This window comes from Geothrix sp. (genome assembly GCF_049292215.1).
In the GTDB taxonomy this organism is placed as follows: Bacteria; Acidobacteriota; Holophagae; order Holophagales; family Holophagaceae; genus Geothrix.
Map to the genome: position 1 here is coordinate 1 of NZ_JBATQW010000057.1, position 56866 is coordinate 56866.

Consider the following 56866-nt stretch of genomic DNA (forward strand, 5'->3'; position numbering starts at 1 on the left):
TGCCTGGGGCCCCCTGGTGAGCCTGCGCTGCGGCTGGCAGCTGGCGGCGCTCACGCCCCTGCCGATGGGCGAGCGCTACCCGCTGGCCTGCGGCGTGTCCCTCTTCAACCACGGCCTCTACCACGAGTGCCATGACGCCCTGGAACCGCTGTGGGCGCAGGCGGAGGGTGACCTGAAGCAGGGGCTGCAGGGCCTCATCCTCCTGGCGGGGGGCTACCACCACCTTCAGCAGCACAACCTGCCCGGCCTACTGTCCCTCTGGGAGGAGGCCCTGGGCCGTCTTGAGCCATGTGCCGGGCGGGTGGCTACGCCCTGGGGCGAGGTGCGTGCGGAGACGGCCCTGGACCTGACGGCACAGAGGCTGGACCATGGAAGGCGCATGACCGGAGACACGGACGATGATGCGGTGTTCGGGCTTCTCTGGGCTCTGGACCGCCCCACCTGGGAGCTGGCATGAACCACACGGTTGACCTGCTGGTTCTGGGCGCGGGCATCGCCGGGTGTTCCGCGGCCCTGCGCGCGGCGGACCTGGGCGCCTCGGTGGTGCTGGTGGCCAAGGATGAGCTGGGCGGCACCAACACCTCCTGGGCCCAGGGCGGCATCATCGGGCTGGCGCCTCCCGAGGCGGGGGACTCCCCCGACCTGCTGGCTGCGGACATCGAGGGGGCAGGCGGCGGGCTCTGTCGGCATGAGGCAGTGCGGCTGCTCGCCGAGGAGGGGCCGAAGCTCTGCCGGAGCTTCCTGTGGGAGCGCCTGGGAGTGCCCTTCGACCTGGGGGAGAGCGGCACCCCGGATCCCACGGCCGAAGCGGCCCACAGCGCCCGGCGCATCTACCACGCCAAGGACGCCACGGGCCTCGCGATCCAGTCGGCCCTCAGCGCTGCGGTCCGGCAGCACCCGAACATTGAGGTGCGGGAACGGCTCTGCCTGGTGGATCTGATCACGAGCCCCCACCACTGCCTCAGCCCGGTGCGGGTGTACGATCCCATCCGCGTGCATGGCGCCTTCCTCTTCGATCCCGCCACCGGCCAGGTGGAGGGGGCCCTGGCCCGGCGCACGCTCCTGGCCACCGGCGGCCTCGGCTACCTGTACCTGCACACCACCAACCCCCCCAGCGCCACCGGAGACGGACTCGCCGCGGCCTACCGGGCCAGCGCGCGCATCGTGAACTGCGAGTACATCCAGTTCCATCCCACGGCGCTCTATGTTCCGGGCAAGCCGCGGACGCTGCTCACCGAGGCCCTGCGCGGTGAAGGCGCCCATCTAGTGAACCGCAAGGGCGAGCGCTTCATGGCCAAGTATGAGCCGGAGCACATGGAGCTGGCGCCCCGCGACGTCGTGAGCCGGGCCATCTTCCAGGAGATGGCGGCCAGTGGCGAAGCCAGCGTCTATCTGGATCTGGCGCCCCTGGCCGCGAGGTTGGACCTGGACGAGCACTTCCCCACGGTAATGGCTGCCTGCCGCGCCGAGGGCCTGGATCCCAGCCGCCAGCGGATCCCCGTGGTGCCCGCGGCCCACTACTTCTGCGGCGGCGTGCTGGTGGACCTGGATGGCCGCACCTCCCTGCCGGGGCTCTTCGCCGCAGGCGAAGTGGCCTGCACGGGCCTGCACGGTGCCAACCGGCTGGCCTCCACCAGCCTGCTGGAGGGCCTGCTCTGGGGCTTCCGCGGGGCCGAGGCGGCCGTGCGCGAGCTGGCTGAGGACGACCTCCCCGACCCGGGCGACCTAGCCCAGTGGCGGATGCCCGAGGCCCCGGAACCCACCGACCCCTTGCTCATTGATCAAGACTGGGGGCTCATCCGCAGCACCCTCTGGAACTACGCGGGCATCGTGCGCACGGGCGATCGCCTGCAGCGCGCCAAGGCGGACCTGCACTACTTGGCCCACCGCATCGAGCGTTTCTACCACGAGTCCTCCCTGAGCCGGGAGCTGCTGGAGCTGCGCAGCGGCATTCTCTGCGCTCGCCTGATCCTCAACGCCGCCCTGCAGAACCCCGAGAGCCGCGGCTGTCACTACCGGGTGGACTGAGCTTGAGCGGGACTGGTCCTGCGTGGCTCAGTAGACAGCACCGCGCCCCTTTTCCGGAGAGCTGATGCAACGATCTGCCCTGTTCCTCTTCGCCTCCGCCATGCTGGTCGGGCAATCCCCGGGCCTGGATGACGGGCGCCTGGATCCCTCATGGTTCGGGCCCGGCGTGGTCTTTCGGCCGTCCAAGGCCCTCGGCTTCCAGTGGCTCAAGCCCAACCTGGACTTGCGCAACCGCAGCCTCCGTCTCAAAGACTGGGAACCGGCCGCCTGGGTGCAAGGCCCGCGGGGGGGCAAAGATCAGACCTTCCTGGCGCGGGTGGCGCCGGGGCTCCCGGCCGACCTGGAGCGTGGCCTCAAGCGGGGGCTCAAGGGTGCCCTTCCGGTGTCCACCACCCTGGGGGATGTGGTCCTCGTGGGGCGTGTGGCGGATGCTCTCGGCAGCGACGATGACTACATGGCCGCCCGGCCCTTGACGCTCTCCTTCGACCTCAAGCTCGTCGACCCTGATTCGGGAGAGGTGCTCGCGGCCTTCCACGACACGATCACGGGGCCGAACACCGATGCGATCTCCTACCACTTTGGCCGCTGGTGCGAGGCGATGGGCCGGGCGCTGGCCCCGGCTGCCGGCGCTCAGGGGCCGGTCACATCGGTTGCCGCCAAGCCGCTTCCAGTGCCAGCGAAGCCGGCCTTCGACCTGGAGGGGGCCCTCCGCCGCATCGATGCCCTTGGGCGCGACGGCCTGCTCAGCGAAGCGGAATGCGAGGCGCTGCGGAAGAAGGCCCGCGACAAGGCGAAATAGTCACAGGGGCCAAGGGCCGGCGCCTTCGCGCACCAGGAGCGGTTCGTCGCCGCTGAGGTCCAGGATGGTGCTGGGGACGCCGAGGGGCTGGCCGCAGTCCACCACTAGGTCCAGGGCGTGCCCCTGCTCCTCCTCGATCTCCCAGGCGGTGTTGAGCACAGGCTGGTCCGGCAGGGCGACGCTGGTGGTGATGATGGGCTCGCCGAGCAGGGCCACCAGGGCGTGGCAGAAGGGCTGGCTGGGGATACGGAGGCCCACCACCTGCTTGTTCTGGAGGTAGCGGGGCACCTCGCGGCTGGCAGGCATCAGCACGGTGTAGGGCCCGGGCAGCATCTGCTTGAGGAGGCGGAAGGTGGGGGTGTCCAGGTGCCGCGTGTAGCGGCAGAACATCTCCATGTCCGAGCAGAGGATGGACATGGGCTTCTTGGGATCGCGGCCCTTGATCTGCTGGATGCGGTCCACGGCCTTCTTGTGTGAGGCGAGGCAGCCCAGCCCGAAAAGGGTGTCGGTCGGGTAGGCGATGACGCCATCGCGCTGCAGCAACTCGACTATGCGCTCGAGGTGGCGCACCTGGGGTGTCTCGGGGTGCAGGGTGAGGATCATGGCGCGCCCAGGTCGCCCCAGCGGGACCGGCCGGCCGAGGGCTGCTCGACGGGCCGCTGGAAGAACCGCTCTGCCAGGGCGGCGTCCAGCTCGGCGGACACTCCACTGCGCCGGGACTGGAGGGCCAGCAGGGCGACGACGGTGAGGCCGTCGGTGATCTCGCCGCCCAGCACGCGCAGGAGGCAGTCCCGGAACGGCTCGCGGTGGACCAGCAGCTCCTCGTCCTCCTCGGCGTGGTGGCCGTCAACGGCACTGAGGCCCGTGGCCAGGAACAGGAAGGCCTCCTCGTCGGTGGAGGAGTTGCTGGGATGAAAGAAGCAAAGGGGTTCCCAGACCCGCGCGCTGAGCCCCGCCTCCTCGGCCAGTTCTCGGCGGATGGCTTCGAAGGGGCTCTCGGTGGTATCCCCGCCGCCCTCGGGCAGTTCCCAGGAATAGCGCTCGAGGGGATAGCGCCACTGGCCCACCAGGACCACGCGGTCCTCCTCGTCCAGCGCCACGACGCCGCAAGCGGTGCGGTGGAAGCCGCAGACGGCATAGCGCCCCTCGGCGCCCTTCCGGTGCTTGAAGCGGTCCTCGCGGACGCGGATCCAGGGCGAGTCGTACACCAGCCTCCGCCCCAGGACCTCGTAGGGGTCCGGGTGTCCGGGCTGGGGCAGGGGTTTCAGTTCCATTTTTTCAACATAACAAAACGCCCGCTTTCGCGGGCATTTTGCAGGGATAGAGCCAAATCTACCGGCGGAGGCCCAGGCGCTCGATCAGGGTCGCGTAGCGATCCTTATTCTTCTTCTTGAGGTAGTCGAGCAGGCGGCGGCGCTGGCCGACCATGATCATGAGGCCGCGGCGGCTGTGGTAGTCCTTGGTGTGGGTCTTGAAGTGCTCGGTCAGGTCGTTGATGCGCTTGGTGAGGATCGCGACCTGCACCTCAGGCGAACCCGTGTCCGACTCGTGCTGCTTGTAGTCGTCGATGATGATCTTCTTCTGGTCTACATTGAGGGCCATGGTGGCTCCTGTTCGGGGGATCGCCCGTCACCTGCCCCGCAGCCCCGTGCCGCTTGGGAGGTCGAACCTGGTGAAGGCCAGGTGCCTTTGTCAAAACCATCGCAGAGACCATTCCAGCGTCATCTTGGTGATGGCCATTGGCCATCATCCTTGGCTTCGCTGGCGCTCAGCCTGCGGACCGCAATGCTCCCGATGGTCGCATTCGGCCCTATTTTTCGCCGGCTTAGCAGGCAAAAAATGGTGGTGCGGATAGAGGGACTCGAACCCCCACGTCTTGTGAACACTAGTACCTGAAACTAGCGCGTCTACCAATTCCGCCATATCCGCTTGAAAGATCGGTCCGGGCCCCGCAGGATCCGAAACAGCCGAACTCCAAGCCTAGCAAAGTGCGCCGTTAGAGGCAACACCGATTCTCACCACTCGCGGTAGGGGATGCCGTTCATCCCCGTGCCCTGGGAGAGGGTGTGGACATCATAGACATGCCCGCCCCCCCAACTGGTACTGTTCGCGTCGTCGCTGGTGCTGCGCAGACCCCACTCGGCCTTGCCGGTCATGGGATCCACGGGGATGCGTCGGAGGAAGCGGATCTTCTTGCTGAGGGAGCCGGTGGCGGGAGCTCCCTCCACCAAGAGCTCGAGGCTCTCGGGATAGAAGTTCGCTTCCGGGGGCGGCGCCTTGATCTTCTGCTGCTCTGCCTGCTTCTTGTAGTCGTCGATGGCGGTGCGGATCTCCCGCAGCGAGCGCCGCAGCTCCAGTTCCTGCTGCCGTTTCAGTCCGTTGCGCGCCAAGGGCACCGTCACCGAGGCCAGGATCATCAGCACCGTGGCCGTGACGACCAGCTCCAGGAGGGTGAAGCCGCGCTGCCGGCTCACTGCACCGTCACGAGGGCGTTGGACCAGCGCCCCGAGATCGGGGCGCTGCCGACGAGGAACTGCCCGCTCTGGATCAGGACCGGCGCATTACCGGCAGTGAGGCCCTCCAGATCCAGGGTGACGAAGGGACCGGCATCGGTGCCGGAGGCGTTGCGGCGAAAGACCAGCTTCAGGAGGCCGTCCTTGCCCGGGAACTGTTCGAGGCTACCCCCCTCGCCGGTGATGAACTCACCGGGGGTCACGGCCTGGAGGCGCAGCCCCGGCGGCAGGCGCAGTTCCATGGTACCGGAGCTGAGGCCGCCGCCGCCGCTCACGGTGAGGCCGATGCGGACCTTTTCCCCGACCTTGATCTCCGAAGCCACGGGGGACATGAAGATGACCAGATCCGACGGGGCGGGGGTCGCGTCAGCAGGCCCGGCGGGCTTCTTCTCCTGGATGGCATCCGGTGCCGCAGGTGGGGTGGCAGGGGGTGGCGGCACTGGGGCTTGGACGGACGGCGCGGCCTGGGGTGCCGGGGGTGCAGACGGGCGCACCGGCTGCGGTGTGACGGGGACGACCGGCTTGGGAGCGGGGGCCTTCTTCGTGGGTTCGGGAGCGAAGGGACCGGCCTTGGCTGTGGCGTCCTCGGGGTTGAAGGGGGCCATGTCCTGTTCGGTCATGACGGGCTTGCGGACCAGGACCGCCCGGATGGTGAGAATCACATCGGTCTTCGCCTTGCTGTTGCGCGTGTTGCCGATGAGCCGGCCGATGAGGGGGATGTCGGAGAGGCCCCACACGCCCTGCAGGCTCTTCTGTTCCTCATCCTTCAGCAGGCCGCCGAAAATGGCGGTCTCGCCATCCCGCAAACGGGCCGAGGTCTTGATCTCGCGCTTGCCGAGGTCGGGGCGGCCGGGCGTGGAGCCCGACTTCAGCGTGGTGACGAGGCTGTCGATCTTCAGCGTGATCTCGCCGTTGTTGTGGACCCGAGGTTCCACCTTGATCTTCACGCCCACGTCCTCGTAGGAGAACGAAGTCTGGGCCGCGCCTGCCAGCAGGGAGGACGCCTGGGTGCTGGCGCCGCTGGTGCCGCCGAGCCCGGAAATCTGGCTCTGGGTGGTGGAGATCTTCTCGCCGATGTTGACTTCGCCGGTCTCGCCGGAGACCACCCGCACGTTGGGGCTGGCCACCAGGCGGGCATCGCCGTTGCTCTTGAGGAAATCCAGGGCGAGGTTCGGGAACAGCACCCGGATGTCGGCAGTGTGGATCTTGGTGAAGCCCGAGTTGGTGTTCATGCCGGACGTGTTGTTCACGGTGGTGGCGCCGAAGCGGTAGGTGCCCGAGGAGTCGGAGGCATTCAGCACCGGCAGGAGGCCGATCTGTTCCAGGCTGTTCTCGGTGACCTCCATCAGCTCGAGGTAGACCATGATCTCGGCTTTGCCCTTGTCTAGGGTGCGGATGACCTGGTCCACGATGGCCAGTTCCAGGGGCTTGGCCTTCACGATCAGGGCGTTGACCCGCTTGTCCGTGAAGACCCTCAGCTGCGGATTGATGGTGGTGAGGGTGGACCGCAACTCGTTGGGATCGGCGAAGGACAGGTAGTAGGTCTTGATGATCTGGTTCTCGAACGCTTCCCGGTTCTGGGGCGTGGCCTTGAAGACCATGATGGTGTTCTTGTCGATGACCTTGTAGAACAAGTCGTTCTGGAGCATCAGCGTGTCCAGCACCCGCTGGAAGGACAGGCCCCGCAGATCGATGGAGACGCTCTGATCCTGGTACGAGGTGTGGGCAATGATGTTCACCCCGGAGGCCTTGCTCAGGGTGGCGAAGATCTCCCGCAGGCTGGTCTTCCGGCTGAAGTTCAGGTCGAGCCCCTCCATGGCGCGGGGGTTGAGCTGTACCACGTTGACGGCGTCGGCCTTGGCCTTCATCACCTCGAGATCATCCACGGCGTCGGCCTCGGCCTTTTCCTTGGCGGCCTTGGCTTCGAGCTTGATGAGCCAGTCCTGGGCGATCTGGCTGTCGGGATCCAGCACCAGGGCCTTGCGGACCTCCACGAGCACCGTATCGCTGAAGCCGCGTCCTTCCGCCTGACGGGCCAGGGAAAGGTGGGCCTCCGAGGCACGCTGGGAAGCGCGCTTGATGCCGATCCGCGCCTTGGTGTTGGTGGGATCGTTGCGGAGGACGGCCCGGTATTCGGCCACGGCCTCGTCGTAGCGGCCCTCGTCGAAGGCCTTGTTCGCCCTGTGGAGGCTGCAGCCGACGGCCAGCAGGAGCACGGCGGCGATCAACAGGAGCTTGCGGAGCGGGGCGAAGGAGGAAATCGGCATCGGGGGCATCCTTCGGATCAGAACTGGTTCACGGGCGCACCGCCGGAGGCCTCGCGGACCTCCAGGACGAGCCGCATCTTGGGATACTTGGTGTTCTGGAATTCCGCCTTGGTATCCAGGATGGACACCAGCTTCCAGCGCTCCTTGAGCACGGTCCCCGAGGTCAGAGTGACGGGCTCCTCGCCCTTCATGAAGGCTCCGACGGCGCCGGACGGGACTCCCTTGAAGAACCCGAGGTAGCGGAGGTCCTGGGGGCGGCCCGCGAATTCCCGGGCCTCCTCCTCGGCTTTCCGCTTGGCTTCTAGCTCCTCGGCGGTGGGCTGCGGCGGAGGTGGCAACGGCTTCTGGGGAGGGGGGGGTGGTGGCGGGGCTTCGAACATGAAGAGGTCCCGCTGGATCTTCGCCACGGGCGGCAGCTCACCTGCCTTGCCCAGGGCCGCCAGATCAGGCAGGCGACGGAGGCCCTGGAGCTGGCGCGGATCCAGGCTCGTTCCGGTCCGGGCCGCGACGGCCTTCCTGCCACCCTTGGGGGAGTCCGGGGCGAAGAACGTGTAGAGGGCGTAGAGCATGACCAGCGCGAAGGCCGCCAGGGCGACCTGGGTCTTGGGGTTGGCCCGCAGTTCCTGGCGCATGGCCTGGAAGTCGAAGTTCGAGGTCACGGTGCTCATGCCTCGCTCTCCTCGCGCTCCGGCTGGCCGGCCTTGCGGAAGGCCCGGAGCACGATGTTGAGGCGGGCCCCTTCCGGGCTTTCCTCCAGCCGCCCGTCCCGCACGGCGAAGGGCAGGCCAGAGCCTTCGAGGTCGTGCATGAAGGCCTTGTGGTTGGCGTAGACGCCAAGGGCGACGAATTCCACCTCGACCGCTTCCAGGTCCGTACCCTTGGCTCCTTCGCGGCTGGGCAGGCCGTACTTCACGGACTGCAGGCGGAGCCCGTGCTTCTGGATCAGGGCATGGAGGGTCTTGCTGAGGCTCCACTGGAGTTCCCCCGCGGACCCTTTGGGCAGGCGGCTCTCGAGGTCTGCCAGCGTCTCCCGCCCACGGCGGATGCGATCAGCCAGCTGCTGGAGTTCCTGCAGCCTTTGCACCTGCTGGTTCCTGCCGAGCTCGGCCTCGCGCTTGGCCCGCTGCTGCTGGGCAAGCTGCTGGGAGGCGTCGGGCAACAGGAAGAGGGCCACGCAGAGGCCTGCGGCCATGCCCAGGGCGCCCAGGGCCAAGCGGAGGCGGCTTGCGCGAAGGGGGCTGCTCATTGGGGGCCCCTCGGATCAGTCGGATGGGGTGGTCGCGCGAGGCGCCTCCGTCGGCTGACCCGATCCTCGTCATCCGCAGGAGGCGGAACTGGAGCAGGGCGAGCCTGCACGCCCTGGGGAGCTGGATTCGTGACCACCGAGGGACGGGTGGGTGGGGGTGGCACCGTCGGGGGACGTGGGGCTGGCGCACCGATGGGCCGCCCGGGGACCGCGACCGGTGGGCGGGTCGGAATGGCAGCCTTGATCGGTGTGGCCGGTCCCTGCTTGATGGGCTTCGCGCGGAAGGGGGGTGGCACTGCCGCGGCGGGCAGGCTGATCTCGAACTCCCAGCCCCCGCCAGTCCGCTCGGCTTCCCGCTCCAGGACCACCTGGGCGAAGACGGGGGTGGTCCGCAGGGCTTCCACGAATTCCGCTTCGGCCTGCCGGGTGCGGGCCTCGCCCTTGAGCTTCAGCACCACCTGTTGGGCGTTGCTGCGGGCCCGCTGGATGCCCTTCAGCCGCATGCCCGGCACCATGCACTGCTCGAGCTCCGTGGTCAGGCGGGACCAGGGCAGGCTGCGCTCCTGCAGGATCCGCTCGGCCAGTTTCCAGCGAGATTGTTCCCGGGTGGCGTCCATGTCCTGGAGCGAGGCCTGGATCTGCTGCTCCTGCCGGGCTGCGCGCCGGGACTCTTCCGTGAGGCTGACGGCATCGCGCCCAGCCCGGTTCGCTTGGTGGTAGGCGCGCCAGGTCAGGCCGATGGCGCCGGCCAGGACCAGGCCGCCCATGCCCAGCGCGATCCAGCCCAGGAGCGTATGGCGCTGGCGCCACAGGCTGGGACGGGGGGCCAGGTTGAGCTGGAGGATCGGGACGGCCATCAGCGCGCCTCCCCGAAGATGGACCGGTCATCCAGGATGCGCGTGGGCAGACTGCTTTCGGGCCAGGCGGCGGCTCCCCAGATGAAGAGCTGCTGGGGTGTGCGGGACTCCCGCTGAAGGAAGGCGGCACTGGGAGCGATGCGCTCCTCGAGCCACGCCTCCGGGGTGAGGGGCTCGGCCCACTGGCGCAGCAGGCAGAGGGTCCGACCCCAGGCCACCAGGGTGCCGGCGTAGCGTCCGGAATCAGCGGGACTCAGGGACAGCAGCATGCCCGGGAGGTCCAGCGAGGGGGCCAGGAGGTTGTAGAGGTGCAGCCACCGCGGCGTGAGGTTGTGGAGATTCCGGTCCAGCCGCAGGCCCAGCTGGAGCATGGACTCCCGCATCGCTTCGGGAATGCCGGAGGCCAGCCAGATGCCAGCTTCCACCTCCAGCGCCTGCACGAAGTGGGGGGTCTCCAGGGCCAGAGCCTGCATGAAGCGCCAGCGGAAGAAGGCCTCCTGGGCCTCGGCCCCCTTGGGCAGCTCCGTGAGGTCGCGGAGCAGGATGGAGGGTGTCCAGAGGTCCTCCACGACCCAGCGCGTGGGGCCGAGCGGCAGCGCGGCCAGGGCCTGGGCCAGCTGGTCGTCGGTGGGGGGCCCACTCAGGGGGCGCCTGTGGGTGCCCGCGACGACCCGGTGGGCCTCCAGCCAGAGGAGGGAGGCATCGGGTGGTGCCAGGAGGGGGAGTTTCACAGCGGGTCCCCTGCCCCGAAGCGCTCATTCCCGCAGACCAAGCCACCGGCACCTGGCCGGTCGGGTGCCGCCAAGTCGCGCGGGGGGGCTGGAAAAGGCTGCACAGGTGACTCCTGACTGGCCTGGGGAACCCCGAGTCTACCGGGCTTCCGGCCGTTTCCCAAGGGGGCCCTCCGCAAGCAGGGCTCGGTTCCTACGCGTCATGTGGAATGATGGAGGGAGATGTTCCCATCCGCCTGACCTGGAGCGCTGACTGCGTGCGCCTGATCTCCCTCGAACTCCATGGATTCAAGTCCTTCGCCGATGCCCAGAAGCTCAGCTTCCCGGCCGGGATGACCGCGGTGGTCGGGCCGAACGGCTGCGGCAAGTCGAACATCTCGGACAGCCTGGCCTGGGTGCTGGGTGAGCAGCGGCCCTCCATGCTCCGCGGCGCGGAGATGGCGGACGTGATCTTCGCTGGCACGGCCCAGCGCCGCCCCATGGGCCTCTCCGAGGTGAAGCTGGTCCTCGAGATGCCGGATCCGGCCTTGCCCGGGGCCTCCCGCGAGGTCGCCATCTCTCGCCGCCTCTATCGGGATACCGGCAGCGAGTACCGTATCAACGGCCGCGAGGCGCGGCTCAAGGACGTCCAGGACCTCCTGCTCGACACGGGCATGGGCACCCGTGCCTACAGCTTCATCCAGCAGGGGCAGATCGACCTCATCCTGAGCAGCAAGCCGAAGGATCGGCGCCTGCTGCTGGAAGAGGCCGCCGGCATCACGCGCTACAAGCTTCGACGCAATGATGCGGAGAAGCGGCTTGAGGAGACCAAGGCCAACCTCCAGCGGCTGGACGACATCCTCTTCGAGCTGAACAAGCAGATGGACTCCCTGCGGCGGCAGGCCTCCCGGGCCCGCAAGGCGAAGGACCTCGACGCCGAGATCAAGGCCACCCAGCGGATCCTCCTCGCAGGCAAGGCCGTCGAACTCGAGGCCGCTAAGCTCCGCATCCTCGACCAGCTGGACCAGACCGAGCGCCGGGTGGCGGAGCTCACCGCCCAGGTCTCGGAGAAGGCCTCCGAGGTCGAGGCCCTGCGCCTGTCCGTGGACGAGCAGCAGCAGGCGCAGGCCAGGCGGACCAGCGCGATGCTGGCCCTGGATCAGCGCCTCCAGCTGGCGGAGCAGGAACGGGGCTTCCAGGAAGAACGCCGGGCCGAGGCCGAGGGTCAGCGAAGCCGCCTGCAGGAGCGCATTCAGGCCCTGTCCGATCGGCTGGCAGAGTCCGGTGATTCCTTCTCGGCCCTGGAGGCCCTGCTGCAGGAGGCCTCGGACCGCCTGAGTGGACGGGAAGCCGACCTGGCCAAAGTCGAGGAGACCGTGGTCCTGGCCCATGGGGCCCTACGCCACGCGGATGCGGAACTCCATGCCCTCCGGGAGCGCAAGGCCGATAGCCAGAAGGAGGCCCTGGCCCGACAGAAGCAGCGGCTGGCCTTCCAGAGCCAGATCGCCCAGCTCGAGGGGCGCCTCGATGCGCTGAACCACGAGGAGTCCGTCCGGGCCCCGCGCCTAGAGAGCCTGCAGGCCGAAGCTACCCAGGTGAACCGCTCCATGGAAGGACACCTGGTGCAGCTGGCCCAGGCCGAAGAGGCCGCCTTGGACCAGCGCCGGCGCACCGAGGCCTTGGAAGACGCCCAGCGGACGCTGGCCCAGGACCATCATCGCGCCGAGGCGGAGCTGGACGCCGCTGAACGGCGCCTCCGCCAGCTCTCGGACCTGCTGGCCCAGAGCTTCGGCGATGAGGAACTGCGCAAGGGCCTCGCCTGGCTCCGCGAGCAGGGGGTGCGCCCCAACGCGCTGGTGGAGCTGCTGACCGTCGATGAGCCCCTACGGCCGGACCTGGAGCGACTGCTTGGCGTGTGGCTCCAGACCCTTTCCGCCGACCCTGAGCTCGCGCTCCGGACAGCCGGGGCCCCGGGTCACCTGCTGTTGGCGGTGGAAGGCCAGGTCGCCATCCCCCCCACCCCACCTGGCTGCGAGCCGCTGCGGAACCACGTGCGGTGGACCGCTTCCGATCGGCCGCTCCAGGCCCTCCTGGATCGCGCGTTTTGCTGTGCCGACGAGGCCCTGCCGCAGCTTGCGGTGCAGCACCCGGACCTGGCCTTCGTCTCCCCCGCATTCATCCGGCTTCCCTTCGGCCCTCTGCAGCTGGGCGTTTCGGCACCGGCGGCCTCACCGATCAAGCTCAGGGCCGAGCAGGAGGAGGCCAGGGCCACTCGCGAAGCCTTGCTGGATCGGCTGGAGGAACTGGAGACCCAGCGCGGCCGCGGCGGCGACGAGGCCCGCGCCGCCCGGGCCCGGTCCCTCGAGATCGAGGAGGATCTGCGTTCCCTCCGCCGGCGGGCGGACAGCCTCAGGTCCCAGCAGACGTCGCTCCAGGTTCAGCTGTCCGAGATCCGGATTGCGAGCGAGCGGGCCGATGCCCTCTGGGAGCAGATCGAGACGGAGATCAAACGGCTGCAGGGCCTCCTGCGTGAGCTCGACGAGCACCCGGAAGAGACCGGCGACGCGGCCCTGGACCAGGCCGTCCAGGCAGCCGAGGTCTTTGCTCGCGAAGCCCGCCAGCGGTTGGATGAGCGCCGCGAGGAGCGCCTGGAGGCGGCCCGCGGCCGGGATGCCGCCTGGGCGGAGCGCGACAGCCACGAACGCCACCTCCAGCTCGCCCAGCGGGGGCGCTTCGACCTGGAGGTGGAGCGGCAACGCCTGGAGGCTGAGGCCGCCGAACAGGTCGAGCGCATGGAGTCCTGCACCCGCCGCCTGGATGAACTGGAATCGGAATCCCAGGCCCTGTTGCTGGAGCGCGAAGGTGTGCAGACCCAGGCCCGGGAGGCCCAGCCACGGCTCGAGCTGGACCAGGAGACCCTGCGGGTCCACGAGCGCTCGGCCCGGGAGTTCCAGGAGGCCCTGGAGAATGCCCGCGCCCAGCACCAGGAGGTGCTCCTCCACGGCGCCCAGGTCCAGGGCAGCCAGGAGGCCCTGGCCAAGGAAGTGGAGTTCTCCCTCGGCCTGGAGGTGCCGGCCTTCCTGAACGGCCTCGGCGAGCAGGAGCGCGAAGCCTGGGAAGAGGGCGAACTGGTCCACCAGACGCGGCTGAACGAGCTGCAGGGCCGGCGCTTGGACCTAGGCGGTGTGAATCCGCTGGCCATCCAGGAACTGGAAGAGGCCGAGACCCGCATGGCCTTCATGGACGAGCAGCGGGCTGACGTCACGGCCGCCATCGGCAACCTCGAGGCCACCATCCAGGAGATCAACGCCACCAGCGAGGAGCGGTTCCGCGAGGCCTTCGATTTCGTGAACAGCCGGTTCCAGGAGGTGTTCCGGGAGGCCTTCGGCGGCGGCAGCGCCCACCTCAGCCTCGAGGACCCCAAGAACCTGCTGGAGTGCGGCATCGAGATCACAGCCCAGCCGCCCGGCAAGACCGCCAAGGCCCTCACGCTGCTCAGCGGCGGGGAAAAGGCCCTCACGGCCATTTCCCTCTTGTTCGCCATCTTCCATTTCAAGCCCAGCCCCTTCTGCGTCCTGGACGAGGTGGACGCGCCGCTGGACGAGGCGAACGTGGGCCGCTTCGCCGCCATGGTGCAGAAGATGAAGGCCGACACCCAGTTCATCGTCATCACGCACCAGAAACCGACGATGGTCGCGGCCGACACCCTCTATGGCGTGACCATGGAGGAGGCAGGCTGCTCCCGTCTGGTGAGCGTCCAGCTGAGGGAAGCCGAAGCCCTGGTTTGATGTGCCGCGGGTGCGGTTTCGGTGTGACGAAAAAGAGTTGACAGGACTTTTTTCGCCTCTGGCTTCATAGGGTCCAAGGTCTTTTTCGTGTCAATGCGAAAGAAAGCGGAAAATGTGGAAAACCCCGAACTTCGACAATTCGGCAGATTCTGCTGAGATCATCAATTTAAAGATTGATATAAATCAATTTGCATTGATGGGGATTTACCCTACTCGTGTTGGGAAATCCGTCTCCAGACAGGGTTTAGCACCCGCCATGTGGGTCAATCCGCAGGCTTTTCCACAGGGGTTCGGCCCCCCTTTGTAACTGATTGGAAACGCTTGGGTGACAGTGCTGTGAACGAAGGGTCACGCCTCTGATTCAGCCAGAAAACCCGGCCGCAACCACTCGCGGATGGTGTCGTCATCGATACCGAGGTTCGCAAGGTGCTCCGTGGCCATCTTCAGGCTCTGGTCCTCGTCACGGCAGATGAGGAGGCGCTGCTTCCACGCCTCGGTCGCCCGGCCCCTCAGATCGGATTCGCCACCGTTCATCCGCTTCTCGAGGACGAAGCCGAGGTTGTTGGCAGCCTTGCGATGGTGTGGTTCAAGGGCCAGGGCCTTCTCATAGGCTTCTGTCGCTTCACGCCAGCGGTTGGTGACCTCGAGCGCGACTCCCCTGGCGTTCCAGACATCGGCATCCTGGGGTGCCAAGGTCATGGCCTGTTCGACCATGCTTATCTGGTCCTCGCGCCGGTTGGCGAAACGGTAGACCTCGGAAAGGCCCAAGTAGGCGCTGTACTCGCCCGGGTCGAGTTCCAGAGCCTGGAGGAAGGCTTGCTCAGCGGCGGTGCCCTGGTGGGTCTCCACCAGCACGTAGCCCAGCTGGACCTGGAGGTCCGCGGCGTCGGGTTCGCGCATCAGGGCCTCGCGGTAGCAGCGCAGGGCGTCATCCCAGCGGCACTCCTCGCGGGCCATGTCGCCGAGGGCAGCCCAGGGGTTCGAGGCGTCCGGATCCGTCTCCGCCGCGAGGCTGAAGTAGGACACGGCGCCGTCCCGATCGCCCATGTCCCGCTTGAGCTCACCCAGCAGTGCCTGCGCCTCCGCAAGCACGGGCGCGGGAGGCGCCAGCAGCATGAGCGTATGGAGCTGACCCTGGGCCAGCTCCAGGTGGCCCTGTTCGCTGAAGATCTCGGCGAGGATGAAGTAGCTCGTGGGATCGCTCACATGGAGGCTGCGGGCCCGCTGGATGCAGCGGAGGCCTTCCGCGAGCTCCCCGCGCTTGAGAAGCAGCTCGCCCAAGGCATGCCAGCCCCAGTAGTAGGTCTCTTCAGACTGAAGCGCCGCCATGAGCTGGGCTTCCGCACCGCTGAGATCACCGAGCTGTTCCATGGCGATGGCCAGCAGGCGCAGGGTGCGTGGATCTTTGGGGTTGAGGGTGAGGGCCTTCAGCAGCCAGGCCTTCGCATCGGAGGGCTGATTCAGGTGCAGCTGGACGAGTCCTGCCAGCTCCAGGGCCTTCGGGTCCTGCCCGTTCAGGGCCAGGGCCTGATGCAGCGCATGTTCAGCGCCGTCAGGGTCCTGCATGAGGAGCCGCAGGTAGCCCAGGTTGCGGAGATGGCCTCCCGCGGTCGGTTGCTCATCGCGGAGGGAGTCCAGCTGGCCCATCAGCTCCAGACCTTCCTCCTCCCCGGAGTGGTCATTGAAGCAGAGGAGACGCTCGAACCAGGCCTCCGCGTTCGAGCGATCCTCGGCCAGCAGCTGGTCCAGGACCTCCCGGGCCTCCTCATGGCGGGCCCGGCCGTTGTAGGCGCGAGCCAGGGCCAGGCGGTCATCGAAGGAGGTCCTGGCGGCGGTCTTGAGCGCCGTCAGGCCGGGGTCCAGCAGCTTGAGCCAGGGGCGTGCCATGGGATGCCTCGTGTTGGAGTTCAGGGTATCACCCAAGCGCGGCTGCGAGCCCTTTGCAAAGCAGGCCGGCCATTGCCGCGCGCGTCTCCAGCGTGGCGGAGCCGAGATGCGGGAGGAGCACCGAGCGGGGAGCCTCCCGCCAGCGCGGGTCGACCTCCGGCTCGCCTTCGTAGACATCCAATCCCACGCCGCCGAGCCGATCTGCCTGCAGCAGGTCTATGGCGGCGTGCTCATCGAGGATGCCCCCGCGGGCGGTGTTGATGATCACGGCTCCAGGCGGCAGCAGCTCCAGCGCGGCGCGATCCAGCAGGCCGCGGGTCTGATCCGTCAGGGGGCAGTGGAGGGAGACCACGGCGCTGCGGCGAAGCAGGTCGGACAGGATCATGCGAGGGGCGCGACCGGGGCCGAAGTCCACGTCGCCACCCTGTCCCTCGCGATCCCAGAAGACCGGGACCATGCCCAGCGCCCAGGTGCGCCGGGCGAAGGCCAGACCGATGGGGCCGCTGCCGAGGATGCCGCAGGTCTTCCCGGCGAGGCCCGTGCCCAGGAGCTGGTCCGGGGCCCAGCCCTTCCACTGTCCGGAGCGCACCAGGGCTTCGCCCTCGGCCACGCGCCGCGTCAGGGCCAGTAGCAGCGCCAGGGCGAGGTCGGCGGTGGCGTCCGTCAGCACGCCGGGCGTGTTCACGACCGTGATGCCGCGGGCCTGGCAGGCCTGCAGGGGCAGGTGGTTCATGCCGACGGAGTATGTGCCGAGGGCCTTCAGCCTCGGCGCGGCGTCTAGGTCAGCCTCGGTGATGGACTCGGAGACCAGTGCCACCAGCACCTCGGTCTCGCGCAGGGCCGCATTCCATTCGGCGGAGCGGAAGGGGGCCAGGAGCAGCTCCGGGAACCGCGCGCCAAGGTTGGTCAGGGCCGGGCCCACGAGGGGGGACGTGCCGAGAATGCGGACGCTCACCGCTGCAGGGCCTTCAGGGCCTGGCGGATGGCCTCGGCCAGGGGCGGCTTCGCGGCGCGGAGCTCGGCCACCACGGGCAGCACCGCATCCTCCCGGAAGCCGAGGTTCGTGAGGGCGGAGCGCAGGCTCTCCTCCCAGGGATCACCCGAGAATCCGCCGGACAGGCCGTCCAGTCCCGACAGCCCGCCCAGCTTCTCCGACAGCTCGAAGCACATCTTCTCCGCGGTCTTCTTGCCCACGCCGGGAATGCGGGTGAGGACCTTCACGTCACGCCCGCGGATGGCCTGCACGAGATCCTCCAGGGACAGCGCGCCCAGGGCTGCCAGGGCAAGCTTCGGGCCCACGCCGTCCACCTTGATCAGCAGGCGGTAGAGCTCCCGTTCCTGCTGAGAGGAGAAGCCGAGCAGGGCGATCTCGTTCTCGCGCACCAGGAGCTCCGTGTGCAGTACCACGGTGGCCCCAACTTCTGGCAGCAGCCCATAGGTCGAGAGGCTGATGGCCGCGGCATAGCCCACCCCCCCACACTCGACGAGCGCCAGGTTCGGCAGCTTCTGGATGAGTTCCCCGCGCAGTCGTCCGATCATGCTTCGAGGATAGCTGAAGCCCAGCGGTGCCGCGGCGCTCAGAACCAGTAGCGGAGCAGGGAGTCCAGCAGGCGGTCCACCACGTCGCGGTTGCGGCGGGTGCGCTCCTCGCGGCCCGGGAACTCAGGGTAGGCGGGCACCGGATCGTGCAGGGTGTGGCCGACCTCCGGCCCGAGCAGGTGCTGCCACCGCGCCAGCCAGGCCTCGGGAAGTTCCTGGGGAACGGGCAGGTCCATCAGGGTGAGGTAGAGGATGGTCCAGACCCGGGCCACCACCTGGGCCTCGTAGCCGCCGCCCAGCGTGAACAGCACCCGGCCCTGGGTGTGCTCGCCGGCCAGGTCGAGAATCCTGCGGAAGAGCGTCTCGAAGGCCTGGGTGGTGAGGGCCAGGTCGCCCAGGGGATCGGCGAAGTGGGCGTCCGCCCCGGCCTGGACCACGAGGACATGGGGGGAGAACTGTTCCAAGGCCCGGGGCACCACGGCCTCGAAGGCTTCAAGGTAACTCTCGGATTCCGTGAAGGGTTCCAGAGGGATGTTCAGGCTGAGGCCCCGGGCCGCGCCGGTGCCCAGCTCGTGGATGTGGCCGGTGCCCGGATACAGGTAGTGCCCGGTCTCGTGGAGGCTGAGGGTCAGCACCCGGTCCTGGTCATAGAAGAGGTTCTGGACTCCGTCGCCGTGGTGGAGGTCGATGTCCAGGTAGGCCACGCGCCACCCGTGATCCACGAAGGCACGGATGGCCACCGCCAGGTCGTTGTACAGGCAGAAGCCTGCGGCCCGGTCCTTCTGGGCATGGTGCAGACCGCCACCCAGCTGGAGCACGCGGGTCTCGGTGTCCTCCATCAACAGCCGCGCCCCGTGGAGGACTCCACCCACCAGCCACCGCCCGGCGAGATCCATGCCTGGGAAGATGGGGTTGTCCTGGGTGCCCAGGCCAAAGCGTCCAGCCTCGGGCAGGGACTCGCCCCGGTCGAGAGCCTCGACCATGGCCACGAAGGCCTCGTCGTGGACGGACAGGATGTCTTCCCGCGTCGCGGCCGGTGCTGCGACGGTGGGGGCGGCATGGCCCAGGCTCCGGATGAGGTCCAGGAGCATGGCGAGCCGGGCGGGCGTGAAGGGGTGCTCCGGGCCGAAGTCGTACCCGGCGTACTCCGGGCGGTGGATCAGGGTTGCCATGGCTTGGACGTCAAGTGCAGCTGAGAGCTCTTGGGAAGGGGCCAGAGGACCGTGAACGCGGCGCCGCGCAATTCCTCTGACAGCGGACGGATCTGGTTCGAGTCCACTCGCAGCACCGTGCGCACCGTGGTGTCGGGCGTGGGGTAGGTGAGGATGGAGTGGATGTTCACCCGGCGGGTGGCGAGAAAGGTCGTGAGGCGGGCCAGCTCGCCCGGCTGGTCCGGAAGGACGACCTCCAGCCGAGAGGAGGGCTTGGTCACGCCGGTGAGGGTGATCAGGGCATCGAGGAGGTCCATGCCCGTGAGGATGCCCACCAGCTCGCCGCCATCGAGGACGGGCAGGCACCCGATCTTGTTCTCCCGCATGATCCGGGCGGCGTCCTCCACCGGATCCAGCGGATCCGCCGTCAGGGGGGGACTGCTCATGGCAAGGCTGACGGGATCCCCTGCGCTGCAGGGCGTCGAACAGAGACTGCTGGTGGAGAAACGGATGTCCCGATCTGTGAGGATGCCCACCAGGCGGCCCTCGTCCACCACGGGCAGGTGGCGGAAGCCTCGGGAATGGAGGAGCTGATCGGCCTCGCCGATGGTGGCACCGACCGCGATCACCAGCACCGGTTTCCGCATCATTTCTTTCACGAGCATGGGGCCTCCGCTGGGTCGAGTTGGGGCGTTCAGGGCTTTCTGGAACCGGTCTGGCTGAAGGTCAGGCGCAGGCCCGGTGCCAGCGGCAGCGGGCCGACGGCTTCGACATCGCCGCGGATGGCGACCGTGGCTTCGAGGGTGTGGAGCCAGGGCAACTCCTCCACGAGCTGCGTGAGGCGTCCCAGGGTTTCGGCCAGGCCGCTGTTCGGGCGCAGGCGAATCCGCCTGAGCACTTCGGCGATGTCGAGATCCGTGAGTGGTGTGAGGCGGAGGATGGAGTCCACGCCCTGCCGGCGGAAACGCCAGATAGGGCCGAAGTCGGGGTCGGACGACAGGTGGAGCGACACCTGGGGTTCCTTCCGGTTCAAGGGTTCCGGAGCTCCCGCGACGGGAATGCCGAAGGCCCCAAGCAGCTCCCGGGTCTCGGCCTCCGAAAAGGGCGCGGGACCTGGACTGGGCAGTGCCTCGACGAGCTGCTCCACGCGTCGGCGGGCCTCGCCGCCATGGAGGTCTTCGTAGCCCAGGATCCGTCCGGGCGGCTGCGCACGGAACTGCGCGTATTCCACCACCTTGGAGAGGGCCAGGGCCGCGGATTCGGGGAAACGGTAGGAGGGGAAGGTGCGGTGCTTGCCCCCGCTCTCGGCCAGGGCGGCCGAGCCCACGGGCACGGCGCCGCTCATGCCCATGAGGGAGAGCAGGGTCGGCTTGGCGATGCCAGTGGTCTGCTCGGCCCGCACCGCGGCCCGGCGGATGGCCCGGGCCACCACCGTGGGATCGCAGGTTCCGAGGCAGGCGAAGGAGGCGATGAGGGCATCCACCTGGGGATGCTCCAGAGCCTCGCGGCAGGCCTGTTCGTAGTGTTCGGGCGTGGCCATGGCATGCAGGTTCACCACACCGGTGCCGGAGATCTCCATGCCGTGCGTTTCGCAGGCATCGGCGCAGATGGTGGCGACGCCGCCGGAGTTGCTCACGATGGCCACGCGGTTCCCCCGGGGCAGGGGCTGGTGGGCCAGGAGCAGGGCGATGTCGAACAGATCCTCCAGGGTGTCGGCCCGGATCACGCCCGCCTGGTGGAACAGGGCCTCCACTTCCGCGTCATCCCGCGGGGCCGCCGCGATATGGGCGAGGGCCACACGCCGGCCGGCGTGACTCCGGGCGCTCTTGACGCAGAGGATGGGCTTCCGTCGGGAGATCCGGCGGGCCAGCCGGGCGAAGCGCCGGGGGTTCCCGAAGGTCTCGAGGTAGAGCAGGGCCAGGTCCGTGTCTGGGTCCTCGTCCCAGTACTGCAGCAGGTCGTTGCCGGAGACGTCGGCCCGGTTCCCGGCGGAGACGAAGGTGGAGAACCCCAGGCCCCGCTCGGCCGCGTACTGCAGGATGACCACGCCCAGGGCCGCGGAGTGGCTGAAGAATCCCACCCGCCCCCGGGGCGGCATGGCCGTGGCCAGGCTGGCATTGAGCTGGACCGCCTCGTTGGTGTTCAGCAGTCCCAGGCAGTTGGGACCCACCAGCCGCGCCCCGTGGCTGCGGGTGAGGCGCAGCAGGCGATCCTGCCGCCGGGCGCCTTCGGGCCCTGTTTCGGCGAATCCGGCCGCCAGGACCAGGAGGCCCCGGGCCCCGCGATCCAGGGCCCGCTTCGCGAGGGCCGAGACCTTGGTTGCCGGTACCGCGAGGATGACCAGGTCGGGCGTCTCCGGCAGGGCCGCCAGGGACTGGTAGGCCTGCACGCCTTCGATGGAAGTGGCCTTGGGATTGACCGGGTAGACCGAGCCCTGGAAGCGGCTCTGGAGGATGTGCCGGAAGATGGTGTTGCCGAGGGAGCTGGGATCCCGGGAGGCGCCGGCCACGGCCACGACACGCGGTCGCAGGAGCGGGACCAGGGAGTTGGCCGTGGCCACCCGCTCGCGGAGGTCTGTGCGTTCGCGCAGGGCCTCGGGGGCGCTCAGGGGGAAATGCACATGGATGACGCCATCCTCCATGGCCCGCCGGGTCTCGAAGCCCGTGTCCATGAAGACGTTCCCCATCTTCTTGTTGCCGGTCAGATGCTCCGCCTCGAAGCCCAGGTAGCCGACCCCCGCCGCCAGCCCCGCCAGGCGTTCGAGGATCAGGGTGCCGATGCCCCGTCCCTGGTGGGCGTCGCCGATCATGAAGGCCACCTCGGCCACGGGTCCGCCGCCGCCGATGTAGTTGCCCAGCCCCAGGACCTGTTCCTCGTCGCCCTCCCCTTCCACGGCCAGCAGGCAGGCTTGCAGGCGGAGGTTCGGCGTGCAGAGCTCCTCCACGAATTTGCGGGAGACGCTGGACACACCGCCCATGAAACGCATGGCGAGGCTCTCCCGGGAGAGGCCCCGGATGAAGGCCTCCACCCGGTCGATGTCCTCTGCGAAGGCGATCCGCAGCAGCACGCCGCGTCCGTCCTTGAGCAGGACGAATTCCCGATAGGCTGCCCCCTCTGGGATGACGCTGAACACCGCTGGGCCTCGCGAGTCTGGAGTGACGCGATCACCCTATCACGGGCCAGCGGAAGGCCGGTCCGTGCTGGAAGTCATTATTCTCCTGAAGGTCGGGTTTCGATATGGACGCTCCGGAAACCGCGCTATAGATTTGGGCTCACTACCCAATACAACAGGGGGCGGCATGACCTCACGCCAGGTTTTTCTCCAGGCCCGGGATTTCCTCGTCGAGCGACGGGACGACTACGCCGGAGCCTACCGGGATTTCCGCTGGCCCGCGCTGGGCGACTTCAACTGGGCCCTGGACCACTTCGATGCCTATGCCCGGGGCAATGATCGGCCAGCCCTCTGGATCGTGGAGGAAGGTGGCGCCGAAACCAAGGTCAGCTTCCAGGAGCTTTCCACCCGCAGCAACCAGGTCGCCAACGCCCTCCGGGGCCTGGGCGTCCGCCGGGGCGAGGGCGTGCTCATCATGCTGGACAACGTCCTCCCGCTCTGGGAGGTGATGCTGGCTTGCATGAAGCTGGGGGCCGTCCTGGTGCCCTCCACCCTGCTGCTCTCGCAGGCAGATCTCCTGGACCGCATCGAGCGCGGCGGCATCCGGCACCTGGTGGTGGACGCCGCCCAGGCAGGCAAGTTCGAGACCATGGACCCCAGCCTCACCCGCATCTGTGTCGGCGGCGAGGCTCCGGGCTGGCTCGGCATGGCGTCGCTCTACGAAGGCAGCCCCTCGTACGAACCCGACGCCGTGACCCACGCCACCGACCCCATGCTGCTCTACTTCACCTCGGGGACCACGGCCAAGCCCAAGCTGGTCCTCCACACCCACCAGTCCTACCCGGTGGGCCACCTCAGCACCATGTACTGGGTGGGCCTCCGCGAGGGTGACATCCACTACAACATCAGCTCGCCGGGCTGGGCGAAGCACGCGTGGAGCAGCTTCTTCGCGCCCTGGAACGCGGGCGCCTGCATCTTCGTCTACCGCGCCGCCCGCTTCAACGCCGCGGCCACCCTGCAGGTGATCGCGGACAAGGGCATCACCACCCTCTGCGCCCCACCGACCGTGTGGCGCCTGTTCATCCAGGAGGACCTCGCGGCCTACCCCGTGAAGCTGCGGGAGCTGGTGGGCGCCGGGGAGCCCCTGAACCCCGAGGTCATCAGTCAGGTCCAGAAGGCCTGGGGCCTCACCATTCGCGACGGCTACGGCCAGACCGAGACCACGGCCCAGGTGGGCAACCCGCCCGGGCAGCCGGTGAAGGCCGGGTCCATGGGACGCTCCCTGCCAGGCTATGAGGTGGTGCTGCTGGATGCCGAAGGCCGGGAGGCGGAGGAGGGTGAGATCTCCCTGAAGCTGAGCCCAAGGCCCCTGGGCCTCATGGCGGGCTACAAGGACGATCCCTCCAAGATGGCCAAGGCCGAGGCTGAGGGCTTCTACCGCACGGGCGACGTGGCGACGCGGGACGAGGATGGCTACCTGTTCTTCGTGGGCCGGGCGGATGATGTGTTCAAGAGCTCCGACTACCGCATCAGCCCCTTCGAGCTGGAGTCCTTCCTCATCGAGCACGAGTCCGTGGCCGAGGCGGCCGTGGTGCCCAGCCCCGATCCCCTGAAGCTCACGGTGCCCAAGGCCTACGTCATCCTCCGCGCCGGCTGGGACCCGAACCGCGAGACGGCGCTGGCCCTCTTCCGGTTCATCCGAGAGCGGTTGTCTCCCTACAAGCGCATCCGCATCCTGGAGTTCGGCGACCTCCCGAAGACCATCTCCGGCAAGATCCGTCGGGTGGAGCTGCGCAAGCGGGCCGCGGAGGCATCGCACTCCCCCACGGAATTCCGCGAAGAGCAGTTTCCTGAACTGAAGTAACCCGGGCACAACGCCGCATTCGGGCTGAAACTGGTCCCCGGCGTCGCCAACCCCTAATGGCAAGACGGAGGCCCCATGAAGTACCTCGACGACGATCGCGACATCCGCTTCAACCTCTTCGAGTGGCTGGATCTGGATCCGCTGCTGAAATCGGGACCCTACGGGGAGATCGACCGGGACCAGCTGGGCATGGTGCTGGACGAGGCCCTCAAGGTGGCCCGGGGCAGCATCGCCGCCTGCAACGAGACGGGGGATCGGGTCGGCGCCCGCTTCGACCAAGGCAAGGTGGAGCTGCCCGAGGGCTTCGCCGGGGCCTTCCGTGATCTGGCCGAGGGCGGCTGGATCAGCGCCACCATGAGTCCTGAGTTCGGCGGCATGGGCCTGCCCGAATCCGTGGGGGCCGGGATCAGCGAGTTCCTCATGGGCGCCAACACGGCACTGGGCCTCAAGGCCCTGCTCACCCGCGGCGCAGCGCACCTCATCGAGACCTTCGGTAGCGATGAGCTCAAGGGAACCTTCTGCGAGCGGATGTACTCCGGCGAGTGGACGGGCACCATGTGCCTCACCGAAGCCGGTGCCGGCAGCGACCTGGGCGCGCTCAACACCAAGGCCGTGCCCCAGGCCGACGGCACCTACCTGATCACCGGCGAGAAGATCTTCATCACCAGCGGCGACCACGAGCTGACCTCGAACATCATCCACGCCGTGCTGGCCCGCACTCCGGGAGCCCCCGCCGGGCCCAAGGGCATCAGCCTCTTCGTGGTGCCCAAGGTCCGCGTGAACTCGGATGGCAGCCTCGGCGCCGCCAACGACGTGGTCTGCGCCGGCATCGAGCACAAGCTGGGCATCCACGGCTCCCCCACCTGCAGCCTCGTCTTCGGCTCCAGCACCGGCAGCCAGGGCTTCCTGCTAGGTGAGGAGAACCAGGGCCTCGCCCATATGTTCCAGATGATGAACGCGGCGCGCTGGGAGGTGGGCGTCCAGGGGCTCAGCAATGCCTCCGCGGCCCACCAGGCTGCGCTGGCCTATGCGAAGGAACGCCTGCAGGGGCGCGGGCCCAGCGCGGGCAAGACCTCCGGCCAGTCCCTCATCATCGAACACCCGGACGTGCGGCGCTCGCTCCTGCTCCAGTCGGCCTACGTGCAGGCCATGCGCGCCCTGGTGACCTACACGGCCTGGTGCATGGACATGGCCCATGTGTCAGATGGCGACGAGCGGGATCGCTGGCAGGGCCTGGTGGAACTCCTCACGCCCATCAGCAAGGCCTGGTGCTCGGACTGGGGCTTCCGCGTGACGGAATGGGCGCTCCAGGTGTACGGCGGCTACGGCTACACCATGGACTACCCGGCCGAGCAGTACCTGCGCGATTGCAAGATCGCCTCCATCTACGAAGGCACCAACGGCATCCAGGCCCTCGACCTCGTGGGCCGGAAGTTCCGCATGCAGGAGGGCCGCCCCGTGAAGGCGCTGCTGAAGCTGGCCGCGGACGCGGCCCAGTCCCTGGTGGGCGACCCGGTGCTCGGCGCCTCCGCCCGCCAGCTCGGCGATGCGGTGAAGGACATGGCGGCCGTGCTGACCCAGATCCCCACGCGCGACAACGCCACCCTGCTGACCCTGCTGAATGCCGTGCCCATTCTCGACATGCTCGGCCACGTCGTGGGGGGCTACCTGCTCCTCCAGCAGGCTGAGGTGGCCCAGGGGAAGGCCCGGACCCTCATGGCCGACCGCGGCGTGGACACGGCGGACCCGTCGGCCGTCCGTGCCCATGTCACAGGGAGCAGGGAAGCGGCCTTCTATCAGAACAAGGTGCAGGCCGCGATCCACTTCGCCCACCGGGGGCTGCCCCTGGTGGCCGCCCACGCCGTGGGCCTGCTGGCCGGCGAGACGGCGCCCATGGAGGCGGTGTTCTAAGCGGGATTGACGACCTCTGCCCTCAGAACTGGCGAGGTCGTCCCATGAAAGAGAACGGCGGCCCGGAGACCGCCGTTCAAATGGGATTGGTGGACCTGATCAGGATCGAACTGACGACCTCTGCATTGCGAACGCAGCGCTCTCCCAGCTGAGCTACAGGCCCACGAAGCTCCAGTCTAGCGTGGTGGCAGTTCGCGTCAATGGCGGAGCATCGCGCAGAGGGCCGCCCGGATGGGAGGCCCTCTGCGCTGGAACCATGAACTACATCAGGCTCTGCATGATCTCTTCCAGCACGGCCGGGCTGGGTTTCACCTGGGCCTCGGTCAGGGTGGCCAGGGGCTGGTCCACCAGGTTCAGCACCTGGGGTAGGGGGGGCTGGGTTGGGTTGATGTAGAGCAGGCCCGTGAGGAACTCGCCCTTGGCCATGGACTCGTGGATGGCCTTCATGGCACCGAAGCGGTCCGTGGGGTCGTAGTCCTCGTGGATGGCCTTGATGGCGACCTTGGAACCGTCGGGGAAGGTGACGACCTCGGTAGCACCGGCGGAGATCTCCACCTCCTCGACCTCGGAATACTGGATGAAACCCAGGTCATGGAGAGGAAAGTCGTGGTCCTTGACGTGCTTGTAGGAGCGGGTGGAGGCATCATGGTTGTTGAAGGTGACGCAGGGGCTGATGATGTCCAGCACCACGGTGCCTTCATAGGCGAAGGCGGACTTGAGGATGGCATTCAGCTGCTTGGGGTTGCCCGAGAAGCAACGGGCCACGAAGCCACAACCCAGCTCGATGGCGAGGGTGCAGGGGTCGATGGGGGGCAGGTCATTCTTGGCGCCGCTCTTGAGAAAGGCACCCTTGTCGGCGGTGGCGGAGAACTGGCCCTTGGTGAGGCCGTAGACCCCGTTGTCCTCGATGATGTAGATCATGGGGATGTTGCGACGCACGGCGTGGACGAACTGGCCCATGCCGATGGACATCGAGTCACCGTCACCGGAGACGCCGATGTTGATGAGGTCCCGGTTGGCCAGGGAGGCGCCGGTGGCGATGGCCGGCATACGGCCGTGGACGCTGTTGAAGCCCCAACCCTGGTTGATGAAGTAGGCCGGGGTCTTGGAGGAACAGCCGATGCCCGAGTACTTGGTGACGAGGTGGCCCTCGATGTTCGACTCGAAGGCGGCGTTGATGATCTGCGCCGTGATGGCGTCATGGCCGCAGCCGGCGCAGAGGGTGGACTTGGAGCCCACATAGTCCTGCTTGGTGAAGCCGAGCTTGTTGGTGGGAGCGGAGGGCGTGGCAGTGGTCATGGTCGGCTCCTCTTACTTCTGCTCGAAGGCGGTGATCTGGTCCACGATGCACTTGGCGTCGATGGCATGGCCGTTGTAGTGGAGGACGCTCTTGAACTTGGTGGCGTGCTCTGGATACGTCTCGCGAAAGAGGTTGGCCATCTGGCCGTCGCGGTTCTGCTCGACCACGTAGACCACCTGCTTCTCCGTCACAAAGGAATCCACCTCGGCGGTGAAGGGCAGGGCGCGGAGGCGCAGGTAGTCGGTCTTCAGGCCACCCTCGGCGAGGAGATCCTGGGCCTCGACGACCGCGGGATCGCTGGAGCCGAAGGCCAGGACGCCCTTGGCCGAGCCCAGGTTGCGGAGGACGGGCGTGGGCACGTGGGTCTTGGCGGTCTCGTACTTCCGGCGGAGGCGGTCCACCACTTCGACGTAGTCCTCAGGCTTCTCGGAATACTGGGCATAGGCGTTGTGGCCGGACCCACGGGTGAAATAGGACCCCTTGCCGCCGGCGGTGCCGGGCAGGGAGCGGTAGCAGATGCCGTCGCCATCCACGTCCTTGTAGCGGCCCCAGTCCTTGGCCTCGGCCAGTTGCTGCTCGTTGAGGACCTTGCCGCGGTCATAGGGCTTGGCGGGGTAGGCGAAGGGCTTGGAGGACCAGTTTTGCATGCCGAGATCCAGGTCGGTGACCACGAAGATGGGCGTCTGGAAGCGCTCTGCCAGGTCGAACGCGTCGTAGGCGAACTGGAAACACTCCTCCATGTTGCCGGGGTAGAGGTTGATGTGCTGGGTGTCGCCATGGCTGCACTTGGCGCAGAGTTCCACGTCGGACTGCTGGGTGCGGGTGGGCAGGCCGGTGCTGGGGCCCGTGCGGGCCACGTTGAAGAACACGCCGGGTGCTTCCACGTAGTAGCCCAGGCCGATGAACTCGCTCATGAGGGACACGCCGGGGCCGGCGGTGGAGGTCATGGAGCGGGCGCCGGCCCAGCCGGCGGCCAGCACCACGCCAGCAGAGGCCAGCTCGTCCTCCATCTGCACGATGGCGACCGTGGACCTGCCGGTGGCCGGGTCCTTGCGATACTCCTCGGCGTAGTCGATGAAGGTCTCGACCAGGCTCGAGGCTGGCGTGATGGGATACCAGCCCACCACGGTGACGCCCGCAAAGAGGGCGCCCAGGGCGCAGGCCTCGTTGCCATCCACGATGATCAGGCCGTTGGTCTTGTTGTCGCGCACCACCTTGATGTGGTCCTGGTCCTGGAGGTTCTCCATGGCCCAGTCATAGCCCGCCATGGCTGCGGCCTGGTTGATCTCGATGGCCTTGGCCTTGCCCTTCAGCTGCTTGGTGATGGCCTTCTTCACTTCTTCCATGTCCACGCTCAGCAAGCGCGCCGCCACGCCGACGTAGATCATGTTCTTCACCAGCTTGTGGAGCTTGGGCTCGGGGCAGGAGGCCGTCACCAGCTTTTGGAAGGGCACGGGGATGTAGGAGAGGTCAGCGCGGAGCTTGTCCAGTTGCAGGGGCTCGTCGTAGATGACCAGGGCGCCGGGATCCGACTTGGCGATGTCCTCCTTCGCGGTCTCCGCATTCATCAGGATCAGCATTTCGTTGCTGGCCTTGCGGGCCACATAGCCCTTGGCGCTGGCGCGGATGGTGAACCAGGTGGGCAGGCCCGCGATGTTCGAGGGAAAGAGGTTCTTGCCACTGACGAAGACGCCCATCTGGAAGATGGCCCGCAGGAGTACCGTGTTGGCCGTCTGGGAGCCCGATCCATTGACCGTGGCCACCTGGATGGAAAAATCATTGATCCGGGTTTTCGCTCCCATGGGCGTCGAAGGGGCGGCAAGGCTGGCAGTCATGGAGACTCCTTTCTCATCGGGACACGGGCAACGAGTGGGGCCAAAAGAGGACGAGAAGGGCGTAAATACCTGACCCTCAAGGCCGTCGATCAGTATGACATAGGTCACAGGTGGGTTCCACGGAGGGTCTTGGAGCGGTCCCGACTGGGGGTCTTAAATAAAGCGAAAAAAAAGGGATTGACGACCTGCGCCTCAACTCTTACCTTTGAGCCCATGAAAGCCAGCGATCTCACCAAACGCCAGCAGGCCGTGCTGAAGTTCATCCGCACCTTCGTGCAGAGCGAAGGGCGAAGCCCCACCCTGGCCGAAATCGCCAAGGGCGTGGGTTCCAGCGCCGTGTCCACCATCCACAAACATGTCCAGCACCTCATGGACAAGGGCTTCCTCGTCCGCAGCCACGGCAAGGGCAACAACCTGGTCGTGGCCACGGGTAATGAGGAGGAGCCTCCTTCCTCGCGCACCGGTCGCGGCGACGCCCGGCCGGACGGTGCGCCCGTGGTGCGGATCTTCCCCTTCTGCGGCGACGTCGCCGCCGGTTCGCCCATCCTGCCGGAGAGTCGCGCCCTGCCCATCGAGGTGCCCAACAGCATCCACCGGCAGCGGGATGAGCTCTTCGTGCTTCGCGTACGGGGCGATTCCATGGTCGACGACGCCATCCTCGATGGCGACCTCGTGGTGCTGCAGCGCAAGGGCGAGTACCGGAACGGCGACCGCGTGGTGGCCCTCATCGACCGTGAGGAGGTCACCCTCAAGGAGTTCCGCCGGGACGCCAAGGGCGTCTGGCTCATTCCCCACAACACCGCGTTGCAGCCCCGCTGCTATGAGCCCCAGCTCATCGACATCCAGGGCGTCCTTGTGGGCGTCATGCGCAGCTGCTGAAAACGAATAGCAGGAACCGCGAAAGATGCCAAATGGGCGCGAAAGGAAAGACAAGTAATCTCCTTTCGCGCGCCCGAAAGGCGATTTCGCGGATTTCGGGGTTCCTGTTTTTCGATGGCCTCAGCTGGGCAATCGATCCCGGATGGCCATGCCCATGGCAACCGTGCTAAGTGTGCCGCCGAGATCCCTGGTCTTCGCACCATTTGCCAAGGCGCCTGACACGGCGCCCTCCAGGTCCCTCGCTTCGGGTTCCCAGTCCAGATGCCGGAAGAGAAGGGCCGTGCTGAGCATCATGCCCACGGGATTGGCCAATCCCTTGCCCGCGATGTCGGGCGCGGAGCCGTGCACGGGCTCGGCGAGGACCGAGCAGCGGTAGGGGCGATGGGGTGCCCAGCTCAGGGAGGGTGCCACGCCCATGCCGCCGATGAAGGCCGCGCAGAGGTCGCTGATGAGGTCGCCCAGGTAGTTGTCCGCCGCGATGACGGCGAACGTGGTCGGAGCCTGCACCAGGGCACATAGCAGTGCGTCGGCGTGCATGCCCCGGGCGGACACCCCGGGGTATTCGGTCCGCAGGTCCTCAAATACCCTCAGCCAGAGGCCATGGCCGTGTTTCAGCACGTTGGCCTTGTGGGCCAGGGTGAGGGGGCGGCACAAGGTCTCTGCGCGCCGGAAAGCCGCCACCAGCAGCCGCCGCACCGCAGGCTCGGTGTGGATGGCCAAGTCCACAGCGCGACCCGGTTCCGTGGAGCCCTGCAGGCAGTAGGGACCCTCCGTGTTTTCGCGGAAGACCTCGAGGTCGAGGCCGGTGCGGCTTCCAGCAAGGAAGGGGGCACAAGGGCGGAAGTTCACGGTCAGTTCCAGGCCCTGCCTGAGTCGCAGGAGAATCGCCTCCGCGTGGCGGCCGTCCGGCAGGCGCGGATCGCCCACGGCCCCAAAAAGAATGGCGTCGAACTGATCGCGCAGGTCGCAGTAGGACGAGTCGGGCAGGGTGTCACCGGTCCTCAGGCAGTGGTCGGCTCCAAAGGGGAACCGCACCGCTTCGAGGTGGCGGCCCCTGGCCTCGGCCCAGGCCAAGCAAGGCAGCGCCTCGGCCATGACCTCCGGGCCAACCCCGTCGCCGGGAATAAGGGCGATGCGAACCGGTTTGTCCAAGTCTTCGACTCCTGGGATACGGCCGATGGTGCCACACTCCTCTCACTTTCCGGAGCGGGTCATGGGACGGACATGGAGGGTAGGGATGGGAATCATCGCCATGCTCGGGCTGGCCTCAGCCGCAGAGGTGAAGGAAGGGACCAAGGCGCCGACCTTTGAGGCGCAGGACCAGAACGGTGCCCTGGTGCGCCTGGTCGATTTCCAGGGCAAGTCGTCGGTGGTGCTCTACTTCTACCCCAAGGACGATACGCCCGGCTGTACCGCCCAGGCCTGCAGCCTGCGGGACGGTTTTGCCGAGATCAAGGCGGCAGGGGCGGTGATCCTGGGCGTGAGTGCGGACAACAGTCAGAGCCACAAGGCCTTCGCGGAGAAGTTCCACCTGCCCTTCAGCATTCTGGCCGACCCGGAGAAGCGCATCATCGGGGCCTATGGTGTGAAGATGCCCCTGCTCGGTTTTGCCAAGCGCGTCACCTTCCTCATTGACCGCCAGGGCCTGGTTCGCAAGGTGATCACGGATACCAGGACCAAGGACCATGACCAGCAAGTACTGGCGTTCCTGAAGGCAATGTCCTAGGGAAATCCGGCATTTGCATTGAGCCGGCGGCACTTTCCAAGCTAGACTTCGTCCATTCACACGAGGTCTTGGAATGGTGTTCTTCAACCACGCCACCCGGCAGATGACGGCGAAAATCGTCTACTACGGCCCTGGCCTGTGCGGGAAGACCACCAACCTGAACACCATCTACGGCAAGACGAGCCAGAAGGCCCGTGGGGAGATGGTTAGCCTCAACACCGAGACGGACCGCACCCTCTTCTTCGACCTGCTGCCCATGGATGTGGGCATGGTGGGCGGCTTCAAGACTAAACTGCAGCTCTACACGGTGCCTGGTCAGGTCTTCTACAACAGCACCCGCAAGCTCGTGCTGAAGGGCGTGGACGGCATCGTCTTCGTAGTGGACAGCCAGACCCCCATGCTGGATGCCTGCAAGGAGAGCTACCAGAACCTGGAGGAGAACCTCCGCGAGCTGGGCCTGAACCTGGGGGATATCCCCATGGTCTTCCAGTGGAACAAGCGGGACCTGAAGAACGTGGTGCCCATCGAGGACCTTGAAGCGGCCTTCAACCCCAAGGGAACTCCCAGCTTCCAGTCCATCGCCTCTGACGGCACGGGCGTTTTCGAGACGTTGCGCGGCATCACCAAGCTCTCTCTCTCCCACATCAAGGCGCATGTGCTGGGCGAGTCCCAGGTCGCTGCCCAGCCGTTGGAAGTGAAGCCGGCGCGCCCTGAAATTGAGGCGCTCACGCTGTCCGACCTCCCCTCGGTCACCGACCTGCTGGATCTCGAGGGCTCGTCCCCCATGGGCTTGTCCTCACAGTCGATGCCCCTTCCAGACGAGGATGACGACAGCGGTCTCTTCATCGAGGCCCCCATCCTGCCGGAGCATCCCGAGGCGGCCGCGGACGACATCGCCTTCCTGATGGAGGACGAGGAGCTGCTGCCTCCTTCGGCCCTGCCCGAGGTGGAGGAACTACCTGTTCCCGCCTTCGAACCGGAACACAACCAAGCGCCGGTGAACGTGGAAGCGCCGGGCCCCCTCCCGTCTCCGGTGGAGGTCAGGCCGGAGGTCGAGGCCGTTCCGGATCCAGTGCCGCCACCCGAGGTCGCTTCGGCCCCCCGTCCCTCCAGGTCGGGCGTCAAGATGGATCCGTTGGCCGCGCTGGCTTCCCTGAATGTGGAAACCAGGCGACTCCCCGCCAAAGCCAAGCCCGTGGACCACAAGGACGCGATCAACTCCCTCATGGGCGAGCTGACCCAGGTGGGGCGGTCCGGTGCCCCCTCGATCCTGCGCCTGGAGGTGCCCACGGAAGTGGATGGGCAAGAGATCGAGGTCGTGGTCCAGCTTCGGCACCAGGGCCAGGTCCTGGTGGAAGGTCAGATCCGCCGTCCGGCGCCCGGAAAGGGCAGCACGGCCAAGCTCAGCGTCGAGCTGAAGCGGAGCTGAGGTGCGCCTGCCCACCCTGGTCTGGCTGGCGGTGTCCCCGTGCTTCGCGGCCATGCCCAGCTGGTGGACCGCCTTCACCAGGATGCCCTCCCTGGAGAGCCGCTTCCGGCAGGAAAGCGACAGCCTGGTGTTCGGCAAGCTGGCCCGGCAGGGGCGCCTGGCCCTGGCGCGGGGTGGGCGGTTGCGAGTCACCTACGAGGGTGGGCTCACCGTCACCTGTGATGGTCGCCACCTGGTGCAGTACGATCCGGACACCCGCACAGCGCAGCGGGTGGAACTCGCACGGGCGGTGCGCGATTTTCCCCTGCTGGGCATCCTGCTGGATCCGGCCCGCCTTGAACGGCTCTACCGGGCGGAGTCCCTTGGTGGTGAGTCCGTGAAGCTCCTGCCTCGGGAGCCCGGCCTCCCCGAACTGAGCGTCACGGGGCGCAAGGGGCTCCTGCATTCCCTGGCCTGGATCGATCCCTCCGGAGCGCGCCAGACCCTGGAACTGCTTAATCCGAAGTCGCCGGCACCCCTCGCGGCCGACACCTTCAAGCTGCAGGTCCCCGCAGGCACCCGCTGGTCTACTCCGAGCGGCTGAAGGCGTCGAAGCGCTCGGGCTGCGGGAAGCGGAGTCGGAGCCAGGCCTCGAGGTCGGCGACCGTGTCGAAGATCCTGGCGGCCCCGGCGACGGCCAGTTCTTCGTGGCTGCCATAGCCCCAGCCCACGCCGATGGGCTCGAGGCCGTGGTCGCGGGCGGCCATCATGTCCACGCCCCGGTCCCCGATGAAGACGCCCCCGGGCCAGATGGTGCCCCGTTCCGCCAGGCCCGCGAGCACCTCGGTCTTGGGTTGCCACTGGCCCTTGAGGCTGCTGCCGAAAATGTCGTCGAAGATCAGGTTCAGGTCGAACTGGTAGGCGATGCGTCGCGCGAAGAGGCTGGGCTTGGCGGAGACCACGTAGATGCGGTGCCCCTGGCGCTTCAGGCGGTGCAGCAGGTTGAACATCCCGGGGTAAAGCTCATGCTCGAAGACCCCATCCTGCCGATAGCGCTCCCAGTAGAAATCGAGTGCGGCTTCCAGTCGCTGCGGGTCCTCCAGCCCCTCCAAGGTGGCCAGTGATTCGCGCATGCCGAAGCCGATCCAGCCGCGGATGGTGGCCTCATCGGGCATCCGCAGGTTGAAGGCCTCACAGGTCTTGGTCAGGCAGTTCTGCACGCCCAGCAACGGATCCACCAGGGTTCCGTCGAGGTCGAAGCAGACGAGCCCGGCGGGCTGTTCCAGCTTCTGCATCGCCTAGAGCTGGTTCTGCTGGCGGTTGTAGGCCTCGATGGAGGCCCGCACGAAGGCGTGGGCCTCGTCCTTGCCGCCCCAGCCATCGCTGGAGACGCTCTTGCGCTCGAGGTCCTTGTAGGTGAGGAAGAAGTGCTCCACCTCGAGCAGGAAGTGGGGGGGAAGGTCGCTGCGGGAGGTCACGTGGGCGTAGGTGGGATCGTCCGTGGCCACGGCGAGAATCTTGGCATCGTGCCCCTTGTCGTCGGTCATGCGCAGCAGGCCGATGGGCCGGGCGCGGATGACCACCCCGGGATAGGTGGAGCCGTTGATGAGCACGAGGATGTCGGCGGGATCGCCGTCGTCGGCCAGGGTGCCTGGAATGAAGCCGTACTCGGCGGGGTAGTGGAAAGGTGAGAAGAGCACGCGGTCCACGTGCACCAGGCCCGTGTGGTGGTCGATCTCGTACTTGATGCGCGAGCCCGTGGGGATCTCGATGATCGCGTTGACGATCTCAGGCGCCTGGTTGCCGGGGTGGAGGTGGATGAAGGACATGGGCGCTCCGCAAGGGCTCGATGGTCGCATGGTCCCTGACTGGCGTCACGGGAGGGTGGGGGCCGCCAGCCTTAGATGTACCGTGGTCCCGCGCCCCACCTGGCTCTCGATGAAGAGCAGGCCGCCATGAGCCACGATGATGCGGTGACAGACGGCAAGGCCCAGGCCGGTGCCGCCGCCGAAGGTGCTGAAAAAGGGATCGAACACCTTCGCCAAGGCCTCCTCCGGGATGCCGCAGCCGTTGTCGGTGAGCGTGAGATGCCAGCAGGGCTGGCCCTCCAGCCGCTCTTCCACGGCGGACAGAATGATGCGCGGACGATCCATGTCCTCCAGGGCCCGGATGGCGTTCTGGAGCAGGTTCTGCGCGACCTGGCGCAGCAGATCGGGATCGCCCAGCCAGGTGGCCTGCTCGGGGATCTGGTTCTCCCAGGGGACGGCCTCGGCCAGCGTGGTGCTCCGCAGGGCCTCCTCCCAGAAGCTCCGCAGGGCCAGGATCCCCTGCTTGGGGTGGAGGTCCCGGGTGAAGGCCAGGGTGTTGCCAACCACGCTGTTCAGTCGGCCCACACCTTCCTGCATCTTCCTGGCGAGTTCCAGGGGGCCCGGCTGCTCGGCCAGGTCCTCCACGAGCATCCCGGAGAACAGGGCCAGGCTGCCCAGGGGGTTCCGGATCTCATGGGCCAGCTCCGCAGCCATGCGCCCCATGGCGGCCAGGCGGTCCTCCCGCGTGGCCTGCTGGGCGCGCAGCACGGCCTCGGTGACATCCCGGAGGGTCACGATGACTCCGCCGTGGGGGGCGGAGCGGCGCTCCTCCTCGAAGATCAGCTCGCGGCCTTCCGTGGTCTGGACTCGGCGCTGGCCACCGGGGCTGCCGGCTTCCCAGGGTGCGGGTCCCCGCAGGAACCGGCCCTCGAGGCCCTGGGGCCGGTTGGTGAACCGCAGAGAACCGTCCTCCGCCAGCACCCAGATGGCAAAGGGGACCGCCTCGATGACCGTCTGCAACTCGCCCTGGAGCTGTCCCAGCTGGACCTGGAGGGCCTCGTACCGGGTCTGGAGATGCTCCGAGGCCGCCGTGAAGGCCTCGAAGGCCTCCAGCAGTTGACGGGGATCGGGATGGGCCTGTGCCTCGGTCACGGCAGCACCGGGCGCTCTGCCACGCGGCGCATGGCCTCCCGTTCCTCGCCTTTGGGCTCCGCCTCCACGGCTTTCTGGAGCGCGGCCCGTGCCTCTGGACTGCCCAGGGCGGCCAGGGCCTTGGCAGCGGCGAGTCGGATGGGTTGGGTCTCCCCCCCTCCGAAGAACCCCTTGCGACGCAGGCACTCAAGGAGCACCGGAAGGGACTTCGACGAGGCGATGTGGCCGAGGGTGTCCAGGGCCTGGATCCGCAGCTTTTCGAGGACGCGCTTGTCCTGGGCCAGTTGGATGACCTGGGGCAGGCTGCCTTCCGACCGCAGCTGCCCGAGCGCGAAGAGGATCTCCTGCATCGTCTCCGCGTCCGTGTCCTTCATCTGGGCCACCAGGTGCGGCTCGGCCACGGGGCCGCCCAGCTTCCACAGGGCGCGTACCGCCGTGCGGCGGACCCTGGGCTCGGGGTGGCGTAGGAGGGGGAGGATGGGCGGGACACAGCCGGCATCGCCGATGTCCGAGAGGAGCGTGAGGGCATTCCGAACCATGAACCAGGCCGGCGAGGTCAGGGCGTGTATGAGGACGGGCAGGGCCGTGGGTCCCATGCTCCGCACCGCCTCGACCAGGCGGCCCCGCCGGGTGCGGTCGGTCTCCTCCCCGAGCCGTGCCACCAGGTATCCGGCCATTGGATCGCCGATGAACTCGAAGAAGGGTTGAACCTCCAAGAGCATCTGGTCCCGCTCCAGGGCGAAGGCCCGGGTGACAGCCGCCTCGAGCAGGGGGGGGCGCTGGAGGGAGGTCCGGAGCCGGGCCAGGGCGTCCTTCCGCCAGGGATGCGGCTCCTCCAGGAAGGCGCAGAGGCCTTCGAGGTCCTGCAGATCGGAGAGGGCAGGCCCGAGCTCCCCCCGCAGGACCAGGGCCGCAAGCAGGGATTCGATGGCTTCGGTCGCCCAGCGGTGGGTGGGGGGATCCGGTTCCCAGGCGAAATGCGCCCTCAACCCCTCGGCCAGGGGACCCTCGCCCTCTGGGGGCAACCCAGGCTCGTGGGCCCAGCGCGCCACGCCGTTGAGGGTCTGGGCCGCCTTCAGCCGTAGGTCGGGCCGATCGCTGTGGAGGGTCTCCAGGAGCACTTCCTGGATGCGGAGGAAGTCATCGAAGCGCCGCAGGTCCAGCAGCTCGCGAAGGAGGGCCAGCCGCTCCTCCAGGCTGAGGTCGTAGAGGTGGCCCCCCTCGAGTACCTTGAGCAGCTTGGCCTCCAGGCTCAGGGCCTCCCACTCCAGGTGACGCAGGATGGCCTCGGCCTGGGAGGCATCCTGCCCGGCCATGCGCAGATGGGAGGACAGCGTCCGGACCAGCCGCTCCCGGTCAGGGATGGGGCGGAGGATGTCCTGGATGGGCCCCCGCAGCTGGGCCCAGGTCGCCCCTCGGGCGAGGATGGCGCTGGTGGCCACACCGAGGAGCTCCCCAGCCAGGGCCTTCACGCCCAGGGCCAGTCCCGCGGGGTGCTCAGGGAGGCTGCCTAGGCCCGCTAGAAGGCCCAGCTGGACTTCGGGACTCAGGCCCATCAGCACCTGGCGCAGGGTGCCGAGCTGGCCGGGGGTCGGCATGCCCTCGCCAAGGCCAAGCTCCCGTCCCAGGGGACCGAGGCCGCTCAGGTCCGCAGGGCCGAAGCCGCTCAGGGGGTCGCTCCAGCCATCCTCGGCGAGCCCTCCGGGGGCACCAGCCCCTCCAGAGGAGCCACCGCTTCGGGTCGCACCCTCCGGCGATCCAAACAGGTAGGCAGCGCTCGCCCGTTGGGTCGATCCGCTCGTGGAAGTGGCACCCTTGGCAATGGACGTCAGCAGGGCATCCCGGATGAACTTGACCAGGTTTTCCGGGGAGGGCGAGATCGCAGGGGCGGGCGAAAGGGCGGGCGCCTTGTCCCCGGCGAACGCCTCCCCCTCCGAGATCTCCTGGTAGCGGGTCTGGGAGACCTTGATGTTGACGACGCCCGAGCTCCGGAGCAGGGCCTCGAAGCCGCCCTGCTCCTCCAGCTTCTGGGGTTTGGTCCCAAGGCCTGTTAGAAAGACGAGGATCTCATCCGGCCGGACGCCTCGCTCGAAGACGAAGCCGCTGATGCCCCGCTCGGACACAAGCCGCACCAGGGCGGCGACATGGGGACTGCGGGTGTCCTGCACCTGGCTATCCACGAAGGCCTTGGTGCCCGAGACGACGAACTGGAGGCGGTCCTGGTGGACCAGCCACTGCTCCAGGACCGTGTGGGCGGCCGCAAGGCCCTCCTGGGCCCGGGGGTGCGCCGCGGTGTACATCTGCAGCGCCTTGAGGGCCACGGCCAGACTCTGGGAGAGCTGCAGGAAGTCGCTCATGGGGGCGTCACCTCCGCTGGATCCGACCACTCGCGCTGGAGCTGGGCGTAGTGGGCTTCGAGGAAGGTGAGGCGGCGCTGACCCTCTTCCCTGGCCGGGTCAGTGTTGAGGCTGCTGGTGATGCCCCGGGCTAGGTCCAGCCAGGCCGTGCCACGCCGAAGGATCTCCGCCGTGGTGATGGGCTGGAAGGCCCCGCTGATGCAGCCGAAGTGGATGAGGCTGGCCGCCCCGATCTTGCTGAGCTTGTCGCAGTCCCATAGGCAGGCGGTCTCGAGGGGTTCGAGCCGCTTCGTGAGCCTGAGGCCGACGTGATGCTCGATGGCGTGGCGCACCGCCGGGATCTTCGCTGGCGGGAAATCCGTGTCGGCCAGGATCGTCTCGACCTGGGCGGAGGCATCCTGGGCGTGGGTGTCCTTCGAGTGGGGATCCTTCAGGCGCTTGGCCACGTCATGCAGCCAGGCCGCACACTCCACCACCTCGGCATCGGCTCCGGTGGCGTGAGCCAGCCAGCGCGCCAGCAGCACGGCGGCGTAGGTGTGCTCGAAGCGGTAGTTGAAGATGGGCTGGTAGGTGCCGTCCACCTCGTGGCCGATGCCCCAGAACCGGATCGCGTCCGCGTCCGAGAAGCGCCGCAGCGCGTGTTCGCAGGCGACCCGCCAGGGCGTGGTCATGAGCGGGATTCCTCGTAGGTACGGAGGGCGCCAAGCGCCTTGTTGACCTCCTCGAACATGACGCGATCAGCCCAGGGCGCGCAGGCCTTGGAAAGGCAGTCCATGAGCGGTTGCAGGCCCTCGGCGGGGGCGAGGCCGATGATGCGAAGGCCTTCCAGGGCCATGCGCGCCTCGATGGCCAGCACCTGTTCGAGGGCGTCCACGGCGCGCAGCAGTTTGCGGGCCGCGATCGGGCCCATGCTCACGTGGTCCTCCTTGCCGGCGCTGGTGGGGATGGTGTCCACACAGGCCGGGTGGGCCAGGCCCTTCATCTCGCTGACCAGGGCGGCGGAGGTGACATGGGCCATCATGAAGCCGGATTCGAGGCCGCCGTTCTGGGTGAGGAAGGCAGGGAGGTCCGAGTAGGCCGGGTTCACTAGGCGCTCCTGGCGGCGCTCGGAGATGCTGGCCAGGTCCGCTGCGGCGATGGCGAGCACGTCACAGGCGAAGGCCGGGTACTGGCCGTGGAAGTTGCCGCCGGACCGGGACTCCTGGGTGTCCGTGAAGATCATCGGATTGTCGGTGGCACTGTTGAGCTCACGCTCAAGGATGGCCCCGGCGAAGTGGAGGGCGTCCCGGGTGACGCCATGCACCTGGGGGATGCAGCGCAGGCTGTAGGCATCCTGGACACGGTGGCAGTCCTGGTGGCTGTCGGCGATGGCGCTGGTGGCGCCGAGGAGCTCGCGCATCCGCGTCGCCACGGCGATCTGGCCCGGATGGGGGCGGGCGGCATGGATGCGCGGGTCGAAGGCGGCGCGGGTGCCGCGTAGGGCCTCCAGGCTGAGCGCCGCGATCTCATCCGCCAGCCCGGCCAGGCGCGTGAACTTCTCCACGGCGAGGTTGCCGAGCGAGGTGATGAGCTGGGTGCCGTTGATGAGGGCGAGGCCCTCTTTGGCCTGCAGGGTCACCGGCTGGAGCCCGGCCTGGGCCAGGGCTTCGCCGCCCGGGATCTGGCGCTCACTGGACCAGGCCAGCCCCTCACCTACGAGCAGCAGGGCCATGTGGGCCAGGGGGGCCAGGTCGCCGCTGGCGCCCACGCTGCCTTGGCTGGGTACCACGGGGACCACGTCGCGGTTCAGGCACTCTGTGAGCAGGTGGATGGGTTCGGGGCGGATGCCGCTGTGGGCCTTCAGCAGGCAGTTGATGCGGGCTGCCATGAGGGCGCGGGTCTGGTCTTTGGGCAGGGCCTCGCCCACGCCCGCAGCGTGGCTGCGGATCAGGTTGAGCTGGAGCTGCTGCAGCTGGTCAGGCGCAATGACCACGGTGGCGAACTGGCCGAAACCGGTGTTGATACCATAGACCGTGCGGCCCTCGGCCACGATGCGGTCCACCACAGCGCGGTTCTCGGCGACCAGGGCCAGGGCGCCCTCGTCGAGGGTGACCCCCTCACCGGCGGCGATGCGGGCCAGCAGGGGGGCGGTCAGGGAGTGGCCATCGAGGTGGATCATCGGGCTTCCTTGGGCTTGAGCGTGAGGGCCAGCAACAGGGCCGCACCCAGGGTGAGACCCGCCACGGTGTAGGTGGACTGGCCACCCCAGCGGGCAAAGACGAAGGTGCCCACGGCGGGGCCCACGATGCGGCCGACGCCGCTCATGGCGTTCAGGACGCCGAAGAGCGCACCCTGGTCTTCGGGGGGCGTCAGCTGGCTGGCCAGGGCCGAGCCCGCGGTGTTGCCCATGCCGCTGCCCCACGACAGGGGGATGAAGAGCAGCAGGAAGGGCCACATCCAGGGGGCCATGGGCATCAGGGGCAGGGCGATGCCCATGAGCAGCAGGCCGGTGATGAGAGCTGCCCGCTCCGGGAAGCGCTTGGCCACGAGGCGGACCAGGCCGCCCTGGTAGATCACCATCAGGACGCCGATGCCCGCGAACAGGAATCCCACCTCGCGCTGGTGGAAGTCGAAGCGCTGGTGGACCAGCAGGGCGAAGGTGCCCTCCATCATGGCGAAGCCCGCCATGGCCAGCAGGGACACCATGAGCAGCTGGGCCATGCCGGGGATCTTCATGGCCTTGACGAGGGCATGGCCGCGGCTTTCGTGGGAGCGGGCCCGGGCCCTGACTTCGGGCGTGAGGGTCTCCGGTAGCCAGAACAGCACCATCATGGAGGCGGTGAGCGAGAGCCCCGCCGCCACGAAGAAGGGCAGGTGCCAGCCGCGGGTCTGCAGGAGGTGCATGCCGAAGTGGCTGCCGCTCAGGATCCCGGCCAGGGCGGGGCCGAGCACGAAACCCAGGCCGAAGGCGGCGCCGATCATGCCCATGACCTTGGAGCGCTCCTCCGGCTCGGAGCTATCGGCCATGGCCGCCTGGGCCACGGAGATGTTGCCCCCCGTGATGCCATCGAGGATCCGCGCGGCCAGCATCCACTCGAAGCGGCTGGTGAGGGCGAGCATGAGGTAGCCCAGGGCGGAACCCACGAGGCTGATCCAGAGCACGGGCTTGCGGCCCACCTTGTCGGAGGTCCGACCCAGGATGGGCGAGGCGATGAACTGCATCAGGCTGAAGCTGAGGAAGCCCACGCCGGCCCAGAAGGCGCCGGGGGTGGTCCCGGTGCCGCCCAGTCCCAGGAATTGATTGACACTGGCCATCCAGGAGCTCGGGTGGTCGGCGATGGCCTGGGCATAGAGGGGGAGGATGGGGATGACGATGCCAAAGCCCAGAAGGTCAACGAAGACCGTGAGAAAAATGGCCATCCTGGCACGTTTGGTCGACTGCATGAGGCTCTCCAGCCCCCAGTGTAGCCCGGCGGAGGGTCCCGCCTCTCAGCTCCCCAGCACCCGCTGCAGCAGCAGGCGGAGTTCCTTGATCTGATAAGGCTTCTGCATGAATCCCGCGGGTCCCTGTCCGGAGAGGGTCTGCAGCGAGTCTCCCTCCGCGAAGCCACTGCTCAGCACCACGGGGACCGTAGGGTCCAGGTCGTGCATGGCCCGAAAGGCCTCCCGGCCGTCCATCCGGGGCATGGTGAGGTCCATGAGGACCAAGTCAGGCCTCGGGCGGGCCTCCCGGAAGCGCTCCAGAGCCTCAAGCCCGTCCCTGGCCGTCATGACCTCCAGGCCGATGGCCTCCAGGGCGGCCCCGATGGTCTGGAGGATGAGGTCCTCGTCGTCCACCAGGAGGACCCGCCCCTGGAGCCGTGTGGCGACCGCACCGTCCTGACCGGGATCCGCCGTGGGTGCCTGCTCGCCCGAAGCCGGGAAGCACAGGCGGAAGGTACTGCCACGCCCCACTTCGCTGTGGATCCGCAGCCCGGCCCCGTGGCCGCGCAGGATGCCAAGCATGGCGGACAGGCCGAGGCCACGGCCCGAGGCCTTGGTGGTGAAGAAGGGATCGAAGATCCGTGCCAGCACCTCCGGGGGCATTCCGATGCCTGTGTCCACGACTTCGAGCAGCACGTAGCGGCCGGGGGTGAGCGGTTCTGTGCTGTAGACGGAGTGCAGGTCCTGCTCCTCGAGACTGGCCAGGGAGGTCGAGAGGTGGATGACGCCTTCCCGGTCCCCGATGGCCTCGGCGGCATTGGTCACGAGGTTCATGACCACCTGCTGGATCTGGGCGGCATCGGCCAGGATGGCCGGGAGCCCTGGCTCCAAGTCGAACCCCAGGCTGACCTTTTTCGGGATGGACACTTCCAGAAGGTGCGTGACCTCGTGGACGACCGCGTTGAGGTCCTGGGGCTTCACCAGGAAGTGACCGCGCCCGGAGTAGGCCAGCATCTGCTTGGTCAGCTCCGTGGCCCGCAGCACCGTGGCCTCCATCCTGCCAAGGTAGGGCTGGGCGGCGGCATTCTCCGGCAGGTTCATCTGGGCGAGGTTCAGGTTGCCCAGGATCACCGTGAGCAGGTTGTTGAAGTCGTGGGCGATGCCGCCGGCGAGAATTCCAAGACTTTCCAGCTTCTGGGACTGCTGCAGCGCCTCCTCCACCTGCAGGCGCTCCGTGATGTCGAGCATATAGCCGAGGTAATAGGAGGCGTTGGAATCGGGGCTGGCCTGGGCCGTGAAGTCCTGGAACCACCGGTATTCGCCCGCCGCATTCCTGAGGCGGTACCGCTGCTCATAGTGGCTGAGCCCTCGGCTGCGATAGGCACTGGATTCCTGGTGGATTCGCCCCCGGTCCTCGGGGTGGACTAGGTCGTTAAACAGGAAGCGTCCGGAGGTCAGATCCTCTGGCGCATAACCAAGGAGTTTTTGGACATTGGGGCTGATGTAGTCCACAGGCCAGGGCGGAGCCGCGCCCCAACGGACCACCATCACCGGCCCGCCCACGAACAGCCCTCGCTCCGCCCGGAGGGTGTCCTCTGTCTGCTGGTGCTCGGTCACGTCCGTGGCGATGCCGATGACACTCTCCACCTGCCCCTGGTCGTTGCAGACCGGAGTTAGGAAGTTGTCGAAGAGGCGTCCGGCCGCATGGGTGATCTTGCGGGAAGCCTGACCGCCCAGGGCGTCCCGGATCTGGGCCACCGTCTCGAGGTCGTCCTGGTACACCTGGAGGGCGCTCAAGCCCACCACCTGGCCGGGAGAGAGTCCGAGGTGGGCCAGACCGAGCCCTTCGGAAATCAGGAAGCGACCTTCGGGATCCAGCTGGTAGATCACGGCCTCGGAGTTGGCCAGCACCGTCCGTAGCCGCTGCTCGGCCTCGCGGAGGGCCGACTCGGCGAGCTTCCGGTCCGTGATGTCGCGGGTGACGGAGAGCAGGCAGGCCACGTCGCCCACTTCCATGATCTTCCCGGACATCTGGCCGGTGATGAGGCGGCCATCCTTCCGCCGGAAGGTGATCTCCAGTCCACTAAACTCACCGTGCTGCCGGATGAGCCCCACGGCCTGGTCACGGTCCCTTGGATCCGCCCAGATGTTCAGCTCCAGGGCCGTGCGGCCGAGGACCTCCTCGCGCGTCCAGCCGCTGATCTTCTCGAAACCTTCACTAACCTCGAAGTAGGTCCCGTCGCTCAGGCGCGTGAGGTTGATGGCATCCGGGCTGGCCTGGAAGGCCTTGGAGAACTTGTCCTCGCTGGCGCGCAGGGCCTCCTCGGCGGCCTTCCTGGCGCTGATGTCGCGAACGTGCGTGAAGCCGACCTCCCGCCCTTCAGCCGCCAGGAAGCTGCTGCTGATCTCGACCGGGAAGATTGAGCCGTCCTTGCGCCGGTGCCAGGTCTCCTCGCGGTTGGCCCCGCGGGACCGGAGCCGCTCCCAGCGGAGGGGCCACTGGTCGGGAAGGACCCGTGGGTCCACGTCCCACACGTGCATGCCGAGAAGTTCCTCCCGGGCATAGCCCAGGGAGCCACAGGCGGCCTGGTTGACGAAGACGAAGTGCCCCGCCTCGTCCATACCGAAGACCGGATCGATGGCGCAGTCCATGGCGGCGGTCAGGACGCGCTGCTCGGACTGGGCACTGGCCCGTTCGACCGCCAGGGCCACCTGGGTCGAGACGAAGGCCAGCAGGTCCCGTTCCTGGGTGCTGTAGCGGTGGCCGCCCTCGTAGCTCTGAACGACCAGGGCCCCAAACACACCGGCTTTCCCTTTCAGGGGAACCCCCAGCCAATCCAGGGACAGCGTGCCGAGGGGCTCCACCTCGCCCGTGGCCTCGAGCGCCAGCAGCGCCTCCTGGTCCACGAGGAGTGGCTGGCCCCGGCGCAGGACATAGGCTGTCAGCCCCCGGCCGAGGCGATGGGTGGGTGGCGCGGGGTCCGACTGGTCGATCCAGTAGGGAAAGGACACCATCTCGGACGCCGGGTCCCAGAGGGCGAAGTAGAGGTTTTCCGCAGGCATCAGGTCGCGGACGATGGCATGGACCCGGGGGAACAGATCCTCGGTGTGCCTGGATTCGAGGGCTGCCTCGGCGATGCGGTAGGTCGCCCGTTGGGTGAGCTCGGCCCGCTTCCGGGCCGAGATGTCCTGGGCGACGGCGATGACCACGGGCTGCCCCTGGTGGGTAGCGGGATACAGCCGCACCTCCTTGGGGAAGGTGGTGCCATCCTGCTTCCGGCCCCAGTATTCGAACTGCTGAGGCACGCCCTGCAGGGCCTTGCCGAAAGCCTCGGCCACTGCGTCGAGGTCGTTCCGTCCTGGCGCGGAGAGCACTTCCGGGGTCTTCCCGATGAAGAAGGCCCGCGGATACCCGTACATCCTCGCCGCGCCCTCGTTCACGTCGAGGAAGCGTCCTCCGGCGTCCTGGACGTAGATGGCTTCCGAGATGGCGTCGAGCATGCCCTGGGTGGCTTCGAGCCGCACCTGCAGGCCTTCAGCCCGCTCCCTGAGGGCTTCGAGCGACTCCTGGGGCGTTCCGGGTGGGTGTCCAGCGGTCATATCCCCATCATCGGCCTGGAACAGGCAGGGGCAAAGTCCTGTCAGGCCCAGCGGAAGCGCTTCACCGCGAGAGCAAAGGCCGCCAGTCCCCAGACCAGCACGATGGTCAGGCCCAGCACGTGACCCGCCAGCCCGGCACCGTCGTTGAACACGGCCCGCAGGGCCCGGATGAAGGGGGCCAGGGGCATTCCCGCCACCAGGTACTGCAGCCAACCAGGGGCGGAGTCCAGGGTGAAGTAGACGCCACTGAGCATCATCAGGGGGAAGAAGACCAAGTTCGAGATGGCCGCGTAGCCCTCCGAGGTCTCGGCGAAGCCGCTCAGGGCGAAGCCGAAGGCCATGAAGCAGCCCGTCCCCAGGGTCATGATGAGCAGCAGGTCGAGGAAGGAGCCCTGGTTTTGGATGCCGAAGACCAAGCGGCCCACCAGCAGCAGGATGGCGGCCTGGACCACAGTCACCGTCAGGCGGTGCAGCACCTGACCCAGCAGGAAGATCCACTTGGGCAGGGGCGTGACGGCCAGGCGCCGGAACTTGCCCTTCTCCCGGTAGGACACGTTCACCATCCCCACGCTGAAAAGGCCCATGCTGACGAGGTTCAGGCCCAGCAGGCCCGGCAGCAGGAAGGAGGCGTAGTTGGTCGAGCGCTTGTGGCCGGGGCTCTCGACCTGGGTGGGAATGCGCTGGGGTTCCGGGGCGCCGCTCAGGCGGGCCTGGGCCATCAGCCAGGCCTGGTTCACCAGCCCCGCAGTGGCGCCGGCCTGGGCCATGAGGTAGCTGTTCAGGCGCAGCCGGTAGCCCTCGCCCTCGGGCTCGAGCTGGGCTGCGGTCTCGCCCCTGGACCAGCGGGCCTCGGCCTCCGCCTTCGGGAGAGACTGGACCTGGAGGTGGAGGTCCTTCAGGGCCTGATCAAGGGCTGCGTCCCGGGGCGTGGGGGCCGGAGACTGCACGCGGACCACGGAGAGCTTCGGGCCGCCACCACCCCGGAAGATCGTTCCGAAGCCCAGCAGGAGGACCACCGGGAAGGCGAAGGTCCAGAACATGGCCACGCGGTCACGGCTGTAGAGCCGCCATTCCATCAGAAACTGTCTCCAGATCATGGCTACTCCCTCAGGCTCCGGCCCGTGCGGTGGAGGAACACGTCCTCCAGGGTGGCCCGGCGGATGTGGACCTGCTGGAAGGGGACGGCGGCCGACTCCGCGGCTTCGAGCAGCCGAGGCAGGAGGGCCTTGGGATCCGGAGTGGGGAGCTCCCAGAGGTCGGCCCGGCGCTCCACGGCCTGGCCGAGCCGCGCGGCGAAGGCGGCAGGATCGGGTGCGGCCCCCTCGAAGGTGAGTTCCACCACGCTGGGCAGCTCAAGGTCCGCGATCAGGGAAGCGGGTGTGCCCGTGGCGATGACCTTGCCGTGATCCATGATGGATAGCCGGTCACAGAGGGCTTCGGCCTCGTCCATGTAGTGGGTGGTGAGCACCACGGTGCGGCCCTCGCCCTTCATGCGGCGTACCACGTCCCAGAGGCTGCGCCGGGCCTGGGGATCGAGGCCCGTGGTGGGCTCATCGAGAAACACCAGCTCCGGATCGTTGACCAGGGCCAGGGCTAGGGCCAGGCGCTGCTGCTGCCCGCCGCTGAGGGTGATGTGGTAGGCGTCGGCCTTGTCCTCGAGCTGCACGAGGCTAAGCAGGTCCTTGGAGGTGCGGCACCGGGGGTAGTAGCTGCCGTAGAGGTCGAGCGCCTCGCGCGGGGTGATCTTGTTGAAGAGGCTGGTGCTCTGCAGCTGGACGCCGATGCGGGACCGGATCTCCTGCCCGTCCTTCTCCCAGGTCAGGCCCAGGATCTCGATTTCGCCGGCATCGGAACTGGTGAGGCCCTCGATGATCTCCAGCGTGGTGGTCTTGCCCGCCCCGTTGGGACCCAGCAGGCCGAAGACTTCGCCCCGGGCGACCTCCAGGTCCACGCCAGCCACGGCGACGACCTTGGGGAAGGCCTTGCGGAGACCGCGGATGCGGAGGGCCGGAACGGACATGGAAACCTCGAATGTCACAGATACCACGGGGAATGGCTGTCCGGACAGGCTCAGACTGCCCAGACGCGCCAGCTCGGGTGGGAGGTGCGCAGGGACTCGGCGGTGGCATCCCGCCGGGTGACCGAATCGTACCGTGCCGCCCAGCAGCTGCCGGACCCGCAGAGCAGGGGCTCGCCGCCGGTGGCAAGGAGGGCCTGGCGCACGCCGACCAGCTCGGGGCATACCTTCAGGGCCGCCTCGGTCAGGTCGTTGCGCCAGGGCGGAGCGGCACCCTCGGGCAGGGAGGGCAGCGGTTCGGGGTCGGGGTAGCCCACCTCCTGCAGGGCCCGGTACACGGCCGGGGTGCTGACGTGCAGGCCCGGATGCACGATCAGGAGCGGCTCCAGGGCTACGGGGGAAAGGGGGAACACCCGCTCGCCGCGGTCAAGGCCCAGGACCGTGCCACCCAGGAGGAACAGGGGGACGTCGCTGCCAAGCTCACTGGCCAAGATCAGAAGGGCCTGGTCCTCCAGCCCCAGGTCGAAGAGGCGGTTGCCCAGGCGGAGGACGGCGGCGGCGTCGCTGCTGCCACCGCCCAGTCCCGCGCCGTGGGGGATGTGCTTCTCCAGCCTCAGCCGGGCGGGCAGGGGACGGTCCGCCACGCGCTCCAGCTGGCGCCAGGCCCTGAGCACCAGGTTGGTCTCATCGGCCACCAGGCCTTGGCCGGTGGGGCCGGAGATCTCCAGTGAGAGGCGGGCCGCAGGCTCGCCATCAAGCTGGTCGGTGAGCTCCGCCACACCCTCCAGCACCGTGGTCACCAGCTCCAGCTCGTGGAAGCCGTCAGCTCGGCGACCGAGCACGGCAAGGAACCGGTTGAGCTTGGCGGGGGCCTGGATCGCGAGCGCCATGGCCCCTACAGCCCGTCTTCCAGCTCGAACTCGGGATCCGGGATGCTGAGGATCTCCGGGCCATTCCGGGTGATGGCGATGTCGTGCTCGAACTGGGCGGAGAGGCCGCCGTCCTTGGTGCGGACGGTCCAGCCATCGGCCTCCACCAGGCACTTGTGGCTGCCGGTGTTGAGGATGGGCTCGATGGTGATGGTCATGCCCGGCTCCATGCGGAAGCCCGTGCCAACCTTCTGCTCGGCGAACACCACCTGGGGGTCCTCGTGCAGGTCACGGCCGAGGCCGTGGCCGATGTATTCGCGCACCACGGAATAGCCACGTTCTTCGGCGAAGGACTGCACGGCGCAGGCCATGTCGCCCAGGCGCAGGCCGGGCCGGCAGTGCTCGATGCCCACGAACATGGCCAGTTGCGCCGTCTGGATGAGCATCCGGGCTTCTTCGGTGATCTTCCCCACGCCCACCGTGAGACAGGTGTCGCCGTGGAAGCCGTCCAGCTTGGCCCCGCAGTCGATGGCGATGATGTCGCCCTCCTGCAGCACGTACTTGGAGGGGATGCCATGCACCACCTTGTCGTTCACGGACGTGCAGAGGGTGCCGGGGAAGCCGTGATAGCCCTTGAAACTGGGCGTGGCGCCCTGCTGGCGGATGTAGGTCTCGGCGATCTTGTCCAGTTCCAGCAGGCTCACGCCGGGCCGGGCCGCCCGGGCGGCGATGCGCAGGGCGTTGGCTGCCAGTCGGCAGGACTCCCTGAGCTTGTCGATCTCCTTCTTGCTCTTGTAGCGGATCTGTTCGCGGATCAGGACCGGCCCCCTCGGGCTCCAGTCTATCGGTAGAATGTCGGCATGGCGCGACCTTCGACGATCCCGGTGATGACAGCGGTCCTGGCGGGGCTCCTCATCGGCTGTCGCGGCGTTCCCGCGCGACCCGCCTCGGTTCCAGCGGAGGCCGCCTGGGGCGGCGAGGGCCGGCAGGGCGTGTTCCTGAAGGTCGGCGGACACCAGGGCACCCTGTGGCAGCTGCAGGTCTGGGACCGGAAGGGCCAGCCGCTTGGCTCAGGGACGTTCAGGCTCCGTGGTTTTGCAAAGGCGCAGATCGTGCCCGAGGAGATCCTCGGCTGGGAACAGGGTGCGCTCCACCTGAAAGACGGCACCTGGCTTGTGCCCGAAGCACCGGCCCCGAAGTGACCGCCTACACCCGCGAGGAGAAGGACTGGCTGGAGCGCGAGTGGGCCTTCCGCGCCTGGGGCCGCGCCGGGCTGCTGTCCACGGACGACTATCGGCAGGTGCTGGCCTGGGAAGCCCTGGGTGTGCCCATGGACCTGGTGGTGGCCGCGCTCAATGCCTTTTTCGACCGCCGGGAGAAGCGCGAGAAACCGCGCACCTTCGTGGCCCTCAAGCACCTGGACCGGGACGTGGCCAAGGCCGTGAAGCTGCGCGAGTCCCTGCTGCGTGCGGGACCCGCCATGGATGCCGGCAATGAGTGGGCCCTGGTCCTGCCGCCCCTGCGGGAGGATCCCGCCGCCAGGGCGGCCTTCGAGGCCTGGCAGCGCCTCCAGGCCTCGGCCCCCTCCCCGGAAGCCGCCGGCTACCTGGCCCACCATGACCAGGAGCGGGAGGCCCGGAGCGCGCTGCTGGCCTTGGCCGAGGCCGCCCTGGGGCCCGCCGCCGAGGCGCTGCGGGAAGAACTCCGGCAGCGCCTAAAGGCAGCGGACATGACGGAGGGCAGCCTCGTCTGGAAGCGGGCCTGGAACCACCACTGGGCCCGGCTCGTGGCCTCGGCCTGGAGCCTGCCGCTGGGTGGCGCATGAGTGCGGAATCGAATTGGATCCAGGAACTCGAGACACCCTCTGAGGGCTTCTTCGGGGCCTTCGCGGAGCGCCTGGCCGCACCGGACGGCCAGCGGGACCTCCTGCGCGAGGCGCTGAAGACCCTCATCCCTCGCATCGACTGGGAGGCCTATCTGCCCCATGTCCCCCACGGGCTGCTGGGCCTGCGGGCGGTGCTGCGGCTGCAGCCGCTCCTGGGGGAGCGGAGCTTCCAGCGGGCCCTGGCCATCCAGCTGCACATGGCAGCCACGGAGGGCCGGCGTCCGGCCCCGGCAGCGGCCCAGGTGTCGACGGCCAAGGGCAGCGGCAGCTGGCGCAACCTGGAGGGCTTCATCCAGTCCCGCCGGCCCGGCCTGGCCTTCGCCGAGGCCCAGGGCTTTGAGCTGCCGGACCTGGAGGACTTCCAGCGGCTGGGGAGGCTGACGGAACTGGACATGGCCAACGTTGGGCACAAGGCCGTCGTCTGTGATCACCTCGGGGATCTGCACGGTCGGCTGGAGCGGCCGAAGGCCACGGGCCGGCGGTTGTTCGGGCTTGCCGCCTGGCTGGCGGCCACGCCGGAGGACACCTTCTGGGCCCGTCGCGCCGCCAAGCGGCTGGCGGAATCGGAGGTGCAGGTGCCCTGGATCGCAGCCTCCCTGGATGAACCAGGGTGGGACGAACAGGCCCGCGACCTCTGCGACCTGGGCCTGGTGGCCCTGCTGGATCGGCTCGCTGAGCGGTTGAAGGGCTTGCAGGGGGCCGGGGATACGCTGGCCGCCCTGGTCCTGGCCGCCTCCGAGAAGCAGCTGGACGCGCGGCGGGACCTGGAAGGCAAGACCGCCTGGACCTTTGCCTACCTGGCCACCCTCGCCCGCACCCGCCCCTCGGATCCACGGATCTGGTGCCAGGCCGCGGCCCTGGTGAACCTCTTCCCCACGGACGAGCCCGAGGACCGCGTGCAACCCACGCCCGTGGACGCAGCCACGGTGGAGACCCTGGTGGAAGCGGTGCTCGATATCGAACCCGCCCTCGCCATGGGGCACGCCCAGGGTCTGGTGCGGAGCGGGCAGGGTGAGGCGGTCCTGCGGGGCCTCGCCGAGGCCGCTACCCGCAACGATCCCACCTTCAATCACGCGCACCAGCTGCTGGCCGTGGCGGCAGCGGCGGACCTGCTACTCGAGCTGCCCGTTCGTGCCCAAGAGGCGATGCTGGTGGCCCTGGCCAAGAACCTCGCCAACAGCCAGGGCAGCGGGGACCTGGGACGGCAGGCGGACCGGGCGCTGACCCATGGTGAGTGAAGGCGGAATCGCCCATTGAATTCCGGGGGCATCGTCTGCACCGCTATCCTGACGGCGCTTTCCTTGGAGATCTCATGCGGGTGATGAGCGGGCTGATTCTTGCGGGTTGCTTTGCCTTGCTTCAGGCTCAGGCACCGCAGGCCATGGGCCCCGCGGCTCAGATGCTTGACCTGAACTTGCGCCAGATCAAGGGCGGCCTTCTCGTGGTAGTGGATGGTCCCAAAAGTGAATGGAAGAGCAAGGTGGATGCCCTGACCTCGGATCCCGATTGGCTGGATTCGGAAATTGGGGTCTCCTACTACGGATCAAAAGCCGCCGAGGTCGAGACCCTTCTGCGCCAGAAATACCAGGCCGGACCTCGCCCCCAATGGGTGCTGTTTGGCGCGGGACCACGGGTGGTGGCGACCGGGGGGAGCGTGCCGGATGCCAAAGCCATGGCGAAGATCATTGAGGAGAATGCCGTTCGTTCTGCGCTGCAGATCCTGAGGGATTTCGTACGGCGCAACCCAGATCATCTGGAGGCTCGGGGAACCTTGTGCGCCTATATCCGGCCCAAGGCCTCGAAAAGGACCCTATTGAGCACTGGCGGGAAGGTGGAACCCATGCGCCCAGCGGATGAACCTTACGACTACGCCAAGATTCAGAAGGAAAGGGATGCGAAGGAAGAGGCCAAGGTCCTGGAACCCCAGGAGGAGAAACCGCCGGTTCAGCTTGGACCTGAAGAGGATCAGGCTATCTGGGGAGAGCTGGCCGGCCTGTTCACCAAGTCCTTCCGCAGTGGGGATTGGATCGAGATGCAGGCCTGGCACCTGACGTTGGATGAAACGGCTGTCCACAGCCCACTCATGCAGGAGATGAGCCGGGAGGCAGTGTCGGAGGTGGAACGGGCGCTTGTCCGCCATCCGACCGCTTGGAACCTCTGGCAGACCTGGCTGGGACTGACGCGCACCTTCGGCGGGAAACCCATCCGCCCCCTCCTGGACAACCTCGTACCCCTGCCCACGGAATCCCCCATGGCGTGGCCCCCCTATCCGGTCCGGGACGCCTACGTGAAGGACGCCCGCAAGCGGAAGGACTGGACGGGCATCCGGGACCTACTGCTGCCCCAGATCGAGATCAACCGCCTGTGGGAAGCGGCTCAGGACCAGAAGACGGAATATGTGCTCCGGAAGGACGGCAAGATCCAGGAGAACACCGAAACCGGGGACTACTGGCGCGGCACCCTGGAACCCCTGGTGGAGGCCCTGCTCTGGCTGGGAGATGCGGGCCAGGCCGACGACCTCGTGCGGGACCGCTTCGGCAAGCACCCCTGGTCAGGACTTCCCACACGGGCCGCCGGATTGGCCCTACGCTGCAATCAGCCGAACCTCGCCGCCCAGTGGCGCGCGCTGGGTGGCGGGAAATAGGGATCCAGATGCCGAGAACCTTTGCCTTTCTGCGTGCCATCAATGTAGGCGGGCGCACGGTTCCCATGGCCCAGTTGAAAGCGTTTTTCGAAGGGCTCGGACTGGAGAGCGTGGAGACCTTCATCGCCAGCGGGAATGTCGTCTTCGATGCTTCCACCGAAACGGGTGGGCCCCTGCAGCGGCGGATTGAAGGCCACCTCCGGGAGTCGCTGGGGTACGAGGTCGTCACGTTTCTTCGCACGAGCCGGGAACTGGCGGCCCTCGTGAAGGGCTGCCCCTTTGATGCGGAGGAAGTGGCGGCCGCCGAGGCCCTGAATGTGGCGCTGCTCCACGCACCGCTGTCCGAGGAAGCGCAGTCGCGCCTGCAGACCCTGGAAACCGAGGTGGACGCGTTTCGCACCTCGGGCCGCGAGGTCTGGTGGCTGTGCCGGGTGAGGCAAAGCGATTCAGCCTTCTCCAACGCCGTCTTCGAACGAACCGTGAAGGCCAAGGCCACCTTCCGCGGGTTCAATACCCTGCAGCGTCTGGCGGCCAAGTACCTGAAGGCTTGACCCCGGCACCGCGGGCCATGGAACAATCGCGGAGCCAACCTGGAGGGTCCCATGGGGAAGAACCGGCTCGAGGCGTTCAGCGACGGCGTGCTGGCCATCATCCTCACCATCATGGTGCTGGAGCTGAAGGTGCCCCACGGGGACTCCTTCACGGCCCTGGGCACACTCCTGCCGACTTTCGTGAGCTACGCGCTGAGCTTCATCTACATCGCCATCTACTGGAACAACCACCACCATCTGCTGCACGCGGTGAAGAAGGTGAACGGACCCATCCTCTGGGCCAACACCCACCTGCTGTTCTGGCTGTCCCTGGTGCCCTTCGCCACGGCCTGGATGGGCGAGAACCACTTCGCGGCCCGGCCTGTGGCCCTCTACGGAGGCATCCTACTCATGGCCGGACTGGCCTACTACCTGCTGAGCCAGTGCCTCATCCACTACCAAAGGTCAGGCTCTGCGCTGGAAACCGCCGTGGGCAGCGACTTCAAAGGGAAGCTGTCCATCGCCATCTACGCTGTGGCCATCCTGCTGTCCTTCGCCAACCGCTGGCTGGGCTTCAGCCTCTACTGGGTGGTGGCCTTGATGTGGCTGATCCCGGATCGGCGCATCGAGCGGGTCATTTCCGAATAAGCCGATGCGCCTGTCGCCCAGGCGCCCCGCCTACTGCAACTCGATGGTGACGGCGGCCGCCATGGCCTTTGCGTTGCTCCGAGCTTCCTCCAGGCTTGCGGCGGCGGCGATGGCCACGGCCAAGCGGCGGTGGCCTAGGCATTCGGGCTTGCCGAACAGCCGCAGCTGGCTGTCCGGAATCGCCAGAGCCTGCTCCAGGCCATGAAAGCTCGGGATGCCGTCGCCTTGTCCCAGCAGGGGCACGCTGGCGGCGGGAGACAACAACCGGACCGGAGGGACCGGCAGGCCCAGGATGGCCCGGGCGTGCAGGGCGAATTCGCTCATGTTCTGGCTGCCCAGGGTCACCAGACCCGTGTCGTGGGGTCGGGGACTTACCTCGCTGAAGATGACCTCCTCTCCGTGGATGAACAGCTCCACCCCGAAGATGCCGTAGCCGCCGAGGCCCTTCACGACCTTCCGGGCGATGTCCTGGGCCTTGTCCCACGTGGCTTCGCTCATGGGCATGGGCTGCCAGCTCTCGCGATAGTCGCCGTCGATCTGGATGTGTCCGATGGGAGGGCAGCACTGGGTGCCGTTCACGGCGGACACGGTCAGGGCCGTGATTTCGTAGTCGAAGGCAATGAAGCCCTCCACGATGCAGCGCCCGGCTCCGGTCCGGCCGCCCTCCTGGGCATAGGCCCAGGCCTGGTCGATCTGCGCTTCGGTCTTGATGACACTCTGTCCTTTACCGGAGCTGGACATGATGGGCTTCACCACGCAGGGCAGGCCCAGGACCTCCACCGCCTCTCGTAGCTCGGCCTCCGTGGCGACGAACCGGTAGGGCGACGTGGGCAGGCCCAGTTCCTCCGCAGCGAAGCGTCGGATGCCTTCGCGGTTCATGGTGAGGTTCGCAGCGCGAGCCGAGGGGATCACGGTATGTCCCTCGGCCTCCAGCTTCAGCAGCTCCTGGGTGGCGATGGCCTCGATCTCTGGCACGATGAGGTGTGGCTGCTCCAGATCCACGATCCGGCGCAGCTCGGCGGCGTCCAGCATGGAGAACACATGGCTGCGGTGGGCCACCTGCATGGCGGGGGCATTCGCGTAGCGATCGCAGGCGATCACCTCGCAGCCCAGCCGCTGGAGCTCGATGGCCACTTCCTTGCCGAGCTCGCCGGAGCCGAGGAGCAGGACGCGCATGGCGGAGCTGGAGAGGGGCGTGCCGAGGGTGGTCATGGGGATTCCCGAAAGGCCCCATTCTGCCCTGGAATCCGTGGAAGGAGGTTTCGTCATCCCATCGCGGTCAGCGGCTCGCGGCCCGGTAGTTCGGCATGACCTTGCCCTTGGCGCACTCGAAGATGAGGCTGGTCTGGATGTGGGCCACTTCGGAGCGGGTGGTGAAGGCGTCCAGGGCGAGGTCCCGCAGATGGTGGGCGTCGCGCACGGCCACGTGGACCTGGAAGTCGTGGGTGCCCGCCACGTGGAAGACCATGAGCACTTCGGGTAGGCCCAGCACGTGCTTCCAGAAGGCCTTCACCTGGGCGCGGCTGTGCTGGCGGAGCTGCACGGCGATGAGGGCCTGGAGGCCGACGCCGAGGGCGTCTGGGTCCACTTCGGCGTGGGCCCCTTTCAGCACGCCCTCGCTACGCAGGCGCTGCACCCGGGCCAGGCAGGAGGAGGGCGCCAGACCCACGGCCGAGGCGAGTTCCTTGTTGGAGAGCCGAGCATCATTCTGTAGAAGCTCGATCAATTCGCAGTCAATTCGGTCAAGATCCATAATGGGCATTATTTCACGAAATCAATTCGGCATGATACCGAATCGATCAAACCTACATTGAAGGGACAGGAGCGCCCTCATGTCCCACGCCAAGCTTCCCCAGTCCCTGGAAACCCAGGCCGTCCACGCCGGCCGTGAGGTGTTGCACGAGCAGGGCATCCACGCGATGCCCATCGACCTCAGCAGCACTTATCCCGTGCAGGACCTTGAGGAGGGCGGCCGCAGCCTGGAGGCCATGGCCATGGGCGGCCTGCCCATCGGTAGCCCGGTCTATGCCCGCCTCTACAATCCCACCGTGGCCCGCTACGAGCAGGCCCTGGCCCAGCTGGAAGGCGCGGAGGAGTGCGTGGCTTTCGGTTCCGGCATGGCGGCCGTGACCGCCAGCCTCATGGCCGCGAAACAGCGCGGCAACCACATCGTGGCCGTGCGCCCCCTCTACGGCGGCACGGACCACCTGCTGGCCTCGGGCATGTTGGGGCTGGAAGTGACCTGGGCGGATGCGGATGGCATCGCCGCCGCGCTTCGTCCGGACACGGCCATGGTGATCGTGGAGACGCCCGCCAATCCGACCCTGGCCCTGCTGGACCTCGAGGACGTGGTGCGCCAGGCGGGCCAGGTGCCCGTGCTGGTGGACAACACCTTCGCCACGCCCGTGCTGCAGAACCCCATCGAGCAGGGCGCCACCCTAGTCCTCCACAGCGCCACGAAGTTCCTGGGCGGCCACGGCGACGTGCTCGCCGGCCTGGTGGCCACCAACAACGAATGGGCCACGGAGCTGCGCAAGGTCCGCGTCATCACCGGCAACGTGCTGCACCCCCTGGCGGCCTACCTGCTGCACCGCAGCCTGCCCACGTTGCCCCTGCGCGTGCGTGCCCAGCAGGCGGGCGCCAAGGTGCTGGCCGAGCGCCTGGCCAAGCATCCCGCGGTGTCCGCTGTGCACTTCCCCGGGCTCGCCGGCCAGGATCCCAAGGGCCTGCTAGGCCGCCAGATGAAAGGTCCCGGTTCCCTCATGGCCTTCGAGCTGGTGGGCGGCTTCGAGGCCGCCTCCGTGGTGATGGCCGAGGTGAAGCTCATGACGCCGGCGGTGTCCCTGGGCAGCGTGGACACGCTCATCCAGCATCCCGCCGCCCTGACCCACCGCGTGGTGAATGCCGATGCCCGCGAACACGCCGGCGTCTCCCAGTCCCTCATGCGGATGTCCGTGGGTCTGGAGAGCCCCGAGGACCTCTGGGCCGATCTGGAGCAGGCCCTGGTGAAGGCCATGGCCCGCAACACCGCGCACGTCTAAGACTGTTTTATCCATGTAACCTTTCGGGGCCACCCTGGGCACGGGGTGGCCCTGGTCGTATGCTGGGGACCCTTTTCAGGACAAGAGGAGACC

At 67.7% G+C, this 56866-nt stretch carries 48 protein-coding genes, 2 tRNA genes and 1 pseudogene; 17 read left to right on the forward strand and 34 right to left on the reverse strand.

The window, feature by feature from the left end:
• The 3 genes from WAS25_RS09170 to WAS25_RS09180 form a co-directional block, all read left to right on the forward strand.
• Positions 1 to 457, forward strand: a 457-nt coding sequence (locus tag WAS25_RS09170; protein WP_422311294.1) for a DUF309 domain-containing protein, incomplete at its 5' end; no start/stop codon positions are given.
• Complete coding sequence (gene nadB, locus WAS25_RS09175; protein ID WP_422311296.1) at positions 454 to 2028, forward strand: L-aspartate oxidase; 1575 nt, start codon at positions 454 to 456, stop codon at positions 2026 to 2028. The genes WAS25_RS09170 and nadB, both read left to right, overlap by 4 nt.
• A 64-nt stretch (positions 2029 to 2092) precedes the next feature.
• Positions 2093 to 2827 (forward strand): hypothetical protein, encoded by a 735-nt coding sequence (locus WAS25_RS09180; RefSeq protein WP_422311298.1) that lies wholly within the window; start codon positions 2093 to 2095, stop codon positions 2825 to 2827.
• On the opposite strand, the gene WAS25_RS09185 is transcribed toward WAS25_RS09180, so the two are convergent.
• The 10 genes from WAS25_RS09185 to WAS25_RS09230 form a co-directional block, all read right to left on the reverse strand.
• Positions 2828 to 3430 carry an L-threonylcarbamoyladenylate synthase gene (locus WAS25_RS09185; RefSeq protein ID WP_422311300.1) on the reverse strand — a complete coding sequence of 201 codons (603 nt, stop codon included), beginning with the start codon at positions 3428 to 3430 and terminating at the stop codon, positions 2828 to 2830. It lies immediately after the preceding gene.
• On the reverse strand, positions 3427 to 4101 hold the full coding sequence (locus WAS25_RS09190) for an NUDIX domain-containing protein (RefSeq protein WP_422311302.1): 675 nt from the start codon (positions 4099 to 4101) through the stop codon (positions 3427 to 3429). Before WAS25_RS09190 ends, WAS25_RS09185 begins: the two co-directional genes overlap by 4 nt.
• A gap of 58 nt (positions 4102 to 4159) precedes the next feature.
• Positions 4160 to 4429 carry a 30S ribosomal protein S15 gene (rpsO, locus tag WAS25_RS09195; RefSeq protein ID WP_422311304.1) on the reverse strand — a complete coding sequence of 90 codons (270 nt, stop codon included), beginning with the start codon at positions 4427 to 4429 and terminating at the stop codon, positions 4160 to 4162.
• Between the two features lie 241 nt (positions 4430 to 4670).
• Positions 4671 to 4756: transfer RNA gene (locus WAS25_RS09200), tRNA-Leu, on the reverse strand.
• An 86-nt stretch (positions 4757 to 4842) separates the two neighbouring features.
• The gene (locus tag WAS25_RS09205; protein ID WP_422311306.1) at positions 4843 to 5301 is read right to left on the reverse strand and encodes a type II secretion system protein; all 459 of its coding nucleotides are present in this window, start codon (positions 5299 to 5301) and stop codon (positions 4843 to 4845) included.
• Positions 5298 to 7607, reverse strand: coding sequence for a secretin N-terminal domain-containing protein (locus tag WAS25_RS09210; protein WP_422311308.1), 2310 nt, complete (start codon positions 7605 to 7607; stop codon positions 5298 to 5300). The genes WAS25_RS09205 and WAS25_RS09210 overlap by 4 nt, the downstream gene beginning before the upstream one ends.
• Before the next feature lie 17 nt (positions 7608 to 7624).
• On the reverse strand, positions 7625 to 8275 hold the full coding sequence (locus WAS25_RS09215) for a hypothetical protein (protein WP_422311310.1): 651 nt from the start codon (positions 8273 to 8275) through the stop codon (positions 7625 to 7627).
• Positions 8272 to 8853, reverse strand: a complete 582-nt coding sequence (locus WAS25_RS09220; protein WP_422311312.1) for a hypothetical protein — start codon at positions 8851 to 8853, stop codon at positions 8272 to 8274. Before WAS25_RS09220 ends, WAS25_RS09215 begins: the two co-directional genes overlap by 4 nt.
• Complete coding sequence (locus WAS25_RS09225; RefSeq protein WP_422311314.1) at positions 8850 to 9710, reverse strand: PilN domain-containing protein; 861 nt, start codon at positions 9708 to 9710, stop codon at positions 8850 to 8852. The genes WAS25_RS09220 and WAS25_RS09225 overlap by 4 nt, the downstream gene beginning before the upstream one ends.
• Positions 9710 to 10441: a hypothetical protein gene (locus WAS25_RS09230; protein WP_422311316.1), complete on the reverse strand. Its 732-nt coding sequence runs from the start codon at positions 10439 to 10441 to the stop codon at positions 9710 to 9712. Before WAS25_RS09230 ends, WAS25_RS09225 begins: the two co-directional genes overlap by 1 nt.
• Before the next feature lie 257 nt (positions 10442 to 10698).
• On the opposite strand from WAS25_RS09230, the gene smc reads away from it, so the two are divergent.
• Positions 10699 to 14208, forward strand: coding sequence for a chromosome segregation protein SMC (gene smc / locus WAS25_RS09235; protein ID WP_422311319.1), 3510 nt, complete (start codon positions 10699 to 10701; stop codon positions 14206 to 14208).
• Between the two features lie 348 nt (positions 14209 to 14556).
• On the opposite strand, the gene WAS25_RS09240 is transcribed toward smc, so the two are convergent.
• The 6 genes from WAS25_RS09240 to WAS25_RS09265 are packed head-to-tail and all read right to left on the reverse strand — an operon-like array spanning position 14557 to position 21918.
• On the reverse strand, positions 14557 to 16095 hold the full coding sequence (locus WAS25_RS09240; RefSeq protein WP_422311321.1) for a tetratricopeptide repeat protein: 1539 nt from the start codon (positions 16093 to 16095) through the stop codon (positions 14557 to 14559).
• Between the two features lie 28 nt (positions 16096 to 16123).
• A complete protein-coding gene (locus WAS25_RS09245; RefSeq protein WP_422311323.1) occupies positions 16124 to 17050 on the reverse strand; it encodes an NAD(P)-dependent oxidoreductase in 927 nt (308 codons plus the stop codon).
• The gene (gene ruvA / locus WAS25_RS09250) at positions 17047 to 17634 is read right to left on the reverse strand and encodes a Holliday junction branch migration protein RuvA (RefSeq protein ID WP_422311325.1); all 588 of its coding nucleotides are present in this window, start codon (positions 17632 to 17634) and stop codon (positions 17047 to 17049) included. Before ruvA ends, WAS25_RS09245 begins: the two co-directional genes overlap by 4 nt.
• Positions 17635 to 17672: 38 nt before the next feature.
• Complete coding sequence (locus WAS25_RS09255; protein ID WP_422311327.1) at positions 17673 to 18806, reverse strand: acetoin utilization protein AcuC; 1134 nt, start codon at positions 18804 to 18806, stop codon at positions 17673 to 17675.
• Positions 18794 to 19450: a CBS and ACT domain-containing protein gene (locus WAS25_RS09260; RefSeq protein ID WP_422311329.1), complete on the reverse strand. Its 657-nt coding sequence runs from the start codon at positions 19448 to 19450 to the stop codon at positions 18794 to 18796. Before WAS25_RS09260 ends, WAS25_RS09255 begins: the two co-directional genes overlap by 13 nt.
• A gap of 29 nt (positions 19451 to 19479) precedes the next feature.
• Positions 19480 to 21918, reverse strand: coding sequence for a CoA-binding protein (locus tag WAS25_RS09265; protein WP_422311331.1), 2439 nt, complete (start codon positions 21916 to 21918; stop codon positions 19480 to 19482).
• 166 nt (positions 21919 to 22084) lie between these two features.
• Here WAS25_RS09265 and WAS25_RS09270 point away from each other — a divergent pair, with 166 nt between their 5' ends.
• The gene (locus tag WAS25_RS09270; RefSeq protein WP_422311333.1) at positions 22085 to 23761 is read left to right on the forward strand and encodes an AMP-binding protein; all 1677 of its coding nucleotides are present in this window, start codon (positions 22085 to 22087) and stop codon (positions 23759 to 23761) included.
• Positions 23762 to 23836: 75 nt separating this feature from the next.
• Positions 23837 to 25672, forward strand: coding sequence for an acyl-CoA dehydrogenase (locus WAS25_RS09275; RefSeq protein WP_422311335.1), 1836 nt, complete (start codon positions 23837 to 23839; stop codon positions 25670 to 25672).
• 87 nt (positions 25673 to 25759) lie between these two features.
• On the opposite strand, the gene WAS25_RS09280 is transcribed toward WAS25_RS09275, so the two are convergent.
• From WAS25_RS09280 to WAS25_RS09290, 3 genes are all read right to left on the reverse strand, one after another.
• Positions 25760 to 25835 (reverse strand) — tRNA-Ala (locus WAS25_RS09280).
• Positions 25836 to 25933: 98 nt separating this feature from the next.
• A complete protein-coding gene (locus WAS25_RS09285) occupies positions 25934 to 26971 on the reverse strand; it encodes a 2-oxoacid:ferredoxin oxidoreductase subunit beta (RefSeq protein ID WP_422311337.1) in 1038 nt (345 codons plus the stop codon).
• 12 nt (positions 26972 to 26983) lie between these two features.
• Positions 26984 to 28807: a 2-oxoacid:acceptor oxidoreductase subunit alpha gene (locus WAS25_RS09290; RefSeq protein WP_422311339.1), complete on the reverse strand. Its 1824-nt coding sequence runs from the start codon at positions 28805 to 28807 to the stop codon at positions 26984 to 26986.
• Positions 28808 to 29020: 213 nt separating this feature from the next.
• Between WAS25_RS09290 and lexA the strand changes: the two genes are divergently transcribed.
• Positions 29021 to 29686, forward strand: coding sequence for a transcriptional repressor LexA (lexA, locus tag WAS25_RS09295; RefSeq protein ID WP_422311341.1), 666 nt, complete (start codon positions 29021 to 29023; stop codon positions 29684 to 29686).
• A 120-nt stretch (positions 29687 to 29806) separates the two neighbouring features.
• On the opposite strand, the gene WAS25_RS09300 is transcribed toward lexA, so the two are convergent.
• Positions 29807 to 30838: an isocitrate/isopropylmalate dehydrogenase family protein gene (locus tag WAS25_RS09300; RefSeq protein WP_422311343.1), complete on the reverse strand. Its 1032-nt coding sequence runs from the start codon at positions 30836 to 30838 to the stop codon at positions 29807 to 29809.
• Between the two features lie 85 nt (positions 30839 to 30923).
• Here WAS25_RS09300 and WAS25_RS09305 point away from each other — a divergent pair, with 85 nt between their 5' ends.
• The 3 genes and pseudogenes from WAS25_RS09305 to WAS25_RS09315 all read left to right on the forward strand — a co-directional run bounded on the left by WAS25_RS09305 (position 30924) and on the right by WAS25_RS09315 (position 33424).
• Positions 30924 to 31412, forward strand: coding sequence for a peroxiredoxin (locus WAS25_RS09305; protein ID WP_422311345.1), 489 nt, complete (start codon positions 30924 to 30926; stop codon positions 31410 to 31412).
• Between the two features lie 73 nt (positions 31413 to 31485).
• Positions 31486 to 32061 (forward strand): annotated as a pseudogene (locus WAS25_RS09310) (GTP-binding protein); the annotation flags it as partial.
• Between the two features lie 781 nt (positions 32062 to 32842).
• Positions 32843 to 33424: a LolA family protein gene (locus WAS25_RS09315; RefSeq protein WP_422311347.1), complete on the forward strand. Its 582-nt coding sequence runs from the start codon at positions 32843 to 32845 to the stop codon at positions 33422 to 33424.
• Here WAS25_RS09315 and WAS25_RS09320 read toward each other — a convergent pair.
• From WAS25_RS09320 to map, 12 genes are read right to left on the reverse strand one after another with little or no spacing between them, the layout of a single operon-like run.
• Positions 33408 to 34115, reverse strand: coding sequence for an HAD hydrolase-like protein (locus tag WAS25_RS09320; RefSeq protein ID WP_422311349.1), 708 nt, complete (start codon positions 34113 to 34115; stop codon positions 33408 to 33410). The genes WAS25_RS09315 and WAS25_RS09320 overlap by 17 nt on opposite strands.
• A 3-nt stretch (positions 34116 to 34118) precedes the next feature.
• On the reverse strand, positions 34119 to 34649 hold the full coding sequence (locus WAS25_RS09325) for an inorganic diphosphatase (protein ID WP_422311351.1): 531 nt from the start codon (positions 34647 to 34649) through the stop codon (positions 34119 to 34121).
• 45 nt (positions 34650 to 34694) lie between these two features.
• Positions 34695 to 35780 (reverse strand): sensor histidine kinase, encoded by a 1086-nt coding sequence (locus WAS25_RS09330; protein ID WP_422311353.1) that lies wholly within the window; start codon positions 35778 to 35780, stop codon positions 34695 to 34697.
• Positions 35777 to 38137 (reverse strand): HEAT repeat domain-containing protein, encoded by a 2361-nt coding sequence (locus WAS25_RS09335; protein ID WP_422311355.1) that lies wholly within the window; start codon positions 38135 to 38137, stop codon positions 35777 to 35779. The genes WAS25_RS09330 and WAS25_RS09335 overlap by 4 nt, the downstream gene beginning before the upstream one ends.
• Complete coding sequence (locus WAS25_RS09340) at positions 38134 to 38808, reverse strand: HD domain-containing protein (protein WP_422311357.1); 675 nt, start codon at positions 38806 to 38808, stop codon at positions 38134 to 38136. The genes WAS25_RS09335 and WAS25_RS09340 overlap by 4 nt, the downstream gene beginning before the upstream one ends.
• Positions 38805 to 40295, reverse strand: a complete 1491-nt coding sequence (gene hutH / locus WAS25_RS09345) for a histidine ammonia-lyase (protein WP_422311359.1) — start codon at positions 40293 to 40295, stop codon at positions 38805 to 38807. The genes WAS25_RS09340 and hutH overlap by 4 nt, the downstream gene beginning before the upstream one ends.
• Positions 40292 to 41560: an MFS transporter gene (locus WAS25_RS09350; RefSeq protein ID WP_422311361.1), complete on the reverse strand. Its 1269-nt coding sequence runs from the start codon at positions 41558 to 41560 to the stop codon at positions 40292 to 40294. The genes hutH and WAS25_RS09350 overlap by 4 nt, the downstream gene beginning before the upstream one ends.
• A gap of 45 nt (positions 41561 to 41605) precedes the next feature.
• Entirely contained in the window at positions 41606 to 45139 is a 3534-nt protein-coding gene (locus tag WAS25_RS09355) for a PAS domain S-box protein (RefSeq protein WP_422311363.1), read from the reverse strand.
• Between the two features lie 41 nt (positions 45140 to 45180).
• Positions 45181 to 46236, reverse strand: a complete 1056-nt coding sequence (locus WAS25_RS09360; protein WP_422311365.1) for an ABC transporter permease — start codon at positions 46234 to 46236, stop codon at positions 45181 to 45183.
• A 2-nt stretch (positions 46237 to 46238) separates the two neighbouring features.
• Positions 46239 to 47159 (reverse strand): ABC transporter ATP-binding protein, encoded by a 921-nt coding sequence (locus WAS25_RS09365; RefSeq protein WP_422311367.1) that lies wholly within the window; start codon positions 47157 to 47159, stop codon positions 46239 to 46241.
• A 50-nt stretch (positions 47160 to 47209) separates the two neighbouring features.
• A complete protein-coding gene (gene ispE / locus WAS25_RS09370) occupies positions 47210 to 48046 on the reverse strand; it encodes a 4-(cytidine 5'-diphospho)-2-C-methyl-D-erythritol kinase (RefSeq protein ID WP_422311369.1) in 837 nt (278 codons plus the stop codon).
• 5 nt (positions 48047 to 48051) lie between these two features.
• Positions 48052 to 49041: a type I methionyl aminopeptidase gene (map, locus tag WAS25_RS09375; RefSeq protein WP_422311371.1), complete on the reverse strand. Its 990-nt coding sequence runs from the start codon at positions 49039 to 49041 to the stop codon at positions 48052 to 48054.
• Here map and WAS25_RS09380 point away from each other — a divergent pair.
• The 6 genes from WAS25_RS09380 to WAS25_RS09405 all read left to right on the forward strand — a co-directional run bounded on the left by WAS25_RS09380 (position 49018) and on the right by WAS25_RS09405 (position 53732).
• Positions 49018 to 49227 carry a hypothetical protein gene (locus tag WAS25_RS09380; RefSeq protein ID WP_422311373.1) on the forward strand — a complete coding sequence of 70 codons (210 nt, stop codon included), beginning with the start codon at positions 49018 to 49020 and terminating at the stop codon, positions 49225 to 49227. The two genes, map and WAS25_RS09380, sit on opposite strands and share 24 nt — an antisense overlap.
• Complete coding sequence (locus WAS25_RS09385) at positions 49224 to 49850, forward strand: hypothetical protein (protein WP_422311375.1); 627 nt, start codon at positions 49224 to 49226, stop codon at positions 49848 to 49850. The genes WAS25_RS09380 and WAS25_RS09385 overlap by 4 nt, the downstream gene beginning before the upstream one ends.
• Entirely contained in the window at positions 49847 to 51148 is a 1302-nt protein-coding gene (locus WAS25_RS09390; protein ID WP_422311377.1) for a hypothetical protein, read from the forward strand. Before WAS25_RS09385 ends, WAS25_RS09390 begins: the two co-directional genes overlap by 4 nt.
• 74 nt (positions 51149 to 51222) lie before the next feature.
• Positions 51223 to 52554, forward strand: a complete 1332-nt coding sequence (locus WAS25_RS09395) for a hypothetical protein (protein ID WP_422311379.1) — start codon at positions 51223 to 51225, stop codon at positions 52552 to 52554.
• An 8-nt stretch (positions 52555 to 52562) separates the two neighbouring features.
• Entirely contained in the window at positions 52563 to 53105 is a 543-nt protein-coding gene (locus WAS25_RS09400; protein ID WP_422311381.1) for a DUF1697 domain-containing protein, read from the forward strand.
• Positions 53106 to 53156: 51 nt separating this feature from the next.
• Positions 53157 to 53732: a TMEM175 family protein gene (locus WAS25_RS09405; RefSeq protein ID WP_422311383.1), complete on the forward strand. Its 576-nt coding sequence runs from the start codon at positions 53157 to 53159 to the stop codon at positions 53730 to 53732.
• Between the two features lie 30 nt (positions 53733 to 53762).
• Here WAS25_RS09405 and purT read toward each other — a convergent pair whose 3' ends face one another.
• Entirely contained in the window at positions 53763 to 54944 is a 1182-nt protein-coding gene (gene purT / locus WAS25_RS09410; RefSeq protein WP_422311385.1) for a formate-dependent phosphoribosylglycinamide formyltransferase, read from the reverse strand.
• A gap of 67 nt (positions 54945 to 55011) precedes the next feature.
• Entirely contained in the window at positions 55012 to 55494 is a 483-nt protein-coding gene (locus WAS25_RS09415; RefSeq protein WP_422311387.1) for an Lrp/AsnC family transcriptional regulator, read from the reverse strand.
• 70 nt (positions 55495 to 55564) lie between these two features.
• On the opposite strand from WAS25_RS09415, the gene WAS25_RS09420 reads away from it, so the two are divergent.
• Positions 55565 to 56773, forward strand: coding sequence for a trans-sulfuration enzyme family protein (locus WAS25_RS09420; RefSeq protein ID WP_422311389.1), 1209 nt, complete (start codon positions 55565 to 55567; stop codon positions 56771 to 56773).
• The last annotated feature ends 93 nt before the right edge of the window (positions 56774 to 56866 follow it).

Excerpts from the sequence above, each read along its gene's own strand:
- lexA (WP_422311341.1), top strand. The coding sequence starts at position 29,021 with ATGAAAGCCAGCGATCTCACCAAACGCCAGCAGGCCGTGCTGAAGTTC.
- WAS25_RS09390 (WP_422311377.1), top strand. The coding sequence starts at position 49,847 with ATGAGTGCGGAATCGAATTGGATCCAGGAACTCGAGACACCCTCTGAG.
- ruvA (WP_422311325.1), bottom strand. The coding sequence starts at position 17,634 with ATGATCGGACGACTGCGCGGGGAACTCATCCAGAAGCTGCCGAACCTG.
- WAS25_RS09305 (WP_422311345.1), top strand. The coding sequence starts at position 30,924 with ATGGGAATCATCGCCATGCTCGGGCTGGCCTCAGCCGCAGAGGTGAAG.
- WAS25_RS09400 (WP_422311381.1), top strand. The coding sequence starts at position 52,563 with ATGCCGAGAACCTTTGCCTTTCTGCGTGCCATCAATGTAGGCGGGCGC.
- WAS25_RS09210 (WP_422311308.1), bottom strand. The coding sequence starts at position 7,607 with ATGCCGATTTCCTCCTTCGCCCCGCTCCGCAAGCTCCTGTTGATCGCC.
- WAS25_RS09285 (WP_422311337.1), bottom strand. The coding sequence starts at position 26,971 with ATGACCACTGCCACGCCCTCCGCTCCCACCAACAAGCTCGGCTTCACC.
- WAS25_RS09260 (WP_422311329.1), bottom strand. The coding sequence starts at position 19,450 with ATGCTCGTGAAAGAAATGATGCGGAAACCGGTGCTGGTGATCGCGGTC.
- WAS25_RS09180 (WP_422311298.1), top strand. The coding sequence starts at position 2,093 with ATGCAACGATCTGCCCTGTTCCTCTTCGCCTCCGCCATGCTGGTCGGG.
- WAS25_RS09325 (WP_422311351.1), bottom strand. The coding sequence starts at position 34,649 with ATGTCCTTCATCCACCTCCACCCCGGCAACCAGGCGCCTGAGATCGTC.
- WAS25_RS09365 (WP_422311367.1), bottom strand. The coding sequence starts at position 47,159 with ATGTCCGTTCCGGCCCTCCGCATCCGCGGTCTCCGCAAGGCCTTCCCC.
- WAS25_RS09335 (WP_422311355.1), bottom strand. The coding sequence starts at position 38,137 with ATGAGCGACTTCCTGCAGCTCTCCCAGAGTCTGGCCGTGGCCCTCAAG.
- WAS25_RS09275 (WP_422311335.1), top strand. The coding sequence starts at position 23,837 with ATGAAGTACCTCGACGACGATCGCGACATCCGCTTCAACCTCTTCGAG.
- WAS25_RS09215 (WP_422311310.1), bottom strand. The coding sequence starts at position 8,275 with ATGAGCACCGTGACCTCGAACTTCGACTTCCAGGCCATGCGCCAGGAA.
- nadB (WP_422311296.1), top strand. The coding sequence starts at position 454 with ATGAACCACACGGTTGACCTGCTGGTTCTGGGCGCGGGCATCGCCGGG.
- WAS25_RS09340 (WP_422311357.1), bottom strand. The coding sequence starts at position 38,808 with ATGACCACGCCCTGGCGGGTCGCCTGCGAACACGCGCTGCGGCGCTTC.
- WAS25_RS09405 (WP_422311383.1), top strand. The coding sequence starts at position 53,157 with ATGGGGAAGAACCGGCTCGAGGCGTTCAGCGACGGCGTGCTGGCCATC.
- WAS25_RS09395 (WP_422311379.1), top strand. The coding sequence starts at position 51,223 with ATGCGGGTGATGAGCGGGCTGATTCTTGCGGGTTGCTTTGCCTTGCTT.
- WAS25_RS09270 (WP_422311333.1), top strand. The coding sequence starts at position 22,085 with ATGACCTCACGCCAGGTTTTTCTCCAGGCCCGGGATTTCCTCGTCGAG.
- WAS25_RS09190 (WP_422311302.1), bottom strand. The coding sequence starts at position 4,101 with ATGGAACTGAAACCCCTGCCCCAGCCCGGACACCCGGACCCCTACGAG.
- WAS25_RS09350 (WP_422311361.1), bottom strand. The coding sequence starts at position 41,560 with ATGCAGTCGACCAAACGTGCCAGGATGGCCATTTTTCTCACGGTCTTC.
- ispE (WP_422311369.1), bottom strand. The coding sequence starts at position 48,046 with ATGGCGCTCGCGATCCAGGCCCCCGCCAAGCTCAACCGGTTCCTTGCC.
- WAS25_RS09240 (WP_422311321.1), bottom strand. The coding sequence starts at position 16,095 with ATGGCACGCCCCTGGCTCAAGCTGCTGGACCCCGGCCTGACGGCGCTC.
- WAS25_RS09360 (WP_422311365.1), bottom strand. The coding sequence starts at position 46,236 with ATGATCTGGAGACAGTTTCTGATGGAATGGCGGCTCTACAGCCGTGAC.
- WAS25_RS09420 (WP_422311389.1), top strand. The coding sequence starts at position 55,565 with ATGTCCCACGCCAAGCTTCCCCAGTCCCTGGAAACCCAGGCCGTCCAC.
- WAS25_RS09225 (WP_422311314.1), bottom strand. The coding sequence starts at position 9,710 with ATGGCCGTCCCGATCCTCCAGCTCAACCTGGCCCCCCGTCCCAGCCTG.
- purT (WP_422311385.1), bottom strand. The coding sequence starts at position 54,944 with ATGACCACCCTCGGCACGCCCCTCTCCAGCTCCGCCATGCGCGTCCTG.
- WAS25_RS09255 (WP_422311327.1), bottom strand. The coding sequence starts at position 18,806 with ATGGCAACCCTGATCCACCGCCCGGAGTACGCCGGGTACGACTTCGGC.
- WAS25_RS09185 (WP_422311300.1), bottom strand. The coding sequence starts at position 3,430 with ATGATCCTCACCCTGCACCCCGAGACACCCCAGGTGCGCCACCTCGAG.
- WAS25_RS09415 (WP_422311387.1), bottom strand. The coding sequence starts at position 55,494 with ATGCCCATTATGGATCTTGACCGAATTGACTGCGAATTGATCGAGCTT.
- rpsO (WP_422311304.1), bottom strand. The coding sequence starts at position 4,429 with ATGGCCCTCAATGTAGACCAGAAGAAGATCATCATCGACGACTACAAG.
- hutH (WP_422311359.1), bottom strand. The coding sequence starts at position 40,295 with ATGATCCACCTCGATGGCCACTCCCTGACCGCCCCCCTGCTGGCCCGC.
- WAS25_RS09355 (WP_422311363.1), bottom strand. The coding sequence starts at position 45,139 with ATGACCGCTGGACACCCACCCGGAACGCCCCAGGAGTCGCTCGAAGCC.
- WAS25_RS09220 (WP_422311312.1), bottom strand. The coding sequence starts at position 8,853 with ATGAGCAGCCCCCTTCGCGCAAGCCGCCTCCGCTTGGCCCTGGGCGCC.
- WAS25_RS09320 (WP_422311349.1), bottom strand. The coding sequence starts at position 34,115 with ATGCAGAAGCTGGAACAGCCCGCCGGGCTCGTCTGCTTCGACCTCGAC.
- WAS25_RS09290 (WP_422311339.1), bottom strand. The coding sequence starts at position 28,807 with ATGACTGCCAGCCTTGCCGCCCCTTCGACGCCCATGGGAGCGAAAACC.